General features: G+C 63.6%; 53 protein-coding genes, 1 tRNA gene and 2 riboswitches (1 of these 56 running past the window's edge). Of the genes, 24 read left to right on the plus strand and 30 right to left on the minus strand.

Going from position 1 to position 57179, the window contains the following annotated elements:
- Positions 1-163: 163 nt before the first annotated feature.
- Both NKI73_RS19345 and NKI73_RS19350 read right to left on the minus strand, forming a co-directional pair.
- On the minus strand, positions 164-931 hold the full coding sequence (locus tag NKI73_RS19345; protein WP_352632426.1) for a CbtA family protein: 768 nt from the start codon (positions 929-931) through the stop codon (positions 164-166).
- A 15-nt stretch (positions 932-946) separates the two neighbouring features.
- Entirely contained in the window at positions 947-1126 is a 180-nt protein-coding gene (locus NKI73_RS19350; protein WP_109667912.1) for a CbtB domain-containing protein, read from the minus strand.
- Positions 1127-1162: 36 nt separating this feature from the next.
- Positions 1163-1358: riboswitch (cobalamin riboswitch) on the minus strand.
- Positions 1359-1498: 140 nt separating this feature from the next.
- On the opposite strand from NKI73_RS19350, the gene NKI73_RS19355 reads away from it, so the two are divergent.
- Positions 1499-2674: an aromatic ring-hydroxylating oxygenase subunit alpha gene (locus NKI73_RS19355; protein ID WP_352632429.1), complete on the plus strand. Its 1176-nt coding sequence runs from the start codon at positions 1499-1501 to the stop codon at positions 2672-2674.
- Positions 2675-2677: 3 nt separating this feature from the next.
- On the opposite strand, the gene NKI73_RS19360 is transcribed toward NKI73_RS19355, so the two are convergent.
- The gene (locus tag NKI73_RS19360) at positions 2678-3877 is read right to left on the minus strand and encodes an MFS transporter (RefSeq protein ID WP_352632431.1); all 1200 of its coding nucleotides are present in this window, start codon (positions 3875-3877) and stop codon (positions 2678-2680) included.
- A 223-nt stretch (positions 3878-4100) separates the two neighbouring features.
- On the opposite strand from NKI73_RS19360, the gene NKI73_RS19365 reads away from it, so the two are divergent.
- Together NKI73_RS19365 and NKI73_RS19370 are read left to right on the plus strand one after the other, a co-directional pair.
- Entirely contained in the window at positions 4101-5099 is a 999-nt protein-coding gene (locus NKI73_RS19365) for a heparan-alpha-glucosaminide N-acetyltransferase (RefSeq protein WP_352632433.1), read from the plus strand.
- Positions 5096-5572: a methyltransferase family protein gene (locus NKI73_RS19370; protein WP_352632435.1), complete on the plus strand. Its 477-nt coding sequence runs from the start codon at positions 5096-5098 to the stop codon at positions 5570-5572. Before NKI73_RS19365 ends, NKI73_RS19370 begins: the two co-directional genes overlap by 4 nt.
- A 73-nt stretch (positions 5573-5645) precedes the next feature.
- On the opposite strand, the gene NKI73_RS19375 is transcribed toward NKI73_RS19370, so the two are convergent.
- Entirely contained in the window at positions 5646-6032 is a 387-nt protein-coding gene (locus tag NKI73_RS19375) for a MerR family transcriptional regulator (protein WP_006203215.1), read from the minus strand.
- A 153-nt stretch (positions 6033-6185) separates the two neighbouring features.
- Positions 6186-7604 (minus strand): magnesium transporter, encoded by a 1419-nt coding sequence (gene mgtE, locus NKI73_RS19380; protein ID WP_352632437.1) that lies wholly within the window; start codon positions 7602-7604, stop codon positions 6186-6188.
- Positions 7605-7999: 395 nt separating this feature from the next.
- On the opposite strand from mgtE, the gene NKI73_RS19385 reads away from it, so the two are divergent.
- From NKI73_RS19385 to NKI73_RS19410, 6 genes are all read left to right on the plus strand, one after another.
- The gene (locus NKI73_RS19385; protein WP_352632439.1) at positions 8000-8671 is read left to right on the plus strand and encodes a LuxR C-terminal-related transcriptional regulator; all 672 of its coding nucleotides are present in this window, start codon (positions 8000-8002) and stop codon (positions 8669-8671) included.
- A gap of 127 nt (positions 8672-8798) precedes the next feature.
- Positions 8799-9989 carry an aminotransferase class V-fold PLP-dependent enzyme gene (locus tag NKI73_RS19390; protein WP_352632440.1) on the plus strand — a complete coding sequence of 397 codons (1191 nt, stop codon included), beginning with the start codon at positions 8799-8801 and terminating at the stop codon, positions 9987-9989.
- 13 nt (positions 9990-10002) lie between these two features.
- Positions 10003-10965 (plus strand): HpcH/HpaI aldolase/citrate lyase family protein, encoded by a 963-nt coding sequence (locus NKI73_RS19395; RefSeq protein WP_352632442.1) that lies wholly within the window; start codon positions 10003-10005, stop codon positions 10963-10965.
- 19 nt (positions 10966-10984) lie between these two features.
- Positions 10985-12169 carry a malate--CoA ligase subunit beta gene (locus tag NKI73_RS19400; RefSeq protein WP_352632444.1) on the plus strand — a complete coding sequence of 395 codons (1185 nt, stop codon included), beginning with the start codon at positions 10985-10987 and terminating at the stop codon, positions 12167-12169.
- An 11-nt stretch (positions 12170-12180) separates the two neighbouring features.
- On the plus strand, positions 12181-13077 hold the full coding sequence (gene sucD / locus NKI73_RS19405; protein WP_352632446.1) for a succinate--CoA ligase subunit alpha: 897 nt from the start codon (positions 12181-12183) through the stop codon (positions 13075-13077).
- A 545-nt stretch (positions 13078-13622) separates the two neighbouring features.
- On the plus strand, positions 13623-15647 hold the full coding sequence (locus NKI73_RS19410; RefSeq protein WP_352632448.1) for a BTAD domain-containing putative transcriptional regulator: 2025 nt from the start codon (positions 13623-13625) through the stop codon (positions 15645-15647).
- Positions 15648-15701: 54 nt separating this feature from the next.
- Here NKI73_RS19410 and NKI73_RS19415 read toward each other — a convergent pair.
- Positions 15702-15786 (minus strand) — tRNA-Leu (locus tag NKI73_RS19415).
- Positions 15787-16060: 274 nt separating this feature from the next.
- Between NKI73_RS19415 and lipB the strand changes: the two genes are divergently transcribed.
- Positions 16061-16804: a lipoyl(octanoyl) transferase LipB gene (gene lipB / locus NKI73_RS19420; RefSeq protein WP_352632450.1), complete on the plus strand. Its 744-nt coding sequence runs from the start codon at positions 16061-16063 to the stop codon at positions 16802-16804.
- A 190-nt stretch (positions 16805-16994) separates the two neighbouring features.
- Here the strand turns inward: lipB and NKI73_RS19425 are convergent, their stop codons facing one another.
- The 4 genes from NKI73_RS19425 to proS form a co-directional block, all read right to left on the minus strand.
- On the minus strand, positions 16995-18245 hold the full coding sequence (locus tag NKI73_RS19425; RefSeq protein ID WP_352632452.1) for a site-2 protease family protein: 1251 nt from the start codon (positions 18243-18245) through the stop codon (positions 16995-16997).
- A 386-nt stretch (positions 18246-18631) separates the two neighbouring features.
- The gene (locus NKI73_RS19430; RefSeq protein WP_181956525.1) at positions 18632-19315 is read right to left on the minus strand and encodes an ABC transporter ATP-binding protein; all 684 of its coding nucleotides are present in this window, start codon (positions 19313-19315) and stop codon (positions 18632-18634) included.
- Positions 19312-20592: a lipoprotein-releasing ABC transporter permease subunit gene (locus NKI73_RS19435; protein WP_352632454.1), complete on the minus strand. Its 1281-nt coding sequence runs from the start codon at positions 20590-20592 to the stop codon at positions 19312-19314. Before NKI73_RS19435 ends, NKI73_RS19430 begins: the two co-directional genes overlap by 4 nt.
- Entirely contained in the window at positions 20589-21917 is a 1329-nt protein-coding gene (proS, locus tag NKI73_RS19440) for a proline--tRNA ligase (RefSeq protein WP_352632456.1), read from the minus strand. Before proS ends, NKI73_RS19435 begins: the two co-directional genes overlap by 4 nt.
- Before the next feature lie 20 nt (positions 21918-21937).
- Between proS and NKI73_RS19445 the strand changes: the two genes are divergently transcribed.
- Complete coding sequence (locus NKI73_RS19445; RefSeq protein ID WP_352632457.1) at positions 21938-22255, plus strand: hypothetical protein; 318 nt, start codon at positions 21938-21940, stop codon at positions 22253-22255.
- A gap of 297 nt (positions 22256-22552) precedes the next feature.
- Here NKI73_RS19445 and NKI73_RS19450 read toward each other — a convergent pair whose 3' ends face one another.
- The 19 genes from NKI73_RS19450 to NKI73_RS19540 form a co-directional block, all read right to left on the minus strand.
- Positions 22553-22837, minus strand: coding sequence for a DUF1467 family protein (locus NKI73_RS19450; RefSeq protein ID WP_127276486.1), 285 nt, complete (start codon positions 22835-22837; stop codon positions 22553-22555).
- On the minus strand, positions 22834-23238 hold the full coding sequence (gene mce, locus NKI73_RS19455) for a methylmalonyl-CoA epimerase (RefSeq protein ID WP_352632458.1): 405 nt from the start codon (positions 23236-23238) through the stop codon (positions 22834-22836). Before mce ends, NKI73_RS19450 begins: the two co-directional genes overlap by 4 nt.
- A 140-nt stretch (positions 23239-23378) precedes the next feature.
- Positions 23379-25049 carry a ribonuclease J gene (locus NKI73_RS19460; RefSeq protein WP_352632460.1) on the minus strand — a complete coding sequence of 557 codons (1671 nt, stop codon included), beginning with the start codon at positions 25047-25049 and terminating at the stop codon, positions 23379-23381.
- Between the two features lie 118 nt (positions 25050-25167).
- Positions 25168-25989, minus strand: coding sequence for a biotin--[acetyl-CoA-carboxylase] ligase (locus NKI73_RS19465; protein ID WP_352632462.1), 822 nt, complete (start codon positions 25987-25989; stop codon positions 25168-25170).
- 5 nt (positions 25990-25994) lie between these two features.
- Positions 25995-27431, minus strand: a complete 1437-nt coding sequence (gene nuoN / locus NKI73_RS19470) for an NADH-quinone oxidoreductase subunit NuoN (RefSeq protein WP_352632464.1) — start codon at positions 27429-27431, stop codon at positions 25995-25997.
- An 18-nt stretch (positions 27432-27449) separates the two neighbouring features.
- Positions 27450-28955: an NADH-quinone oxidoreductase subunit M gene (locus NKI73_RS19475; RefSeq protein ID WP_352632466.1), complete on the minus strand. Its 1506-nt coding sequence runs from the start codon at positions 28953-28955 to the stop codon at positions 27450-27452.
- Positions 28955-30928 carry an NADH-quinone oxidoreductase subunit L gene (gene nuoL / locus NKI73_RS19480; protein ID WP_352632468.1) on the minus strand — a complete coding sequence of 658 codons (1974 nt, stop codon included), beginning with the start codon at positions 30926-30928 and terminating at the stop codon, positions 28955-28957. The genes NKI73_RS19475 and nuoL overlap by 1 nt, the downstream gene beginning before the upstream one ends.
- 10 nt (positions 30929-30938) lie before the next feature.
- Positions 30939-31247 carry an NADH-quinone oxidoreductase subunit NuoK gene (nuoK, locus tag NKI73_RS19485; protein ID WP_010910101.1) on the minus strand — a complete coding sequence of 103 codons (309 nt, stop codon included), beginning with the start codon at positions 31245-31247 and terminating at the stop codon, positions 30939-30941.
- 1 nt (position 31248) lies between these two features.
- Entirely contained in the window at positions 31249-31869 is a 621-nt protein-coding gene (locus NKI73_RS19490; RefSeq protein ID WP_352632470.1) for an NADH-quinone oxidoreductase subunit J, read from the minus strand.
- A 240-nt stretch (positions 31870-32109) separates the two neighbouring features.
- Entirely contained in the window at positions 32110-32601 is a 492-nt protein-coding gene (gene nuoI, locus NKI73_RS19495) for an NADH-quinone oxidoreductase subunit NuoI (protein ID WP_352632472.1), read from the minus strand.
- Positions 32601-33644, minus strand: a complete 1044-nt coding sequence (nuoH, locus tag NKI73_RS19500; protein ID WP_352632474.1) for an NADH-quinone oxidoreductase subunit NuoH — start codon at positions 33642-33644, stop codon at positions 32601-32603. The genes nuoI and nuoH overlap by 1 nt, the downstream gene beginning before the upstream one ends.
- Before the next feature lie 2 nt (positions 33645-33646).
- Positions 33647-35728 carry an NADH-quinone oxidoreductase subunit NuoG gene (gene nuoG / locus NKI73_RS19505; RefSeq protein WP_352632476.1) on the minus strand — a complete coding sequence of 694 codons (2082 nt, stop codon included), beginning with the start codon at positions 35726-35728 and terminating at the stop codon, positions 33647-33649.
- 73 nt (positions 35729-35801) lie between these two features.
- On the minus strand, positions 35802-36497 hold the full coding sequence (locus tag NKI73_RS19510) for a helix-hairpin-helix domain-containing protein (protein ID WP_352632478.1): 696 nt from the start codon (positions 36495-36497) through the stop codon (positions 35802-35804).
- Between the two features lie 127 nt (positions 36498-36624).
- On the minus strand, positions 36625-37929 hold the full coding sequence (gene nuoF / locus NKI73_RS19515) for an NADH-quinone oxidoreductase subunit NuoF (protein WP_352632480.1): 1305 nt from the start codon (positions 37927-37929) through the stop codon (positions 36625-36627).
- Between the two features lie 10 nt (positions 37930-37939).
- Positions 37940-39229 (minus strand): NADH-quinone oxidoreductase subunit E, encoded by a 1290-nt coding sequence (locus NKI73_RS19520; protein WP_352632482.1) that lies wholly within the window; start codon positions 39227-39229, stop codon positions 37940-37942.
- Positions 39229-40419, minus strand: coding sequence for an NADH-quinone oxidoreductase subunit D (locus tag NKI73_RS19525; RefSeq protein WP_352632484.1), 1191 nt, complete (start codon positions 40417-40419; stop codon positions 39229-39231). Before NKI73_RS19525 ends, NKI73_RS19520 begins: the two co-directional genes overlap by 1 nt.
- Positions 40420-41022: an NADH-quinone oxidoreductase subunit C gene (locus NKI73_RS19530; protein ID WP_352632486.1), complete on the minus strand. Its 603-nt coding sequence runs from the start codon at positions 41020-41022 to the stop codon at positions 40420-40422.
- Positions 41023-41026: 4 nt separating this feature from the next.
- Positions 41027-41608, minus strand: a complete 582-nt coding sequence (locus NKI73_RS19535) for a NuoB/complex I 20 kDa subunit family protein (RefSeq protein WP_352632488.1) — start codon at positions 41606-41608, stop codon at positions 41027-41029.
- A complete protein-coding gene (locus tag NKI73_RS19540; RefSeq protein WP_010910112.1) occupies positions 41599-41964 on the minus strand; it encodes an NADH-quinone oxidoreductase subunit A in 366 nt (121 codons plus the stop codon). The genes NKI73_RS19535 and NKI73_RS19540 overlap by 10 nt, the downstream gene beginning before the upstream one ends.
- Before the next feature lie 320 nt (positions 41965-42284).
- Here NKI73_RS19540 and NKI73_RS19545 point away from each other — a divergent pair, with 320 nt between their 5' ends.
- From NKI73_RS19545 to NKI73_RS19580, 8 genes are all read left to right on the plus strand, one after another.
- A complete protein-coding gene (locus NKI73_RS19545) occupies positions 42285-43484 on the plus strand; it encodes a winged helix-turn-helix domain-containing protein (protein ID WP_352632490.1) in 1200 nt (399 codons plus the stop codon).
- Positions 43485-43513: 29 nt separating this feature from the next.
- A riboswitch (cobalamin riboswitch) is annotated at positions 43514-43717 on the plus strand.
- A 38-nt stretch (positions 43718-43755) separates the two neighbouring features.
- Complete coding sequence (locus tag NKI73_RS19550) at positions 43756-44190, plus strand: DUF1636 family protein (protein WP_352632492.1); 435 nt, start codon at positions 43756-43758, stop codon at positions 44188-44190.
- Positions 44187-45239: a cobalamin biosynthesis protein CobW gene (gene cobW, locus NKI73_RS19555; RefSeq protein ID WP_352632494.1), complete on the plus strand. Its 1053-nt coding sequence runs from the start codon at positions 44187-44189 to the stop codon at positions 45237-45239. Before NKI73_RS19550 ends, cobW begins: the two co-directional genes overlap by 4 nt.
- A gap of 18 nt (positions 45240-45257) precedes the next feature.
- Positions 45258-49004, plus strand: a complete 3747-nt coding sequence (locus NKI73_RS19560) for a cobaltochelatase subunit CobN (RefSeq protein WP_352632495.1) — start codon at positions 45258-45260, stop codon at positions 49002-49004.
- Positions 49001-50518 carry a precorrin-3B synthase gene (gene cobG, locus NKI73_RS19565; RefSeq protein WP_352632497.1) on the plus strand — a complete coding sequence of 506 codons (1518 nt, stop codon included), beginning with the start codon at positions 49001-49003 and terminating at the stop codon, positions 50516-50518. Before NKI73_RS19560 ends, cobG begins: the two co-directional genes overlap by 4 nt.
- Positions 50519-50520: 2 nt before the next feature.
- The gene (locus tag NKI73_RS19570) at positions 50521-51153 is read left to right on the plus strand and encodes a precorrin-8X methylmutase (protein WP_352632499.1); all 633 of its coding nucleotides are present in this window, start codon (positions 50521-50523) and stop codon (positions 51151-51153) included.
- A complete protein-coding gene (locus tag NKI73_RS19575) occupies positions 51150-51908 on the plus strand; it encodes a precorrin-2 C(20)-methyltransferase (RefSeq protein ID WP_352632501.1) in 759 nt (252 codons plus the stop codon). The genes NKI73_RS19570 and NKI73_RS19575 overlap by 4 nt, the downstream gene beginning before the upstream one ends.
- On the plus strand, positions 51905-52669 hold the full coding sequence (locus NKI73_RS19580) for a precorrin-3B C(17)-methyltransferase (RefSeq protein ID WP_352632502.1): 765 nt from the start codon (positions 51905-51907) through the stop codon (positions 52667-52669). The genes NKI73_RS19575 and NKI73_RS19580 overlap by 4 nt, the downstream gene beginning before the upstream one ends.
- On the opposite strand, the gene NKI73_RS19585 is transcribed toward NKI73_RS19580, so the two are convergent.
- A complete protein-coding gene (locus NKI73_RS19585) occupies positions 52633-53415 on the minus strand; it encodes a cobalt-precorrin-6A reductase (RefSeq protein WP_352632504.1) in 783 nt (260 codons plus the stop codon). The genes NKI73_RS19580 and NKI73_RS19585 overlap by 37 nt on opposite strands.
- Position 53416: 1 nt before the next feature.
- Between NKI73_RS19585 and cbiE the strand changes: the two genes are divergently transcribed.
- The 5 genes in view from cbiE to NKI73_RS19610 are tightly spaced (each overlapping or abutting the next) and all read left to right on the plus strand, a layout consistent with a single transcriptional unit that may run on beyond the window.
- Positions 53417-54658: a precorrin-6y C5,15-methyltransferase (decarboxylating) subunit CbiE gene (cbiE, locus tag NKI73_RS19590; RefSeq protein ID WP_352632506.1), complete on the plus strand. Its 1242-nt coding sequence runs from the start codon at positions 53417-53419 to the stop codon at positions 54656-54658.
- Positions 54655-55041 (plus strand): cobalamin biosynthesis protein, encoded by a 387-nt coding sequence (locus NKI73_RS19595; RefSeq protein WP_352632508.1) that lies wholly within the window; start codon positions 54655-54657, stop codon positions 55039-55041. Before cbiE ends, NKI73_RS19595 begins: the two co-directional genes overlap by 4 nt.
- A complete protein-coding gene (gene cobM / locus NKI73_RS19600; protein WP_352632510.1) occupies positions 55038-55802 on the plus strand; it encodes a precorrin-4 C(11)-methyltransferase in 765 nt (254 codons plus the stop codon). The genes NKI73_RS19595 and cobM overlap by 4 nt, the downstream gene beginning before the upstream one ends.
- Complete coding sequence (gene cobA, locus NKI73_RS19605) at positions 55799-56617, plus strand: uroporphyrinogen-III C-methyltransferase (RefSeq protein ID WP_352632512.1); 819 nt, start codon at positions 55799-55801, stop codon at positions 56615-56617. The genes cobM and cobA overlap by 4 nt, the downstream gene beginning before the upstream one ends.
- On the plus strand, positions 56614-57179 hold the 5' end (the start) of the coding sequence (locus NKI73_RS19610) for a cobyrinic acid a,c-diamide synthase CobB (protein ID WP_352632514.1). The gene runs 748 nt beyond the window's last position; 566 of the gene's 1314 nt are visible here — the first part of the coding sequence; it begins with the start codon at positions 56614-56616; its stop codon lies off the right edge, out of view. The genes cobA and NKI73_RS19610 overlap by 4 nt, the downstream gene beginning before the upstream one ends.

Consider the following 57179-nt stretch of genomic DNA (forward strand, 5'->3'; position numbering starts at 1 on the left):
CGGCGGCCAGGTGTGCGGCGTGTGCTGCACGCGTGTGTCGTGGAGGGGGTTGGGGGGTTTCGCTAAGGGGGTCTTCGCAGCCTTGCCGGCGTATACTTTGTTGCGGGGGGGGGGGCCCTCCCCGCCCCCCCCACCGCCGATGAGGAAGGTCAGTGCCTTGCTGTCAGGCAAAGCTGTCGCGCAGGCTGGTCGCCGTACCGGTAAAGCGGCCACGCACCACGCCGACGACCGCGCCGAGCACCAGCCAGAACACCAGATTAGTCACTGTCACCGCCACCACGAACTGGTGATGCAGGCCTTCCGGGATCGGCGTCTCGAAACTGTCGGGCTGCGGCGCGCCGACAATATGCGGCGCGACGATCAACGCCACGGCCAGGATCGCCAGCGGCAGCGACTTGCGAAAGGCGATCAGGCCGAGCCCGGCCGCGGTCGCCGCCACCGTTGCCCACCACCAGATCTGGCGCTCGGTCAGATCGGCCGCGGGCATGGCCGGCAGTTCCGGCGGCAGGCCAAGACCCGGTGCCAGCGTGAACACGGCAAAGCCGGCCAAGCCCCAGAAGACGCCCTGCCGCCAGCCACCGATGCCGCCGGCGAATTCGGAGACTGCAACCAGAATCAGCGCGAAACCGATGCCGGTGACAATATTGGCAAGCACGCTGAAGGCGAAACGCTCGAAACCGTCTGCCGGCGCCCAACCCTCATCTTCGGCGGCCGGAGCGACTTCCGCCGCCGGAGCGGCTGTGCTCGTGGCATTGCTATCCGTTGGGGCCGGAGCGGCATGGTCATGGTGATGCCCGCCACCAGCCTGTTCGTAGACTTCCGCCTTCAGGATCAGCGGCACGGTGGCGTAGGCCTGCATGCAGGCGAGAACGACACCGGCCACGAGCCCTGCGATCGCCGCGATGAACACGACGTTGCGAAACAGGTTCATGATGTCAGATCCTCGTCAGTGGCAGGGAAACGCCATCGAATGGCGATAGTCGTGAGCCGCATTGTGGACTGCATCGATATGCGAGAAGCCGACAAAGCCCATCACGAAGATGCCGAGAAACGCAGCAAGAGCGAGCTGCATGAAGCGCGACTGCGAGGAGACGGAGGCGCCGAGGGAGACGGAAGCAGTAGTCATGTCTTGTCCTTTCGCCCTCCACCCGAGGGCATCGAAGTCAGTTTCCTGTCGCCGGCAGGTCTCCTGGCTCACGGATCAGCGCCCTTCCCCACCTTCCCGAAGAACAATCTTCAGTGGCATATGGAGAGGACTACCGCACACAGTTGCGGGGGCAGCCACGGCATTGGGCGAAACTCGCCCGCACCGCATTCCCTCTTGGCTCCAAAATGGAACCGACGACATCAGCGACTATAGGCAGAATCCTCGCCTCCGGCAAACCAAATTCCGCCGGCAACCATTGCGAATGCGTCGTGCCAGGCAAGGGCCGCCGGTGCCGCAATTGACAATTTTCCTGGCCGGGTGTCGGCTGGCACCTCCATAGGAAGCCAGCCCATGCAGCCCATTGCCAGCGAGCGCGATCCCTACAACGGCCTGACCCGGACCGAACCGACGCTGCCTTCGTCGGCCTATTGGGATGCAGGCACCTACCAAAACGATCTCGACGCTATCTGGTACAGAAGCTGGCTGCTGGTCTGCCGCGAGGCCGACCTTGCGCAACCGATGGCTTTCCGCACCTTCCGCATCGGCACGCAGGGGATTGTCGTGCTGCGTGACGAGACCGGCGAACTGCGCGCCTTCCACAACACCTGCCGCCATCGCGGCTCGCAGCTTTGCCGGGAAAGCGAAGGCCGGCTGAAGGCGCGGCTGATCACCTGCCCCTACCACGCCTGGTCTTATTCCCTGCGCGGCGATCTCGTGCGCGTGCCGTCGAAATCGCTGCCTGAAAATTTCGACAAGGCCGATCATCCGCTTTATCGCGTAGCGCTCTCGGTGTGGCGCGGTTTTATCTTCGTCAATCTCGCTGAAGACGCGATCGGTTCGGCGCAGACATCCTTCGATCCCGCATCCGGCGATCTCGGCAACTGGCCGCTGGAGACGTTGGTAAGCGGCCATGTGCTGCGCAAGGTTATGAACTGCAACTGGAAGATTTTTTGGGAAAACTTCAACGAATGCCTGCATTGCCCCGGCGTCCACAAGGACCTGTCGCGGCTGGTGCCGATCTATGGCCGCGGCCTGATGGGACGACACGACGATCCCGAATGGACGCGCCATGCCGACAATGACGCGCCGGAGTTTTCCGGCGGCCTGCGCACTGGCGCCGAGACATGGTCGAGCGACGGCCAGGCGCACGGGCCGGTCTTTTCGGGCCTGACACAGGCCGAGCGCACTGCGGGCCAGACCTACGCCACTAGCCTGCCGTCGATGTTCATCGTCGGCCATGTCGATTATGTCCGCACCGTGCGGCTGGTGCCGCTCGGCCCCGAACAGACCGAGCTTGTCGCCGAATGGCTGTTTACGCCCGAAGCGCTCGCCGCGACCGACATCGACAACATCGTTGCCTTCGGCACCCAGGTGCTGGAGGAAGATGCTGACATCTGCGAGGTCAACCAGAAAGGCTTGCGCTCGATGCGCCACACGGCCGGCGTGCTGATGCCCGAGGAATACGACCTGCACCGCTTCCACAACTGGGTGCGCGAGCGGCACGCGGCACTCCCGACCAAGCCCTGAAGATCAGAGTGATTTCGGCAGGTAGCGCCAGGTCACGAAGCCGCAAATCGCCGCCAGCAGGCCGAGCGTGACAAACACCGAGCCCAGCCCGAAGAAGGCCAGCACCACCGAATAGACCAGCGGCGGCGTTAGCTCGGAAAAGTCGAGATAGGTGCGGTAGACCGCCGCCATCTGTGATCTTTCATAGGAGCGCACCGAGCGCATGAAGGCGGTCGAGCCGAGTGCGTCGAGCGCGATGGTGAAGAAGGCGCCGCCAAGCAGGAAGGCGCCGGTGAGCAGCGGCACGGTTTCGCCGACGAAGCCTGCCGCCAGCAGCATGGCCGACATGGCGAAATAGGCAAACGTCATGGTCCGGCGGCCGCCAAAGCGCTTTCCTGCCTTGCCCCAGAAGATGGCCATGAACAGCAGCGCGTTACCGGCCGAAACCAGCAGGCCGCCGGCCAGCTTGCCCTCGCCGGCGATCACCATGAACAGCGGCCCATAGACGAAGAACGTCGTCCAGAAACAGGAGCGGCCGAAGGCGATCAGCCAGGCCAGCCTGAGTCTTGGCTGGGCGATGAAGCGGCCGATATTGGCGAGCGGATTGACCGGGCGTGTCTTGCCCGGACGGATCGACGGATTGTCGCCGAGCCGGTAGGTCCAAAACAGCGCCAGCAGGGCCAGGGCGAAGATCGCGACCGCGCCATGCGCGGCATAGATGCCGAAGCGTGTGTAGAGGAAGATGCCGAGCGTCGGCCCACCCGTCCAGGCCAACATCGACCATGCCATGCGCAGCGATTCGGCCTGCATGAAATCGGTCTTGCGGATGTGATCCATGATGTAGAGGTTGAGCGTGATCGACAGCGCGCTGGCGCCCATCACGCGGCACAGCATGCCGGCCAGTTGCCCGGCAAGCGTGTGCGTGACGAAGAACAGCGAGCCGATGGCCAGCAGGCAGGCGCCAGCCGTGTAGATCCAGCGGCGGGCAAAGCGGCGGATCAGCATCGGCATGAACAGCGTCACCGACAGGCCGAGCATCGCCACGACGGTGTAGAGGATCGAGACGATCTGCTCGTTATGCAGGATCTCGTAGGCCTGGATCGGGATGACGCTCGACACCGTAGCGCGGGCGAAGGATTCGACCGCGTAGAGCGAAGCGAAGGTGCGCGCGTCCGCGGCCTTGAGGGCCGGTAGCCAGATCGGATGGCGCACATGGGTGGACATTGCTTCCCCAAAGCAGAATCTATCGGGCCAAATCTGCCGTGGCGACCCCAGCGCCAATAAGAGGAAACCGACGCCTATCGGGCAAAAGCGAAGTCGGCCAAAGGCTTCCCGGCACTGGCCCAATGCGGCGGCTGATCCGGCGTCCTCGGCAAAATTCCCGGCCTTCTTTTGTTCGGTGCAACCGTGATAGTCGTTTTGCGGGGCTGAATCAGAATGCGAGACCATGAGCATCCAAACGCCGACCGCACCCGTTCAGGATCGACCAAGGCGCATCGTCGCCATCGACATTGTGCGCGGCATCGCGCTGATCGCCATGGCGAGCTACCATTTCACCTGGGATCTGGAATTCTTCGGCTACACCGATCCCGGCCTGACCGCCTTCGGCTGGTGGAAGATCTACGCACGCTGCATCGCCTCGACCTTCCTGTTCCTGGTCGGCGTCAGCCTGTACCTCGCCCATGGCCGACAAATCCGCTGGAACGGCTTCTGGAAGCGTTTCGCCATGGTCGCCGGAGCCGCGATCGCGATTTCGATCGTCACCCGCATCGCCACGCCGGACGGCTTCATCTTCTTCGGCATATTGCATGAGATCGCGCTCGCCAGCCTGCTCGGCCTGCTGTTTCTTCGCCTGCCGGCTTTGCTGACCATGATGGTTGCCGCGCTGGTCATCGCGGCGCCGATCTATTTGCGCTTCGAGGCTTTCGACCATCCATGGCTGTGGTGGGTCGGCCTGTCGGCGATCAATCCGCGTTCCAATGACTACGTTCCGCTGTTCCCGTGGTTCGGCGCTGTGCTTCTCGGCATAGGCGTCACTAAGCTTGCCGCGGGCGCGGGTGTCTTGACGTGGCTGGCGAACCTCAAGTCAGGCCGCTGGGCCAACCCGCTGGTCTTCATCGGCCGGCACAGCCTGGCCTTCTACCTGATCCATCAACCGCTGCTGATCGGCTGCGTGTGGCTGTTCTCGCAGATCATGCCGGCACAGGTTGAAACGCCGCAGGTGAACTTCCTCAAAACCTGCCAGCTGTCCTGCGAGCAGTCGCGCGACACCGAGTTCTGTTCCAGCTACTGTGTCTGCATGCTCGATACGCTCGAGGGCGAGGCCACGCTTGATCGGCTCTACAACAACGACCAGACTGCGGAATGGAAGGCACACCTGTCCGATCTCGCCGGCATGTGTACCGCCAAAACCGACAGCAAGTTGATGGAGGAAGGGGTCAAATGACCGAGAACCAGCCGAAGCAGGGGCTCATACCGTGGCCGCCGCTGATCTACATGGCCGCCATCGCCATCAGCATTGCCCTTGGCCTGCTCTACCCCCTGCCCTGGATCGGCGACCTCCTGGGTGACATTCTTTTCGCGGCCGGCTGGGTGGCCCTGTTCGCCGTCGCCGCACTCTGGCTCACCGCGATCCGCACCATGATCCGGGCCAAGACCACGCTCAACCCCAACGCGGTGCCCGATCACCTGGTCACGTCAGGTCCCTTCGGCATCACCCGCAATCCGATCTATCTCGCCAACACGCTGCTGTTGATCGGCGTCGCCTTTGTCTCGGGGATAGCGTGGTTCCTCCCGTTGGCGTTCATCGCGGCCTTCGCCACGCAGAAGATGGCCATCGAGAGCGAGGAAAAGGTGCTGGCGGCGAAGTTCGGCAAGAAATACCGCGACTACGCGAAACGCGTGCGACGCTGGATTTGAGCTGGCGCGTTCGTCATCCACGGGCCGAGCAAGGAGCAGAGCGACGCGGCGCAGACCCGAGGATGACGAGGGCTCAGGTATTCACGCCGAGTTCGACGAGCCGCTCGACGCAGGATTCTTCGGCCTGGTCGAGCTCGGCCAGCGTCTCTTCAAGGTCGCGGCGCTTCTGCCTGAGATCCTCGCGCTTTTCTTCGATGCGCTTGATCATCAGCTTGAGTTGACCGACCTCGCCGGGCGGCTCCTTGTACATCTGGATGATTTCGCGGATCTCGTTGATCGAGAAGCCGAGCCTCTTGCCACGCATGATCTGCCGGATGAGGTGGCGATCGGACGGGCGAAACAGCCGCGTGCGGCCACGCCGCACCGGCTGCACCAGCCCCTCATCCTCATAGAAGCGCAGCGTCCGCGTCGATACGTCGAACTCGCGAGTCAACTCGGTGATCGAATAATATTCCCGCATAGTCACTCCCGGACGCCGGAATCCCGAGCGATCGCCCTGCGGCGTCGCCCTCCTGTCCCGAACCAAACCCATGCCATGCCGGAATCGACAAGGCGCCCCGCCCAAGCCTCGCACGGCGTTTACGTAAAAGTCAATTGAGGCACGACTGTACCTTTAGGGTACACCGAACCACCATGTGGCAATGCCGAGAAACGCAAAGAAGCCGACGACATCCGTGACGGTGGTGACGAAGACAGCCGAAGCAACCGCCGGGTCGACCTTGAAACGGTCGAGCAGCAGCGGGATCAGGATGCCGGCGAGCGCAGCCACGAACATGTTGATGATCATCGCCGCGGCGATGATGCCACCCAGATTGGGATCACGGAACCAGGCTGCCGCAACGATGCCGATCAGGATGGCGAAGATAATGCCGTTGATGAAGCCAACCCCCATCTCGCGGCGAATGATGCGGCTGGCGTTGTAGATGTCGAGATCCCTGGTCGCCAGCGCCCGCACGGTGACGGTCATGGTCTGCGAGCCGGCATTACCGCCCATGCCGGCTACGATCGGCATCAGCACCGCCAGTGCCACGATATGTTCGATCGTGCGGTCGAACAGGCTGATGACCGACGCCGCCAGGAACGCGGTCAAAAGGTTGATCAGCAACCACGGAACCCGCGAGCGCGAGGTCGAAAAGATACTGTCGGAGAGTTCTTCGTCACCGACGCCACCCATGCGCATCAGATCTTCCTCGGCCTCCTGCTGGATGACGTCGACGACATCGTCGATGGTCAGCACGCCGACCAGCCGCTCGTTCTCGTCGACGACGGCGGCCGACAAAAGGTCGTACTGCTCGAATTCCCGCGCCGCCTCTTCCTGATCCATGGTGGCCGGAATGGCGTGCCGCGTCTCGTGCATGACCTCCTCGACCTTGACCGAGCGCTTGGTGCGCAGAATCTGGTCGAGGTCGATGGCGCCGAGCAGCTTGAAGCTCGGATCGATGACGAAGATCTGGCTGAAGCGGTCGGGAAGGTTGTTGTCCTCGCGCATGTAGTCGATGGTCTGGCCGATCGTCCAGAACGGCGGCACCGCGACGAACTCCGTCTGCATGCGGCGGCCGGCCGTCTCTTCCGGGTAATCGAGCGAGCGGCGCAGCCTGATCCGCTCGGTGAACGGCAGCTGCGACAGGATCTCGTCCTGGTCTTCCTGATCGAGATCCTCGAGAATGTAGACCGCGTCGTCGGAATCGAGCTCCTGCACCGCCTGGGCAATCTGCGCATTGGGCAGATTGTCGACGATCTCCATGCGGATCGCCTCATCGACCTCGGTCAGCGCTGAGAAGTCGAAATCGGCGCCCAAGAGGTCGACCAGCGCACGGCGCTGGTCGGGGTGCAGCGCCTCGAGCAGGTCCCCGAGTTCCGATTGGTGCAGGTCGTCGACTTCACGCTTCAGCGCGAGCGTGTCGCGATCGGCGATCGCAGCACCGATCTGGGCAAGGAAGGACGAAAGGACGGCGCCGTCCTCGCCATAGATGTCGGCGTGGTGCTCTTCGGCGGCCCTGGCGCCGGTCGTCCGTTCGTCCTGGCCTTCCACCAGCGCCTCCCGCCATCGCAATCCCGGAAAAGGTGCAAATCAGGTCTAGAGCATCGAACCCAAACGTGGAAACCGGTTTTGGGAAATCCGGCGTCCTGACGGAGATGGACGTCGGCACGATTCGATTTGAGAACTTATCGCTCTAACGCTCGGAATATCAAACGAAATGGGTGCTTTTCCATCTCACCTGCTTCACCATGAAAAGTATCGCGTATGCTCAACCTGACAATACCTATCCTGTCAGAAACCAGCAGGGTTCCGGTTCAGGACACGCGACAGCGCATGTCGCTGGGGAAAGAGCACCCCGGCGCGATTGGGTCAGAATTGTCCTGGTACAGGCTCCAAGGCGAACACTTGGATCCGCCTATCTCCGCAACCAGAGCAACCGGACGCCCTTGAAGATAAAGCTGGAGACAACGAAAAAGGCAATCGAAGCGAGGCGCGTCCGCGTCGTCGTCGCCGAACGCAATCCGCTCGTCATTTCGGCGCTGCGCGAAATGCTGGAATGCGATGGGCGTTTCGAGCTTGTGGCCTCCGTGCAAAGCGGCAAGCATTTCCTGGACCTGGCGGCGGAGGCCGAGTTCGATGTCGCCATCATCGGCTGGAAGCTCGCCGACATGGATGGCGCCGATGTCCTTGCCGAGGTCCAGAGCCGCAAGTTCGATGTGCGCATCACGGTGTTTTCCAATGACCACGACATCGGCATCCTGAAGCAATGCGTGCGGCTCGGCGCCCAGGGCTACTGCTTCCAGTTCGACGATCCGCCGATCATCTTCGACACGATCCTGGCCGTCGCGCACGGCCGCATCTGCATCCCCTATATCGACATCAACAAGGTCAACGACACGCCGCTATCGCAGCTCACGGTGCGTGAGCGCGAACTGCTGGCGGTGCTGTCCGACGGTTGGACCAATCTTCAGATCGCGACACGGACCGGTATCTCGGAAAATACCGTGAAGTACCACCTCAAGAATCTCTACGACAAGCTTGACGTCCGCAACCGGGCGATGGCCGTCGCGCTCTATTCGAGCGAGAGGCGCCGCAGTCCCAAGCAGCCTTTCGGGTAGGTCGAGCCCACCCGCGCGCGGCGACAATTTACCCGGCAAGGTGTTGTTGACCAGCGCCGCCGAAACGACACTCATTCCACAAATTCTGGCACTCGCCACGAATTCTGGCACTCGGAGGAGTTCGCGCATGGCTGGGTTCACCCATCTTTTCATTCCAGGACCCACCAACATCCCGGAGCAGGTCCGGCAAGCGATGAACCTCCCGATGGAGGATATGCGCGCCGGGTCATTCCCTGATTTCACGTTGCCGCTGTTTGAAGACATCCGACGGGTCTTCAAGAACGAGACTGGCCGCGTCTTCATTTATCCATCCTCCGGTACCGGCGCCTGGGAAGCGGCGATGACCAATGTTCTCAGCCCCGGCGACCGCGTGCTGATGTCGCGCTTCGGCCAGTTCTCGCATCTGTGGGTCGACATGGCCGAGCGCCTCGGTTTCGAGGTGGACGTGATCGACTGCGAATGGGGAACCGGCGTACCGCTCGACCTCTATGCGGAAAAGTTGAATGCGGACAAGGCGCATCGCATCAAAGCGGTCTTCTGCACGCAGAACGAGACCGCGACCGGCGTCACCAGCGATGTCGCCGGCTGTCGCGCCGTACTCGACGCCGCTGATCACCCTGCCCTGCTCTTTGTCGACGGTGTGTCGTCGATCGGTTCGATCGATTTCCGGCAGGAGGAATGGGGCGTCGACTGCGCCGTCAGCGGTTCGCAGAAAGGCTTCATGCTGCCGGCCGGCCTCGGCTTCCTCTCAGTCAGCAAGAAGGCCCTTGTCGCTTCGAGGAGCGCCACCCACCGGCGCTGCTTCTTCTCCTTCGAGGACATGATCCGCGCCAACGACGCCGGCTATTTCCCCTACACGCCGGCGACGCAACTGCTGCGCGGCCTGCGCGCCTCGCTCGATCTGATCGCCGACGAAGGGCTCGACAACATTTTCGTCCGTCACCATCGCCTCGCCGAAGGCGTGCGCAAGGCGGTCGACGCCTGGGGCCTGAAGCTTTGCGCGAAGGCGCCGAAATGGCACTCCGACACCGTCAGCGCCATCCTCGTGCCGGAGGGCATCGACAGCGCCGAAATCGTCAAGCGCGCCTACCAGACGTACCGGACGTCGCTCGGCGGCGGTCTCAACAAGGTGTTCGGCAAGGTCTTCCGCATCGGCCATCTCGGTTGGCTGAACGAAGTCATGGTGCTCGCCTCGCTGTCGGCGGCGGAAATGGCGCTCCTCGATTGCGGTGTGCGGCTGGCGCCGGGCTCCGGCGTCGGCGCCGCCATCCAGCATTTTCGAGCCTCGGCCGCAGTGCCGGTCGCCGAAGCCGCATGAGGGGGAGCCGACCATGAGCCACACCATCAACCATCTGAAGAAACTGAGACTGCAGCGCAGCGAACTCGCGGTTCCCGGTTCAAGCCCGGAGATGATCGACAAGGCGGCAAACAGCGCCGCCGACTTCGTCTTCCTCGACATCGAGGACGCGGTGGCCCCGCCGGACAAGGAACGCGCCCGCAAGAACATCATCCAGGCGCTCAACGACATCGACTGGCGCGCCAAGGGCAAGACCGTTTCGGTGCGCATCAACGGCCTCGACACACACTACATGTACCGCGACGTGGTCGACGTGATGGAACAGGCCGGCGACCGGCTGGACACGATCCTGGTGCCGAAAGTCGGTGTGCCGGCCGACCTCTACATGGTCGAGGCCATGGTCAACCAGATCGAGATGGCCAAGGGCTACAAGACCCGCGTCGGCCTGGAAGCGCTCATCGAGACGGCACTCGGCATGGCCAATGTCGAGGCGATCGCCGCGACACCAGGCCGCCTGGAGGCAATGCATTTCGGCGTCGCCGACTATGCCGCGAGCTGCAAGGCGCGCACCGTCAACATTGGCGGGCTCAACCCGGACTATCCCGGCGACCAGTGGCATTTCGCTTTGTCGCGGATGACCGTAGCCTGCAGGGCCTACGGCCTGCGCGCCATTGACGGACCATTCGGCGATTTCTCCGATCCGGAAGGTTACATCGCCGGCGCCAAGCGCGCGGCTGCCCTTGGCATCGAAGGCAAATGGGCGATCCACCCCTCGCAGATCGAGCTTGCCAACAGCGTCTTCTCCCCGCCGGAAAAGGAGGTCACCCGCGCCAGGCGCATCCTCGAAGTGCTGAAGGAGGCCGAGGCGCAAGGCAAGGGAGCGGCCGCACTCGACGGCAAGATGATCGATGCCGCGTCGGAGCGCATGGCGAGGAACGTATTGGTGGTCAACGAAGCAATCGAACGCGCCGGCCAATCACGCGTCGCTACGCATTGACTGCTTAGGGAGGACAAAAATGGACATCCACGAGTATCAGGCCAAGGAACTGCTCGCCCGCCACGGGGTTCACGTCCCGCGCGGCGGCCTCGCCTACAGCCCCGAGCAGGCGACCTATCGCGCCCGCGAGATAGGCGGCGGCAAATGGGTGCTGAAGGCGCAGGTCCATTCCGGCGCCCGCGGCAAGGCCGGCGGCATCAAGCTCTGCGCCAATGACGAGGAAATCTCCGACGCGGCCGAAGCCATGCTCGGCCGCAAGCTGGTGACCCAGCAGACCGGCCCGCGCGGCAAGCTGATTTCGCGGCTCTATCTCGAGGAAGCCGTCGACATCGCCCAGGAACTGTATGTCGGCTTCGTCCTCGACCGGAAGGAGGAGCGCGTCATGATTGTGGCGTCGGCCGCCGGCGGCATGGAGATCGAGGATATCGTCGAGAGGGCGCCGGATTCCATCATCCGGACCACGGTCGATCCCGGCGTCGGCATGCAGCGCTTCCAGGCGCGAGAGATCGCCTTCGGGCTTGGCCTGGATCAGAGCCTGATCGGCAAGGCGACCGAAACCATCTTCAGCTGCTACCAGGTGTTCCGCGACTACGATGCCTCGATGCTGGAGATCAATCCGCTGGTGGTGACTCGCGATGGCAACCTCGTCGCGCTCGACGCCAAGATGTCGTTCGACGAGAACGCGTTGTACCGGCGGCCGGAAATCTCCGAACTGCGCGACAAGAGCCAGGAAGACCCGCGCGAAACCTTCGCCAGCGACCGCGGCCTCTCCTATGTCGGCCTCGATGGCAATATCGGCTGCATCATCAACGGCGCCGGCCTCGCCATGGCAACGATGGACATGATCAAGATCGCCGGCGGCGAGCCGGCGAACTTCCTGGACATCGGCGGCGGCGCCTCGCCGGAGCGGGTGGCGAAATCGTTCCGTGCCGTGCTTGGTGACAAGAATGTCGAGACCATCCTGGTCAACATCTTCGCCGGCATCAACCGATGCGACTGGGTCGCCGAGGGCGTCATCAAGGCGATCCGCGAAGTCGGCGTCAACGTACCATTGGTGGTGCGGCTTGCCGGCACCAAGGTCGAGGAAGGGCGCCGCATCCTGGCCGATTCCGGCGAGGCGGTGATCGTTGCCGAAACGCTGGCGGAAGCCGCCGAAAAGGCCGTCGCCGCCTGGCGCGCGGTGTCGCTCAAGAAAGCAAACTGAGGGAGTTCGAAATGGCAATCCTGCTCAACCGCGGTACGCGGGTCATCGTCCAGGGCTTCACCGGCAAGATCGGCAGCTTCCATGCCGAGGACATGAAGCGCTATGGCACCAAGCTCGTCGGCGGCGTGACGCCCGGCAAGGGCGGGCAGACGCATCTCGGCCTGCCCGTTTTCAACACCGTCAAGGGAGCCGTTCGCGAAACCCGCGCCGAGGCCAGCATCGTCTTCGTGCCGCCGCCTTTCGCCGCCGACTCCATCATGGAAGCCGCAGATGCTGGCATTAAGCTGTGCGTCTGCATCACCGACGGCATTCCCTCGCAGGACATGATGCAGGTCAAGCGCTATATGCGCCGCTACCGTTTTGAGGACCGCATGCGGCTGATCGGGCCTAACTGCGCCGGGGTGATTACGCCCGGACAGGCACTGATGGGCATCATGCCGGGCAGCATCTATCTCCCCGGCCGCGTCGGCATCGTCGGGCGCTCGGGCACGCTCGGCTATGAGGCCGCCTCGCAGATGAAGGCGCTTGGCATCGGCGTCTCGACCAGCGTCGGCATCGGCGGCGATCCGATCAACGGCTCGTCTTTCAAGGACATTCTGAAGCTGTTCGAGCAGGACGACGAAACCGACGCCGTGGTGATGATCGGCGAGATCGGCGGACCGCAGGAAGCGGAAGCAGCGATCTGGGCGCGCGACAACATGCGCAAGCCGCTGATCGCCTATATCGCCGGGCTTTCCGCGCCAAAAGGCCGGCGCATGGGCCATGCCGGCGCCATCATCTCGGCCTTCGGCGAATCGGCGCAGGAAAAGGTCGAAATCCTGAAAGAGGCCGGCGTCGCCATTGTGCCGACGCCATCGTCCTTCGGCGAGGTCGTGGCCGATACCCTGGCCCGGAAGAAGGCTGCCTGATTCCGATCGAGCCGGCTTTCGGGCTTACAGCTTAGTCAACAAACGAAACGGCGGCGTGGTCTGAATGACGCGCCGCCGCTGCCGTTTCGAGCCTCGAGAAGGCCGACCGCCGTGACGTGTCGCACCCGATCTCACCTCATCGACATCAAGTTCGTGATCAGACCCGCTTTGATTTCGAGCGTAGGCGCATCGACCACTGGATGGCCGATGTCCCTCAACTGATCGACGGTCAGACCTGCGATTGCTCTGCGTCGTGCAGCGGTACGCCGCCAGTTTCTGAAAGCTGCGATCGTTACTGCTATGCTTGCCGGCAGTGCCCTAAGGAGGCGACCTTTCCTCGGATAGCGACTGGCGCGAGTTCCCGTATGAGCCATTTTGGCCCTCCCATTTCCAGATTACGGCCAGAGCTTGCCATGCCTGTGCTTTGCGGCTGTTCGGCCGCGCGCGAAAAAAAGAGAAAAACCGGCCCGCCGCTGCTAAATCTGCGTTAAATCGACCGACGGAAATGCTATCCAGCCCACTGGGGTCGAAGTCTGGAGCCAATCGTGCGCATTCGGTTGCTTGGCGGTCTCGAAGTTATTTCCCTTGACGACCAGCCCGTCCGCTTCAGCACGCGCAAGTCCTCGCTTCTTTTTGCTGCTCTGGTCTTGGCAGGCCGCCGAGGACTCAGTCGAGAGCCGCTCTCCGAGGTCTTTTGGCCGGGACGGGACGGCGCGCAGGCACGCAACAGTCTACGGCAGGCGCTTGTCGACATCAGGCGGCCGTTTCCAACGCGCAGCGATGCAGCCATCTACATCGAGGGAGACCAGGAATCCGTCGCGCTGACAGCTGGTTCCGACGAAGCGGATATCTGGGTCTTCGAGCAGAAGCTCAAGCAAGGCCAAGTCATTGATCTTGCCGCCGCTGCCGACCTCTATCGCGGCGACGTCCTTGCCGGCGAAGTCATCCCGGACGAACTGGGCGAGTGGTTTGGATCGCATCAGAGCAGATATCAACGCAAAGCACGGCAATTGGTGGAACGGCTGAGCCTCGCGCCGCTCGCACCCGACTCGGCGGAAGAGGCAGCCTGCGAAGGACTTGCGGAAAGGCTGCTCGCTTCGGACCCAACCGCGGAAGAGGCCCATCGGGCGCTGATCCGGATCTATGTACATCGGGGTCACGAAAATGCAGCCCTGCGCCAGTTCGACCTTTGCCGAGCAGCCTTGACAAAGCATCTGGGCGTGGAACCCGAGGCGCAGACAGGTTCCCTTGCAGCTTCGCTGCGATCAAGGGAACGAGTCGAGTATCAGCAGACCAAGGCGGATCTTGAGGTTGCGTCGGTGCTGCAGTCCAACGGCGAGGCCGCGATAACGCTGCCGCCGCTTCCGATGAAACCGTCAGTCGCCGTGCTGCCCTTTCAGAACCTGAGCGGCGACCCCGAGCAAGACTATTTCGCGGACGGTGTCGTGGAGGACATCACCACTGCGCTGGCTCGCTTCCGCCATCTCTTTGTCATCGCGCGGAATTCGAGCTTCGCCTACAAGGGTCGAACCGCGGACGTGAAGCAGATCGGGCGCGAACTCGGCGTGCGCTACGTGGTTGAGGGCAGCGTGCGCCGAGCGGGCGATCGCCTGCGCATTGCCGGGCAGCTCATCGACACTTCGACAGGTGCCCACCTCTGGGCAGATCGCTTCGACGGAACTCTGGCGGATGTGTTCGATCTCCAGGATCAGGTCACGTCCAGCATAGTGGGCGCAATAACACCGAAAGTGGAAGAGGCTGAGATCGAGCGTGCCAAACGCAAGCCGACGGAGAGCCTCGACGCTTACGACTACTATCTCCGCGGGCTATCTGCCTTTGACCGCACGATCACCGACAGATTGGTCATCGACGATGCCTTGCGGCTCTTCATGAAGGCGATCGAGCGTGACCCGGAGTTCGCTCTGGCCCATGCCCGGGCGGCGCGGTGCTACGCCACGCGAAAGAGTAACGGCTGGATGGTCAACCGCGCGGAAGAGATTGCCGAAGCCACTCGACTGGCCAGAAGAGCAGTCGAATTCGGGAGGGACGATGCGATTGTGCTCTCCTACGCTGGATACGTCCTCGGCTACGTAGGCGGCGATCTGGAGGACAGTGCCGCCTGCATCGACCGTGCGCTCACTCTCAGCCCGAACTCGGCCATTGCCTTGGGCGTCAGCAGCTGGGTGAAGGCTTGCTTGGGCGAGCCAGACGAGGCCATCGAGCACGCCGCGCTTGCCATGCGCCTAAGCCCGCTGGATCCACGCCTGTTCGCCTGGCAGTTCAACACCGGGCTCGCTCATTTCTGTGCTGGCCACTACGATGACGCCGTCGCATGGGCGGGAAAATCGTTGCGCCTGCAGCCGAACTACCCGAGCGCTATGCGCGTGGTGGCAGCAGGTCATGCGCTTGCGGGGCGGCTTGCGGAAGCACGGGAAATGACCGCTCGCCTGTGCGAATTCGATGCTGCGCTCCGCCTTTCGAATCTCGCGGATGTGTTGCCGCCATTTCGTCGACAGGACGATCGCGCCAGGTATGTCGAAGCACTTCGGAAAGCAGGACTGCCGGAGTAATCCGGTATCACCGGCAGGCGTGTCGAGTTTGGCGTTGCCCTTGGGGCATCAAATTGGTGCGGTCGAGAAGACTCGAACTTCCACGGGTTGCCCCACAGCGACCTCAACGCTGCGCGTCTACCAATTCCGCCACGACCGCACGTGGTAGAGCCGGAACCGACCGGCTCGCGGCGTGTAGCAAATCGTTTCCGGCGAAACAAGTGCGCGACACGTAATAATCACCAGCCATTTTGGCATAACGGTCAAGAAGCTTGAAACGCCCCTCGAACTGGACGTTTTGCCCGATTGCCGCCATATGAAGGACCAGGCATGTCGTCCAAAAAGGCGCCGAGCGGTTTCGGGACTACGACATGAACAAGACAACACCCGGGGCATGTCGCATTTGAAATGACGCGCCGTGGACGAGAGCCGTGATGACAGAACGCAGCCAGATAGCCACGTCGTTCCTGCCCCTGCCCGGCTCAGCGCCGGTCGAGTGGCTGATCGAGCCCGGCCTCACCGCCTATCCCGATGCGCTTGCCTTCATGGAGGCGCGCGCCGAGGCGGTCCGCAGCGGGGCTGCCGGCGAAATGGTCTGGCTGGTCGAACATCCGCCGCTCTACACGGCCGGCACCAGCGCCCGGAGCGAGGACCTGATCGACGCCAACCGCTTCCCGGTCTTCGCGGCGGGACGCGGCGGCGAATACACCTATCATGGGCCGGGCCAGCGGGTCGCTTATGTCATGCTCGACCTGAAACGGCGGCGCGAGGATGTCCGCGCCTTTGTCGCCGCGCTCGAACAGTGGATCATCGGCACGCTCGCCGCTTTCAACGTGCAAGGCGAGCGTCGCGAGGACCGGGTCGGCGTCTGGGTGGTGCGGCCGGATCGCCCTTCACTGCCGGACGGCTCGCCGGCCGAGGACAAGATCGCGGCAATAGGCATCCGGCTGCGGCGCTGGGTGAGCTTTCACGGCATCGCCATCAATGTCGAGCCGGACCTCGACCATTTCAGCGGCATCGTGCCTTGCGGTGTGCAGGACCACGGCGTCACCAGCCTCGTCGACCTCGGCCTTCCCCTGACAATGGCCGACCTTGATCTCGCGCTGAAATCCGCCTTCGAGGACGTCTTCGGTCCCGCCACGGCCTTGCCTGCCGAAGCCGCGCGTAAGGCCGGTTGAACTTTTCGGTCCGGCAGCTGCTTGAGGTGTGTTGAGATTCAGGTCAGGCCGAGTCGAAAACGGTGGCTTCCGAGAACCGGAGCGGAGCGTACTTTTTGTACGTGAGCACAGTTCTACCGCGACGCGGTAGAACAGGGAAGCGCAGGAAGCCGCCGTTTGCAGGCCGGCATCACCTGAATCTCAACACACCTCAGATCAGCTGAGCGGAGGCCCACAAGACGCCGTATCCATGGATGGCGAACACCGCCAGCAACGCTGCCGCCATGGCCAAGCGGTCGACGGTGCGGATCGGCTTCAGCTCATGACGCGGCTTGACCCCGCTGCTCATCGTCAGCAGGCTGAGAATTGAAAACACCGCTCCTGTGGCGAGCAGGAAGTTGGAGGAAAAGCCGGCCTGCCAACCCACCGCCAGGAAGGCCGAGAGCAGGAAGAACGAGGCCAGCGCCAGCGCGACCGGCCCCGGACAGATCTGGCGCAGCACCTGGCCGCCGTCGAACTTCCACACCGGCACCAGATTGGCGAAGTTGAACAGGGCGGCGAAGCCCGCCAGTGTCGCCAGCAGCGCCGCCGCCAGCCGATGTCCATCAGCGCCGGCAAAGGTGCTGGCGGCGATAGCGATCGGCACCAGGAAGGCGGAAAAGCCGGCGCCCATCAGCGCCACGAAGGCGACCTCGAAGCGGCTGTCATAGGGCCGCCCGCCAATGGCGATGCCGCCGAGCAGCGGAATGAAGATCATTCGTGCCCTGTTGTGGCCCATCAGCCGGAACGCCGCTATGTGACCGAGTTCGTGCAGGGCCACAACCGATGTCAGGATCGCGGCCAATGCCAGCCCGCCGAAGTGAAGCCCGAAGAACGGCCACAGGATCAGCGCCGAAAGACCAGCGAAGCCGACCTGGCTGAGCGGATGCTCGAACCAGCCGCCCTTGCGATACTGCCCGGTCCGCGCCCAGCGCTGCAGCTTGGAGAGTTCGCGGCGCATGGCGAAATAGCGGAACACCAGGAAGGCAACGCCGCGGTAGCGATCGGTCTGGCTGAGCGTCACCCGCGTACCGTTGCCCTCGGAAACGAGTTCGGTGGTTTCGCCAAAATCCTTCCAGAACGAAGCGTCGAGCGCGGTGTCCTCGAGGACACGCATCGAGAAGCGGCTGCCCTCGACAATGTCTTCAAACCGCGACTTGCGCTCGATCGGCTTGCCGTCGCGTCCTTCCCAGGACAGCATGATGCGGGCCACGCCCTCGCCGTCCGGCGCCTCGGCGGAAAGGATCTCACCGGACCAGCCGGCATCGCTGCCAAGCGGCCACAGCGCCTGCCAGAGGCGCTGTCGGTCCATCGCCACCACACGGGTCAACCGGATCGTGCGCAAACCAAGCGGCACGGTCATCAAGAGAAAGATCAGCCCGAGATTGCTGGCCACGAGAATGGCCCTGACGATGGGCGACACTTGGACGTTGCTCCCTGTCTTCTATGCACCCTAACGTCGCGGCGGCAAGAAAAGCTTAACGCGGGAACGACTTTCGACCGCCAGTCCCCGCAGCGGCGAACGCCGCCAAATCACATGGCTCCGATCCAGATCGCCATGGAAACGAGAAACGTGCTCATGCAAACCAGTGAGATGACATCCTGAACCAGATCGGTCATAACTCTCTCCTGTTGTTGATATGTTCGTATTTTGTTCTAATTTTGTTCAAATGTCAAGGCGCGCAATACGGCTACGTCCGGAATTTTCGGGCGATCAAATCGGCAGGGTTAAGGAAAGGTTGACGGGCGTGCGACGGTTGCCCATCGCCCGTTGAGACTCAGGTCAGACCGGCTGAATATCGGCGTGCGTTAAAGCGGGACGACCTTGCCGTCGGCCAGCGTGACGCGCCGGTCCATGCGCGACGCCAGTTCGTGATTGTGGGTGGCGATCAGCGCCGCGAGGCCCGATTGCTTGACCAGCGCCGCCAGCGCCTCGAACACATAGGAGGCGGTGACCGGGTCGAGATTGCCGGTCGGCTCATCCGCCAGCAGCACCAGCGGCGCGTTGGCGACCGCACGGGCAATGGCGACGCGCTGCTGCTCGCCGCCGGAAAGCTCGGACGGCCGGTGCGACGCGCGCTTGCCGATCTGCATGTAGTCGAGCAGCTGTGCCGCGCGCTCGGCCGCGTCCTTGCGGCTCAGCCCTTTGATGAGCTGCGGCATCATGATGTTTTCCAGCGCCGAGAATTCCGGCAGCAGATGATGGAACTGGTAGACGAAGCCGACATCGTTGCGGCGGATCGCGGTGCGCTCGTCGTCGGAGAGCCGTCCGCAGGCACGGCCGGCGAGGATGACGTCGCCGGCGTCGGGACGCTCCAGCAGGCCGGCAGTGTGCAGCAGCGTCGACTTGCCGGTGCCCGACGGCGCCACCAGCGCCACCATCTCGCCGCGCTTCAGCGAGAAATCCGCGCCGTTGAGAATGGTGAGCTTGCGCGGCCCCTGCACATAGTGCCGCTCGACGCTCTTCAACTCGATAATGGCCTCGGCCATCACTCGTACCTCAAGGCTTCGACCGGATCGAGGCGCGCGGCCCGCCATGCTGGAAACACCGTTGCCAGGAACGACAGGCCGAGCGCCATCAGGATGACATAGGTCGTCTCGCGCGGATCCATCTTCGCCGGCAACTGGCTGAGGAAATAGAGCTCCGGGTTGAACAGCACCTTGCCGGTCATCCAGGAGAAGAACTGGCGGATGGATTCGATGTTGGTGCAGATCAGCACGCCGAGCAGCACGCCGGCGAGCGTGCCGGTCACGCCGATCGCCGCCCCCGTCATCAGGAAGATGCGCAGGATGGCGCCGCGCGACGCGCCCATGGTGCGCAGGATGGCGATGTCGTGGCCCTTGTCCTTCACCAGCATGATCAGGCCGGAGATGATGTTGAGCGCCGCCACCAGCACGATCAGGGTCAGGATCATGAACATGACATTGCGCTCGACCTGCAGGGCGGAGAAGAACGTCTCGTTGCGCTGGCGCCAGTCGACCATGTCGATCGGCCGCTGCGCCGCCGCCTCCACCTTCGGTTTCAGCGCATCGACATCGTCGGGATTGTCGACATAGATCTCGATCGTCTGCGCGCGGCCGTCCATGTTGAAATAAAGCTGCGCTTCGGAGAACGGCATGTAGACGATGGAAGTGTCATATTCCGACATGCCGACTTCGAAGATCGCCGCGATCTTGTAGCCCTTCATGCGCGGCGTCGTGCCGATCGGCGTCACGTCACCGTCCGGCGAAATCAAGGTGATGGTGTCACCAAGCGTCAAGCCGAGATTTTCGGCCATGCGCTTGCCGATGGCCACGCCCTCGCCGGTGTCGAAATCGGCGATCGAGCCCTGCTTGATGTTGCTGGCAACGATGGCGATCTTGCTGAGATCCTCGCCGCGGATGCCGCGCACCAGCGCTCCGGTTCCGCCGCCGACATTGCCTTGCGCCAGCACCTGGCCATCGATCAGCGGGATGGCATATTTGACGCCTGATACACCGTTGATGCGGTCGGCGACCTGCGCATAGTCCTCAAGCGGCGAATCGAGCGGCTGCACGATGAGGTGACCGTTGACGCCGAGGATGCGCGTCAGCAGCTCCGCTCGGAAGCCGTTCATCACCGCCATCACCACGATCAGCGTAGCGACCCCCAGCATGATGCCGAGGAAGGAGATCGAGGCGATCACCGAGATCACCGTCTCCTTGCGCCGCGAGCGCAAATAGCGCCAGGCGACCATGCGCTCGAAGATGGAAAAAGGCCCGGCGCCTGCCGATCTTGCCACCTCGCTCATGCAGCGGCACCGAAGCGTTTCTTCACGTCCGCGATCGGCAGCGTCTCGCGCTCACCGGTCCTGCGATTCTTGATCTCGATCTCGCCGGCAGCCACGCCGCGCGGTCCGACGATCACTTGCCACGGCAGGCCGATCAGGTCGGCGGTGGCGAACTTGCCGCCGGGCCGCTGGTCGGTGTCGTCATAGAGCACGTCCTTGCCGGCGGCGACGAAAGCGGCATGCAGCTCGTCGCAGACGCGGTCGCATTCGGCGTCGCCCGCCTTCATGTTGATCAGCCCGATGTCGAACGGCGCCACCGCCTCCGGCCAGATGATGCCGTTGTCGTCGTGGCTGGCTTCGATGATCGCCGCAACAAGGCGCGACGGACCGATGCCGTAGGAGCCGCCGGAGACGAAATGATCCTTGCCGTCGGGCCCGGTCACTTTGGCGCCCATCGGCTTGGAATATTTGTCACCGAAATGGAAGATGTGGCCGACCTCGATGCCGCGCGCCGAAACCTTGTCGGTGTCACCGATCTTTTCCCACGCCGCCTCGTCATGCATCTCGTCGGTGGCGGCGTAGGGCGTCGTCCATGTCTTGACGATGTCGCCGATCTCGGCGTCGTTGGCGAAGTCGGTCTTCTCTCCGGGCACATCAAGCGAAAGATAGTCGCGGTGGCAGTAGACCTGGCTCTCGCCGGTATCGGCCAGGATGATGAATTCATGGCTGAGATCGCCGCCGATCGGTCCGGTGTCGGCCCGCATCGGGATAGCTTGCAGCCCCATGCGCGTGAAAGTCCTGAGATAGGACACGAACATCCTGTTGTAGGCCGCCTTGGCGCCCTCGAAGTCGAGGTCGAATGAATAGGCGTCCTTCATCAGGAATTCCCTGCTGCGCATGACGCCGAAGCGCGGCCGCACCTCGTCGCGGAACTTCCACTGGATGTGGTAGAGATTGAGCGGCAGGTCCTTGTAGGATTTCACATAGGCGCGGACGATCTCGGTGACCACTTCCTCATTGGTCGGGCCGTAGAGCATGTCGCGGTCCTGCCGGTCCTTGATGCGCAGCATCTCCTTGCCGTAGTCGTCATAGCGGCCGCTTTCGCGCCACAGATCGGCCGACTGGATGGTCGGCATCAGGATTTCAAGCGCACCGGCGCGATTCTGCTCCTCGCGGATGATGCGGCAAACCTTGTCCAGCACCCGCTTGCCGAGCGGCAGCCAGGAGAAACTGCCCTGCCCCTGCTGGCGGATCATGCCGGCGCGCAGCATCAGCCGGTGCGAGACGATTTCAGCCTCGCGCGGATTTTCTTTGAGGATAGGCAGGAAATAGCGCGACAAACGCATGGACTGGTCCGTGAGTGAGAATGACCGCGCGGGAATCGGCGCGACGCAGGCTTGCTTGCCCCGGCTTCATAGCCATTTCATGGCGGAATGGAAACCCGGACGCACCGGCCCGAAAATCGGAAATTGATTTTCAAAAATACGGAGGCGCAGGGAGTAAAACTGTTGCAGTGTTCCTCGCGGGTCGGGCAAACGCGCGGCGTTCCAAGGCGCCGCGATTGCCCCGCGCGCCTTGCTGGTTGTTTCCCAAGCAACGCCTGCCGCACTATTGTGCAGTGCAGCACGAGAATGCCCGTTTCAAGGCAAAATTCTTCGTGACATTTTCATTCGCGTTAGGCTAATGTGCCCCGATAACCGAGAGGGTAGAAAAAAATCTGCTCTCCTACGCGGTCAAAGTCTTGGGAGGATGCGATCTAGGCGCGGTTACTCGCTGCCACCGGAAACCGGAAACAGATCGGACGCGTTTAAATTGCAAGGCCTTGTGCCTTGCATTTTTTTTGTGCAATCACCCGCTTAGCGCAACGAGTTGCCAAACCACCTTACCCTGCGTCAGCGCTCGACCAGCCGCAAAACGGCATGGCATTCCCTTCGGAAGCCGCCCAAGGTTCCAACGGACAAAAACGTCGTTGCGAGACAGTCTATTTGGCTGGCGTCTGGCCGAAATCCGGCACGATGTGTGGGATGTCGTTGAGGCTGTATCCCAGCCCATGCGTCAGGCCATAGAAAATGCCCATAAGGATCGCGGTGGCGATAGTGGTGCGGATCACGGCGCGCAGCATGTGCGGCCCGCGCGGCGCGCTCGGAACCGTGCCCAGCGTCACATCATGATCGTCATCCTGCGTCTTCACGCTGAACGGCAGCACGGCAAACAGCACCACCCACCAGGTCGCGAAAAACAGGGCGGTGAACGAAACCCAGCTCATGATTGCTCCAGTTCGATCAGCGTGCCGAAGAAATCCTTCGGATGCAGGAACAGCACCGGCTTGCCGTGCGCGCCGGTTTTCGGGTTGCCGTCTCCCAGCACGCGGGCGCCGGCAGCCTTGAGTTGATCGCGCGCGGCCAGGATGTCTTCGACTTCATAGCAAAGATGGTGCATGCCGCCCGAAGGGTTCTTCTCCAGGAAGGCAGCGATCGGCGACCCCTCGCCCAACGGCTCCAGAAGCTCGATCTTGGTGTTGCCGACATTGACGAACACCACCGTGACGCCATGCTCCGGCAGCGCCTGCGGTTCCGTCACGTCAGCGCCAAGCGTGTTGCGATAGGCGGCGACGGCAGCAGCCAGATCCGGCACGGCAAGCGCGACATGGTTCAGACGTCCGAGCATAGGGTGCTCCGAAAAATAGGGGAATAGGGGAGTAAGGCAGTATGGGAGTAGGGGAACCAAGTTGGGCGCAAAGCGAATTGCCCTTCCCCTACTGCCCTACCCCCATACTGCCCTACTCCCATACTGCCCTACTCCCTTCGTCACCTTGTGACGAATACAGTCACCAGCGGCTTCTTGCCCCAGGCTTCGTTGGCGGCGCCGCGCACGGCGCGCCTGACTGCTTCCTGCACAAGGTCGAGGTCTTTTCGGCGCTGACGGGGGATTGAGTCCACCGCGCCGATTGCCGCATCGATCATCAGGTCTTCGAGCGTCTCGCCTCGGCCGTCGGCCTCGGCGACGCCGATGGCGACCAGGTCGGGGTCACCGGCCAGCTCATATTTGTCGTCGAGCACGACATTGACCGCGACATGGCCGGCAAAGGACAATTTGCGCCGGTCGCGGATGCCCATCGCCTGATCGGTGCCGATCAGTCTGCCATCCTTGTAGACGCGGCCGAACGGCACCTGGTCGATGATGGTGGCAGGGCCAGGAGCAAGCCTGAGCATGTCGCCGTCGCGCACCTGCGCCACCTGGCCAATGCCCGACGTCGACATCAGCGATCCCTGCGCCACCAGATGCGCCGCCTCGCCATGCACGGGAACGCCGATCTGCGGACGCACCCACTCATACATCTTGCGCAATTCGCTGCGCCTCGGATGGCCGGAGACATGCACCAGCGCGTCGCCGTCCTCGATGATCTTGATGCCGAGGTCGATGAGGCGGTTCTTGATCTCGAGGATCGCCTTCTCGTTGCCCGGAATCGTGCGCGAGGAAAACACCACCGTGTCGCCGGCCGTAAATGATACCGATTTCATCTCGTCGCGCGACAGCTTGGCCAATGCAGCAAGCGGCTCACCCTGGCTGCCGGTGCAGATGATGACGAGGTTTTCGCGCGGGATGAAACCAAAATCCTCCTCGGCGATGAATTCCGGCAGCCCGTCCATGTAACCGAGTTCGCCCGCCACATCGATCACGCGCTTCAACGAGCGGCCGAGCACCAGGCACTGACGGCCGGCATCCCGAGCCGCCCTGGCGATCGAAACAATGCGTCCGACATTGGAGGAGAACGTGGTGACGGCGACGCGGCCCTTGGCAGCCTGGATGACGCCCTTGATGCCTTCGCCCACAGCCACTTCCGAAGGCGACTCGCCTTCGCGCAGCGCATTGGTCGAATCGCAGATCAGTGCCAGAACGCCCTTGTCGCCGTAGGCGCGGAAACGCCCCTCGTCGGTCTTCGGCCCGATCGTCGGCTCCGGGTCGATCTTCCAGTCACCGGTATGGATGACGGTGCCGGCCGGCGAGGTGATCGCCAGCGACATCGGCTCGGGAATGGAGTGCGCCACCGGAATGGCTTCGATCTCGAACGGACCGACGGTGAATTTCTCGCCTGCTCTGTAGATCGTCACCGGTATCTTCGGCGCCCCCTGCTCGCCTTGCCGCTTGGCTTCAAGCAGGCCGGCGCTGAACGGCGTCATCCACACCGGCGCCTTCAGCTTTGGCCAGGTGTCGAGCAACGCGCCATAATGGTCTTCATGCGCATGGGTGATGACGATGCCGCGCAGATTGGCAAGGTTCTCCTCGATGAAGCGCGTATCGGGCAAGATCAGATCGACGCCCGGATGCGCGGCATCGGGGAAGGTCACACCGACATCGATGATGATCCATTCGCGCGCGCTCGGCGGGCCGTAGCCGTAAAGAGCGAAGTTCATACCGATCTCGCCGACGCCGCCGAGTGGCACGAAGACGAGTTCGGCGTTTTCCGCTTTCGCCATGATTTTTCCCTTCCTGGCCCTCAGGCCAAGTCCATAAAGCAATTCCAGGAAAAGTGTCTAACGATTTTCCCACAGGACTTGCATGAAAACAAACACTTAGAGCCGTTAGCGAACGGCTCTAGACGCGGGCAGACGCGACCGCGCCGAAATGCACGTCGCCGGCGGCGATCGTCAGAACCGAACCTTCATCGTCGCGGATCACGAAACGGCAGTCCTCGTCAATGGTTTCAAACACCCCACGCACCACATTACCGTCAATTCTGACAGCAACCTGCCCGCCGAGCCCCGCTGCGCGAGCCAACCACCGTCGCCTGACGGCGGCAAGTCCGCGCCCTTCATCCCACAACCTGGCATTCTCGCTCCAGGCATCCGACAGCGCCAGAAACAGTGTTTCCGCATCGCATGTCGCGCCCAGCGCACGCAATGACGTTGCCGGATACGGCAAATCTTCTGGATAAGCCACCACATTGACGCCGATGCCGACTGCCACCGCGAAACGGCCGCCGTCCAGGATCGCCGATTCCAGCAGAATGCCGGCCAGCTTGGCGCCGGAGGCAAGCACGTCGTTCGGCCATTTCAGCTCGAAACGGTTCTTTCCCTCACTGCCGCCGTCGAGGCCGATGGCGATCCGGACCTTCGGCACCACGGCGTCGAGCGCATCGGCCAGCGCCAGGCCGGCGACGAAGCCCAGCGTTGCCGCAAGGCGAAGCTCGGTATTGGTGATGACGAGCAGCGTCGCCGCCAGATTGCCTTCGGGCGTTGCCCAGACGCGGCCACGCCGTCCGCGCCCGCTTTCCTGCTTCTTGGAAACGACCCACAATTTGCCGGAGTCGCCTGCCCTTGCGTGGTCCAGCGCCAGCGCATTGGTGGAGCCGACGCTGTCATGCGCCTCGAGCCGGAACCCTTCCGACGCCGAGGTTGGAGCCAGCCGAAATGCCATGCCGTCTAGAAAAACGTCTTGGCGGCGGCTTCGGCATAGGTGCCGATCGGTCCGCCGATCAGCACATAGAACAGCACGAAGGCGCCGGAGACGCCGAGCACGACACGCAATTCGCTCGCCATCGGCACGAAGCCGCCGACCGGTTCGTCGAACCACATGATCTTGATGATGCGCAGATAATAATAGGCGCCCACCACAGAGGCCAGCACGCCGATGATCGCCAGCGCGTAGAGATTGGCGTTGATGGCGGCGAGGAAGACGTACCATTTCCCCCAGAAGCCGGCGAGCGGCGGGATGCCGGCCAGTGAGAACATCAGGATGGTCAGGATCGTCGCCATGATCGGGTTGGTCGACGACAGGCCGGCCAGATCGCTGATCTGTTCGACATTACCTTCCTTGCGCCGCATGGCGAGGATGAAGGCAAAGGTGCCGAGCGTCATCACCAGGTAGATCAGCATGTAGATGGCAACGCCGCGCACGCCGGCCTGGCTGTTGGCGGCAAGGCCGACCAGCGCGTAGCCCATATGGCCGATCGAGGAATAGGCCATCAGGCGCTTGATGTTGGTCTGCCCGATCGCGGCGAAAGCGCCGAGCGCCATCGAGGCGATCGAGATGAAGACGATGATCTGCTGCCAGTCGGCGGCGATCGGCTTGAACGCGCCCATGGTGACGCGCACGATCAGCGCCATCGCCGCCATCTTGGGCGCGGCCGCCAGGAAGGCCGTCACCGGCGTCGGCGCGCCCTCATAGACGTCGGGCGTCCACATGTGGAACGGCACCGCCGAGATCTTGAAGGCAAGGCCGGCCAGCACGAAGACGAGACCGAAGACGAGGCCAAGCTGGCGCCCGCCGCTGCCCAGCGCCGAAGCGATCTCCTGGAAGCCGGTGTTGCCGGTGTAGCCATAGACCAGGCTGATGCCATAGAGCAGCATGCCCGACGACAGCGCGCCGAGGACGAAATATTTGAGGCCGGCTTCGGTCGAACGCAGATTGTCGCGGTTGATCGCGCATAGCACATAGATCGCCAGCGACTGCAGCTCGAGGCCGAGATAGAGCCCGATCATGCCGTTCGCGGAGATCATCAGCATCATGCCGAGCGTGCAAAGCAGGATCAGTACCGGGTATTCGAACTTATCGAACCGTTCCGCCTTGGCAAAGCGCATCGACATCACCAGCGTCACCGCCGAGCCGACCAGCGCCAGCACCTTCATGAAGTGGGCGAAGGTATCCTGGATGAAGGCGTTGCCATAGGCACTGCCCTGCCCGGTGTAAAAGATCAGCCAGGCGCCGGCGATCACCAGCACGGCCACCGCAAGGCCGGTCACCGTGTTGGCGGTGTTGGCGCGCGAATAGGCCCCGACCATCAGCAGCGCCAGCGCGCCGACGGCAAGGATCAGCTCTGGCGTCGAGAGCGACAGGCTGGAGAGAAGGTCCGGCGTCATGTTTCGCAAAACCTCTGGTCAGTTCGCCGCCGCGGTCTGCGCGGCGCCGATGGATGCAGTGACATTGGTGACGAGCGACTTGACCGATTCGGCCGTCGCGTCGAAGACGGGTGCGGGATAGACGCCGAAGAAGATGACCAGCACGACCAGCGGGTAGATGATCACCTTCTCGCGCGGCGACAGATCCAGCAGGTTTTTCAGGCTGTCCTTGGTCAGCGCGCCGAAGATCACCCGGCGATAGAGCCAGAGCGCGTAGGCGGCCGACAGGATCACACCGGTGGCGGCAAAGAACGCCACCCAGGTGTTGACCCGGAACACGCCGAGCATGGTCAGGAACTCGCCGACGAAACCGCTGGTGCCGGGCAGGCCGACATTGGCCATGGTGAAGATCATGAACACGGCGGCATATTTCGGCATGTTGTTAACTAGGCCGCCATAGGCGTCGATCTCACGCGTGTGCATGCGGTCGTAGATGACCCCGACGCACAGGAACAGCGCGCCGGAGACAAGGCCGTGGCTGAGCATCTGGAAGATGGCGCCCTGCACGCCTTCCTGGTTCATGGCGAAGATGCCCATGGTGACGAAGCCCATATGGGCGACGGACGAATAGGCGATCAGCTTCTTCATGTCCTCCTGCATCAGCGCCACCAGCGAGGTGTAGATGATGGCGACGACGGAGAGCACGAAGACCAGCGGCGCGAACATCTCGGACGCCAGCGGGAACATCGGCAAGGAGAAACGCAGGAACCCGTAACCGCCCATCTTCAAGAGGATAGCGGCCAGGACGACCGACCCCGCAGTCGGCGCCTCGACGTGCGCGTCCGGCAGCCAGGTGTGCACCGGCCACATCGGCATCTTCACCGCGAAGGAGGCGAAGAAGGCAAGCCATAGCCATGTCTGCATGTTGGCCGGGAAATTGTGCGTCAACAGCGTCGGGATGTCGGTCGTGCCGGACTGGTAGAACATCGCCATGATGGCGAGCAGCATCAGCACCGAGCCGGCCAGCGTGTAGAGGAAGAACTTGAACGAGGCGTAGACGCGCCGCTTGCCGCCCCAGACGCCGATGATGATGAACATCGGGATCAGACCGGCTTCGAAGAAGACGTAGAACAGCACGATATCGAGCGCGCAGAACACGCCGATCATCAATGTTTCGAGCAGCAGGAAGGCGATCATGTAGGCCTTGACGCGCTTCTCGATCGATTCCCACGACGCCAGGATGCAGAGCGGCATCAGGAAGGTCGTCAGGATGACGAACAGCATCGAAATGCCGTCGACGCCCATATGGTAGGAAATGCCGGAGTCGAGCCAGGCGGCCTTCTCGACGAACTGGAAGCCGGACTCCGAATTGTCAAAGCCGGTCCAGATGAACAGCGAGATGATGAACGTGAACGTCGTCGTCAACAGCGCGATGGCGCGGATGTTGCGGCGCGCGTTTTCACTGTCATCGTTGATGAACAGGATGAGCAGCACACCAACCAGCGGCAGGAAGGTGACCAGCGAGAGGATTGGCCAGGCGGTCATCAGAGCATCATCCAGGTGACGAGTGCGGCAACGCCGATCAGCATGGCGAAGGCATAGTGGTAGAGGTAGCCGGTCTGCAGCTTGACGACGCGGTTGGTGACATCGACGACGCGCGCCGAAATACCGTCCGGGCCGAGGCCGTCAATGACGGCGCCGTCGCCGGTCTTCCACAGGAAATGGCCGAGACGCTTGGCGGGCCGCACGAACAGGAAATCGTAGAGTTCGTCGAAATACCATTTGTTGAGCAGGAAGGCATAGAGCCCGCGATGGTGGGCAACCAGATTGACGGGCATTTCCGGCGAGCGGATGTAGAACTTCCAGGCCACCGCGAAACCGATCAGCATGGCGATGAACGGCGACAGCTCGACCCACAGCGGCAGTTCGTGGATCTCGTGCAATATGTGGTTGTCCGGCAGCGTGAACAGCGACGCCTTCCAGAACTCGGCATAGCCTTCACCGATGAAGGCCCCGTGGAAGATGATGCCGGCAAACAGCGCGCCCGCGGCCAGGATGAACAGCGGCACCAGCATAACCGGCGGCGATTCATGGACGTGGTGCATCACCTCATGGCTCGCCCGCGGCTGGCCGTGGAACGTCATGAAGATCAGCCGCCAGGAGTAGAAGGAGGTGAAGCAGGCGGCGATGACCAGAAGGATGAAGGCCATGCCGGCAACCGGATTGTGGCTGGCAAAGGCGCTCTCGATGATGGCGTCCTTGGAGAAGAAGCCGGCGGTGCCGATGACCGTCACCGGAATGCCGACGCCGGTCAGCGCCAGCGTGCCGATCACCATCATCCAGTAAGTTGTCGGAATCAGCGTCCGCAAGCCGCCCATCTTGCGCATGTCCTGCTCGTCGGAGACGGCATGGATGACCGAGCCCGAGCCGAGGAACAGCAGCGCCTTGAAGAAGGCATGCGTGAACAGATGGAAGATCGCCGCGCCATAGGCGCCGACGCCGAGCGCCACGAACATGTAGCCGAGCTGCGAACAGGTCGAATAGGCGATGACGCGCTTGATGTCGTTCTGCACGAGGCCGACCGTCGCCGCGAAAAAGGCGGTGAAGGCGCCGATGAAGGTGACAACCATCAGCGCCGAATGCGACAGTTCGAAAAGCGGCGACAGGCGCGCCAGCATGAACACGCCGGCCGTCACCATGGTGGCGGCATGGATCAGTGCCGAGACCGGTGTCGGGCCTTCCATGGCGTCCGGCAGCCAGGTGTGCAGCGGCACCTGCGCAGACTTGCCCATGGCACCCATGAACAGCAGCAGGCAGACGATCGTCATCGCCGCCTGCTTGTCCAGCGCATAGCCAAGGAAGGTCAGCACGGCGGCCCCCTGCGGCGCGCCTTCAGCCGGAATGAACGTCGCCGCATTGGCGAAGATAGTGCCGAGATTGACCGAGCCGAACAGCACGAACAGGCCGAAGATGCCGAGCGCGAAGCCGAAATCGCCGACGCGGTTGACGACGAAGGCCTTGATCGCCGCGGCATTGGCCGATGGCTTCTTGTACCAGAAGCCGATCAGTAGGTAGGAGGCGAGACCGACCCCTTCCCAGCCGAAGAACATCTGCACCAGATTGTCCGCCGTCACCAGCATCAGCATGGCGAAGGTGAACAGCGACAGATAGGCGAAGAACCGCGGCCGGTTCGGATCGTGGTGCATGTAGCCGATCGAATAGATGTGAACCAGCGCCGACACGGTGTTGACCACCACCAGCATCACCACCGTCAGCGTGTCGATGCGCAGCGCCCAGGACGCTTCCAGTCCACCCGACTGGATCCAGCGCAGCACCGGCACGGTGAACACCTCGCCATGGCCGAAGCCGACGGTGAAGAAAGCGACCCACGACAGCACGGCCGCGATCACCAGGAAACCGGAGGTGATGTATTCGGACGCCTTGGCGCCGAGCGACGTGCCGAACAGGCCGACGATCAGGAAGCCGAGCAGGGGAAGGAAGACGATGGCCTGATACATGGTGGTTCCGTCAACCCTTCATCATGTTCACGTCTTCGACCGCGATCGAGCCGCGGTTGCGGAAGAAGACGACGAGAATGGCAAGTCCGATGGCGGCTTCAGCCGCCGCGACCGTCAGCACGAACAGCGCGAACACCTGGCCGACCAGATCGCCGAGTGCTGCCGAAAAGGCGACGAAGTTGATGTTGACCGCGAGCAGGATCAGCTCGACCGACATCAGGATGACAATGACGTTCTTGCGGTTCAGGAAGATGCCGAACACGCCGAGGGTGAACAGAACAGCCGATACGGTCAGATAATGTGCGATGCCGACAACCATCTCAGAGTCCCTCGCCTGTCTTGACCTTGCGGATTTCCATGCCCGTCGCCGGCGTGCGGCCGACCTGGGCTGCTATCGACTGCCGCTTGATTCCCGGTTTGTGGCGCAGCGTCAGTACGATGGCGCCGATCATGGCAACCAGCAGGATGAGGCCCGAAATCTGGAAGTAGTAGAGGTAGTCGGTATAGAGGATGTCGCCGAGTGCGGCGGTATTTGTCCGCGCGGCGAGATCCGGGATGGGCTTCGAGACCGTCGAGGCAAGCTGCGGCGCGAATGTGTAGCCGCCGAGCACGATGATCAGCTCAGCCGCCAGGATCAGCCCGACCAGCGCGCCGATCGGCGCGTATTGCAGGGCGCCTTCCTTCATCTCGGCGAAATCGACGTCGAGCATCATGACGACGAACAGGAACAGCACCATGACCGCGCCGACATAGACGACGAGCAGGATCATCGCCAGGAATTCGGCCCCGGTCAGCATGAACAGGCCGGCGGCGTTGAAGAAGGTCAGGATCAGGAACAGCACCGAATGCACGGGGTTGCGCGACGAAATGACCATGAACGCCGACGCCACCGCGATAAAGGCGAAGAGGTAGAAAAAGGCCGCCTCTAGTCCACTCAACATGGGGTTCCCCCGGGGTTCCTGTACAAACAGGACGAACGTCCTGTTTGTTGTCTCTGGCTTCGTTCCGCCTTCGGTACCGAAGCCGCGTTGTCCTAGCCCATGTTCCGATCGGGTTGAAAGGCCCGATCGAAAGAAACATGGGCCACTCTGAATTCCGGAGGGCGATCTGGTCCGAAAGGTCTGCAACTTTTCGGGATCATCCTCTGGACGAGGCCCCTCGCCCCGTCCATGCGTCAAATATCAGCGGTAAGGCGAGTCCAGCGCGATGTTGCGCGCCAGTTCGCGCTCCCAGCGGTCGCCATTCGCCAACAGCTTGTCCTTGTCGTAGTAGAGTTCCTCGCGCGTCTCCGTCGCGAATTCGAAATTCGGCCCCTCGACGATGGCGTCGACCGGGCAGGCCTCCTGGCAAAAGCCGCAATAGATGCACTTCACCATGTCGATGTCGTAGCGCACGGTGCGGCGCGTGCCGTCATTGCGGCGCGGACCGGCCTCGATGGTGATGGCCTGCGCCGGGCAGATCGCTTCGCACAGCTTGCAGGCGATGCAGCGTTCCTCGCCATTGGGATAGCGGCGCAGCGCATGCTCGCCTCGGAAGCGCGGGCTGGTCGGCCCCTTCTCGTGCGGATAATTGATCGTCTCCTTCGGTGCGAAGAACTGGCGCATCGACAGGAAGAAAGCGCTGACGAAATCCTGCAGCAGCAGCGATTTTGCGGCTTGGGAAAGAGCGGACATCACGCAAACCCCGTGATCTTGAGGACGGCGGCGGTGGCGACCACCATGAACAGCGAAATCGGCAGGAACACCTTCCAGCCGAGCCGCATCAATTGGTCGTAGCGGTAGCGCGGCACGAAGGCCTTCACCATGGAGATGCCGAAGAAGACGAAGCAGACTTTCAGCACGAACCAGATGACGCCGGGCACCCAGGTGAACGGCGCGAAGTCGAAGGGCGGCAGCCAGCCGCCGAGGAACAGGATGGTGGCCAGCGCGCACATCAGCACGATGGCGACATACTCGCCGAGGAAGAACAGCAGGAACGGCGTCGACGAGTACTCGACCATGTGGCCGGCGACCAGTTCCGATTCGGCTTCCACCAGATCAAAAGGTGGCCGGTTCGTCTCGGCCAGCGCCGAGATGAAGAAGATGATGAACATCGGGAACAGTGCCAGCCAGTTCCAGTCGAGGAACGTATTGGGCAGGCCAAGCCGCGTACCAAGCCCGTCATGCTGCGACAGCACGATGTCGGACAGGTTGAGCGAGCCGGCGGTGAGCAGCACGGTGACGATGACAAAGCCGATCGAGACTTCGTAGGACACCATCTGAGCCGCCGAACGCAGCGCGCCGAGGAACGGATATTTCGAGTTCGACGCCCAGCCGCCCATGATCACGCCGTAGACTTCGAGCGAAGAGATGGCGAAGACATAGAGGATGCCGACATTGACGTTGGCGATCGCCCAGCCCTGGCTGACCGGGATGACCGCCCAAGCCGAGATCGCCAGCACAGCCGAGACCAGCGGCGCCAGCAGGAAGACGCCCTTGTTGGCGCCTGACGGGATCACCGGTTCCTTGAAGACGAATTTCAGCAGATCGGCGAAGGCCTGCAGCGTGCCCCAGGGGCCAACGACGTTCGGGCCACGGCGCAGCTGCACCGCCGCCCAGATCTTGCGGTCGGCGTAGAGTATGTAGGCGACGAAGATCAAAAGCACGACGATCAGCACGACTGACTTCAAGAGGATCAGCAGCGCCGGCAGCACGTAGAAGGAGAAGAAAGTGTCCATGCTTATTCCGCCGCCTGCTTGAAGCCGTTCCTGGCCAGCGCCGAGCATTCCGCCATTACGGCCGATGCCCGCGCGATCGGGTTGGTCAGGTAGAAATCCTTGACCGGCGAGGTGAAGGTGCCCTTGTTCAGCCGTCCGCCGAGCTTCGCCACCCCAGCGATGTCTTCGGCATTACCGGCCGCGACCTGATCGATGCGGGCCAGATGCGGGTATTCGCCATAGAGCTTGGCGCGCAGCTGCGGCAGCGAATCGAACGGCAGTTTCTTGCCCAGCACATCCGACAGTGCCCGCAGGATAGCCCAGTCCTCGCGGGCATCGCCCGGCGCGAAGCCGGCGCGGTTGGTCTGCTGGACGCGGCCCTCCGTGTTGACATAGGTGGCCGACTTTTCGGTATAGGCAGCCGCCGGCAGGATGACATTGGCGCGGTGCGCACCCTGGTCGCCATGCGTGCCGATATAGACGACGAAGGCGCCGCCGGTCTTGGCCATGTCGATCTCGTCGGCGCCAAGCAGGAACAACAGCTCCATGTCGCCCAGCATGCCGGCGACATTCTTGCCGCCCTCGCCCGGCACGAAGCCGAGATCGAGACCGCCGACGCGTCCGGCCGCATTATGCAGCACGGCAAAGCCGTTCCAGTCCGCGCGAGCAGCGTTCACAGCGGCGGCAAGCTTGGCCGCCTGGCCGAGCACGGCCGCGCCATCGGCGCGCGACAAAGCGCCTTGGCCAACGATGATCAGCGGATGCGTCGCCTTTTTCAGCACCTGGAAGAACTTGCCGTTGCCGTCGGCCAGATCCCTCAGCGAATCCGGCCCGGCGCCCAGCTGTTCGTAATCGTAGCGCGTATCGCCGACATCGCCGATGACGCCGACCGGCAGATTGCCGATCCGCCAGCGCTTGCGGATGCGGGCGTTGAGCACCGAGGCCTCATAGCGCGGGTTGGCGCCGATGATCAGCACCGCGTCGGCCTGCTCGATGCCTTCGATGGTCGGGTTGAAGATGTAGCTGGCGCGGCCAAGTGCCGGATCGAGTGCGGCGCCATCCTGGCGGCAGTCGGTGTTCTTCGAGCCGAGCGAAGCCATCAGCAGCTTCAGCGCGTAGATTTCCTCGACCGCGGCGAGATCGCCTGAAATGGCACCGATCTTCTCGGGTGCGGCCTTCGACACCGCGTCCTTGATCGCGGCGAACGCCTCGGCCCAGCTTGCCGGAACCAGCTTGCCGTCCTTGCGCACATAGGGGCGGTCGAGGCGCTGCGTGCGCAGGCCGTCCCAGATGAAGCGTGTCTTGTCGGAAATCCACTCCTCGTTCACCGCTTCGTTGACGCGCGGCAGGATGCGCATCACTTCGCGGCCACGGCTGTCGACGCGGATCGCCGAGCCGACGGCATCCATCACGTCGATGGATTCGGTCTTGGTCAGCTCCCACGGCCGCGCCTGGAAGGCGAAGGGTTTCGAGGTCAGCGCGCCGACCGGGCAGAGGTCGATGACATTGCCCTGAAGCTCCGAGGTCATTGCGCTTTCGAGATAGGTGGTGATCTCGGCATCCTCGCCGCGGCCGATCAGGCCGAGTTCGGAAATGCCGGCGACTTCCGTGGTGAAGCGGACGCAGCGCGTGCAATGGATGCAGCGGTTCATCACCGTCTTGACCAGCGGTCCGATATACTTGTCTTCGACCGCGCGCTTGTTCTCGTGATAGCGCGAGGAATCGACGCCGAAGGCCATCGCCTGGTCCTGCAGGTCGCATTCGCCGCCCTGGTCGCAGATCGGGCAATCCAGCGGATGGTTGATCAGCAGGAATTCCATCACGCCTTCCCTGGCCTTTTTGACCATCGGCGTGTTGGTGAAGATTTCCGGCGGCTCGCCATTCGGGCCCGGGCGCAGGTCGCGCACGCCCATGGCACAGGAAGCCTGCGGCTTGGGCGGTCCGCCCTTCACCTCGATCAGGCACATCCGGCAATTGCCGGCGATCGACAGCCGCTCATGGAAGCAGAAGCGCGGCACTTCCGCACCAGCGTCTTCCGCCGCCTGCAGCAGCGTGTAGTGGTCGGGTACAGTGATCTCTTTCCCGTCGACCTTGAGCTTTGCCATTCGCCTAAAACCCCTGCGGAGTTCCCGCAATCTCTTTTTCCGGACATGGTCGAGACCACGCCGTGCATTTCATTCACTTTTTGACGGCGAGCGCCGCCGCTTGGGCCGTCCAGTCGTCGCGGCCGATACGGCCGCCGAGCGACAGATAGTCCTCGACCCAGGCAACCTCTTGCGGCGTCCATGCCGCGATCTGGCCATACGTCCAGATACCCAGGCCGTTGAGTACCTTTTCCAGCTTGGGACCGATACCCGATATGGCCTTGAGATCCGCCGGTTTCGCCGGCTTTTCCATCGCCCTGGGCTGCCTGAAATCCTCTGGCATAAGCACATCGGCGGCGTCGCCGGCCGCTGGGACGGCATTCGCCGCCGGTGCTGCAGTGACGGCTTCCTTCGCGGCAATGTCCGTGACTTCCTGGGCAAAGGACTGCGCCTCGGCAATCATGGTTTTCGCCGTCGCCCGCGCCCTGGTGGAGGACGGGCTCGGATCGTCGAACTGCGCGACCCGCGCCTCGAAATCATCGACGATCGGCTGCAACAGCCGTTGCGAAGCCTCAGTCGCTCCCGAAAGCGCACCCAGCCAGACGCCGAAAGCGTGGTTGGCAAGCCCGAGGCTCAAGGCCGACATCGCCGCGGCACCCGCGACAGGATGCACGAGAAGGTTGACGGCACTGGCCATCTCCTTCGGCATCATCCTGGTCAGATCCTGGTTCATTTTCTCGAGCTGGTCCAAATTGGGCATCAATGGATTGGGTGTCGAATACGGCGCCATAGAGTTCTCCTGGTCGTTTCTTCGTTCGCCCGCCCCGGTTGTCTTAGATCGGGCACTTGCCCGTATCTCAAATCGGGCATTTGCCCGTATTTCCCTTCGGGCTTTCGCCCGCATTCAAGAAATTCTTCTATTCCGCCGCCACCATCACCGGTTCTGCCCGGTGCGCGTTGCGCGAAAACTCGTCGATGCGCCGCTCCACCTCGCCGCGGAAATGCCGCATCAGGCCCTGAATCGGCCATGCCGCCGCATCACCCAGCGCGCAGATCGTGTGACCCTCGACCTGCTTGGTGACGTCGAGCAGCATGTCGATCTCGCGCTTCTGTGCCTCGCCGCGCACCAGCCGCTCCATCACCCGCCACATCCAGCCGGTGCCTTCGCGGCACGGCGTGCACTGGCCGCAGCTCTCATGCTTGTAGAAGTAGGAAAGCCGCGCGATCGCCTTCACGATATCGGTCGACTTGTCCATGACGATGACAGCCGCCGTGCCAAGGCCGGATTTGAGGTCGCGCAGCGCGTCGAAATCCATCGGCGTGTCGATAATCTGCTCGGCCGGCACCAGCGGCACCGAGGCGCCGCCCGGAATGACCGCCAAAAGATTATCCCAGCCGCCGCGAATGCCGCCGCAATGCGTCTCGATCAGCTCGCGGAAAGGGATCGACATCGCCTCTTCGACCGTGCACGGGTTATTGACGTGGCCGGAGATGCAAAACAGCTTGGTGCCGACATTGTTGGGCCGGCCGAAGGACGAGAACCAGGCAGCACCGCGGCGCAGGATGGTCGGCGCGACCGCGATCGATTCGACATTGTTGACCGTGGTCGGGCAGCCATAGAGGCCGACATTGGCCGGGAATGGCGGCTTCAGCCTGGGCTGGCCCTTCTTGCCTTCGAGGCTTTCGAGCAGTGCCGTCTCCTCGCCGCAGATATAGGCGCCGGCGCCATGGTGCATGTAGATTTCGAAATCATAGCCGGAGGTGTTGTTCTTGCCGATCAGCTTGGCCTCATAGGCCTCGTCGATCGCCCGCTGCAGCGCCTCGCGCTCGCGGATGAACTCACCGCGTACATAGATGTAGGCGGCGATCGCGCCCATGGCGAAGCCGGCGAGGAATGCGCCCTCGACCAGCGTGTGCGGGTCGTTGCGCAGGATATCGCGGTCCTTGCAGGTGCCGGGCTCGGATTCGTCGGCATTGATGACGAGGTAGCTCGGCCGGCCATCGCTCTGCTTGGGCATGAACGACCATTTGAGGCCCGTCGGGAAGCCGGCGCCGCCGCGGCCGCGCAGGCCGGACGCCTTCATCTCGTTGACGATCCACTCGCGTCCCTTGGCGACGATGCCGGGTGTGTTGTCCCAGGCGCCGCGCGCCATCGCGCCGGCCAGCGACTTGTCGAAGAGGCCGTAGATGTTGGTGAAGATGCGGTCTTTGTCCTGAAGCATTTTTCGTCCCTCAGACCGGCTTCTTGCCGAAGACGCGGATGTATTCGGCGACGCCACCCTTGGCGAGCGCCTTGGCCTGCTTGACCCAGTCGTCGCGATCGATGCGGCCGTGGAAGGCGAGATAGCCGTCCACCCACTCGCGCTCGGCTTTCTTCCACGAAGCGACCTGGGCGAAAGTGAAGATGCCAAGGGAATGCAGGATGCCCTCGATCTTCGGCCCGACACCGGAAATCAGCTTGAGGTCGTCGACCAGCGCCGGTCTGTCGATGCCGGCTGGACGGTTCTTGTCTTCCAGCGACGGTTTGGCCGGCTTGGCTGGCTTCGCCGCCGGCACTTTGACTTCCGGCGATTTGAAGGCAGAAGCCGGCTCGGCCTTGTTCTTGGGGCCGCTGCGCTGCTTGGAAACCTGCTCGACCACGGGGTCCGCCTTGTTGGCATTGGCGGCCGAATGCAACGGTGCCGGAACGCTCGCCGCCTTTTCAACGGCCGGCGCCACCTTGACTGGCGAAGGCGATTTCAGCGCCGGGCTGGTTTCCGGCGCATCGGTTTTCGGCTTGCTGGCCTTCGAAGGTGCAACCGGAGCGTCGGCCGCTATCGGCGCGACCGTGGCGATGATCGCATCAGGCGCCGCCTTGGCGGCCTTGGCCGCCTCCCTGGCTTCCCTATCGCGGGTCGACTTGAGGATCGCCTTTTCGCTCTTCAGGGTTGTGAGGCCGGGGGCCGGCTCCGAGCCGGTGCGGCCGTTCTGCGGCCCGGGCGGCACCGAGGCGCCCTTGCCGGCGCCGTAGAGATCGATGATTTCGGCCAGCCGTTCCGGCGTCAGGTCTTCGAAAGTGTCCTTGAAGATCATGACCATCGGTGCGTTGACGCAGGCGCCGAGGCATTCGACCTCCTCCCATGACAAGGTGCCCTTGTCGTTGGTGTGGAACTGGTCGTGGTGGATTTTCGAGCGGCACACATCCATTAGCGCTTCCGAGCCGCGCAGCATGCAGGGCGTGGTGCCGCAGACCTGGATATGGGCCCGCGTGCCGACCGGGTTCAGCTGATACTGCGTGTAGAAGGTCGCGACCTCGAGACCACGAATCCGGGGCATGCCGAGCATGTCCGAGATCGTCTCGATGGCCGCCTTCGTCACCCAGCCTTCCTGCTCCTGTGCGATCATGAGAAGCGGGATGATCGCCGACTGTTCGCGGCCCTTGGGGTACTTCTTGATCCATTGCTTCGCAGTCGCGGCATTCGCCCGGTTGAAGGCGAAGGATGCTGGCTGGACGCTGGCTTCTGCGAGACGGCGGACTGACATTAGCGATCGACCTCACCAAACACGATGTCGAGGGAGCCGAGAACGGCGGTGACGTCGGCCAGCATGTGGCCACGACAGAGGAAATCCATGGCTTGCAGATGCGCAAAACCAGGCGCGCGCAGCTTGCAGCGGTAGGGCTTGTTCGAGCCGTCGGAGACCAGATAGACGCCGAACTCACCCTTCGGCGCTTCGACCGCCGCATAGACCTCGCCGGCCGGCACGCGATAACCCTCGGTGTAGAGCTTGAAGTGATGGATCAGCGCTTCCATCGAGCGCTTCATTGCCTGACGCTTGGGCGGCACCACCTTGCCGTCGAGGTTGGACACCGGGCCGGTGCTTTCCTTGCCGAGCAGAAGATCGACGCACTGGCGCATGATCTTCGCCGACTGGCGCATTTCTTCCATGCGCACGAGGTAGCGGTCGAAGCAGTCACCGTTCTTGCCGATCGGAATGTCGAAATCCATTTCCGAATAGCATTCATAGGGTTGCGACTTGCGCAGGTCCCAGGGCGCGCCCGAACCGCGCACCATGACGCCGGAAAAGCCCCAGGCCCAGGCGTCGGCCAATGTGACGATGCCGATATCGACATTGCGCTGCTTGAAGATGCGGTTGCCGGTCAGCAATTGATCGAGGTCGTCGATCGACTTGAGGAACGGGTCGATCCACTTGCCGATATCCTCGACCAGCTTCTGCGGCAGATCCTGGTGGACACCGCCGGGACGGAAATAGGCGGCATGCATGCGCGAACCGGAGGCGCGCTCATAGAACACCATCAGCTTTTCGCGCTCGACGAAGCCCCACAGCGGTGGCGTCAACGCGCCGACGTCCATCGCCTGCGTCGTCACATTGAGGATGTGCGACATGATGCGGCCGATTTCGCAGTAAAGCACGCGGATCAGCTGGCCGCGCTTCGGCACGTCGATACCGAGCAGGCGCTCGGCGGCCAGAGCAAAGGCGTGCTCCTGGTTCATCGGCGCGCAATAATCGAGCCGGTCGAGATAGGGGATCGCCTGCAGATAGGTCTTGGCCTCGATCAGCTTTTCCGTGCCGCGATGCAAGAGCCCGATATGCGGATCGACGCGATCGACGACTTCGCCGTCCAGCTCCAGCACGAGGCGCAAAACGCCATGCGCCGCAGGGTGTTGCGGGCCGAAATTGATGTTGAAATTGCGGACGGAGGTTTCAGCCATTTACTGCTTTGCCTTCTCGTCACCCGGCAGGACGTAATCAGTACCTTCCCACGGCGACAAAAAATCGAAATTGCGGAATTCCTGCTTGAGTTCCACAGGCTCGTAGATGACGCGCTTGGCTTCGTCGTCGTAGCGCACCTCGACGAAGCCGGTCAGCGGGAAATCCTTGCGCAGCGGGTGGCCTTCGAAACCGTAGTCGGTCAATAGGCGGCGCAGATCGGGATGGCCCGAGAACAGCACGCCGTAGAGATCGTAGGTCTCACGCTCGAACCAGTCCGCACCAGGGAACACGCCGGTGATCGACGGCACCATGGTTTCCTCGTCGGCCTGCACCTTGACGCGGATGCGCACATTCTGCTTCGGCGACAACAGATGGTAGACGACGTCGAAGCGCTTGGCGCGTGACGGATAGTCGGCGCCGCAGACGTCGATGATCGAGATGAACTGGCAGCGCGCATCGTCGCGCAGGAAGGTCATGACCTCGACCAGATCGCGCGGCTCGACGCCAATGGTAAGCTCGCCATAGGCGATATCAGCGTCATTCACGCGGTCGATCAGTTTCTCGCCGAGATAGGTCGACAGTTCGGTCAGGGATGCGGTCATGGATTTACCGTTCGATCGTGCCGGTGCGGCGGATCTTCTTCTGCAAGAGAAGAATGCCGTAAAGCAGCGCTTCGGCGCTCGGCGGGCAGCCGGGCACATAGATGTCGACCGGCACGATGCGGTCGCAGCCACGCACCACCGAATAGGAATAGTGGTAGTAGCCGCCGCCATTGGCGCAGGAGCCCATCGAGATGACGTAGCGCGGTTCCGGCATCTGGTCGTAGACCTTGCGCAACGCGGGCGCCATCTTGTTGGTCAGCGTGCCGGCGACGATCATGATGTCGGACTGGCGCGGAGACGCGCGCGGCGCGACACCGAAGCGCTCGCTGTCATAGCGCGGCATCGAGGTGTGGATCATCTCCACCGCGCAACAGGCGAGACCAAATGTCATGAACATCAGCGAACCGCTGCGTGCCCAGGTGATCAGCGCTTCCGTCGAGGTGACGAGAAAGCCCTTGTCGGCCAGCTCGTTGTTGATTTCGAGGAAGAAGGGATCGTCCTGCCCCACCGGCCTGCCGGTGTTGGGATCGATGATACCTTTGGGCTTCGGCGCGACGAGGGTGCCTGAACTGTCGTTCAATCCCATTCCAGCGCTCCTTTTTTCCATTCATAGGCAAAGCCGATGGTCAGCACCGCCAAAAATACCATCATCGACCAGAAGCCGAGCATGCCGATCTTCGAGAACGACACCGCCCACGGGAACAGGAAGGCTACTTCCAGGTCGAAGATGATGAACAGGATCGACACCAGGTAGAAGCGGATGTCGAATTTCATGCGGGCGTCGTCGAACGAGTTGAAACCGCACTCGTAGGCGGAAAGCTTTTCGGGATCGGGGTTGCGGTAAGCCACCAGGAAGGGTGCGGCCAGCAGCGCCAGGCCGACAACCAGCGCCACGCCGATGAACAGGACGATGGGCAGATACGAACTTAGAAGTGCGTTCATACTCGGCTTTCCGTTGGCGCCAATCCACGTTGATTACAGCACCGGACCCTAATGCGGAAGCGTGACAGTTTAACCGCTGAACCGTTTTAAGGGCCTATGCTGCAACGCGGCGAGGGTTAGCGCAGCACTTCCAGCGAAGCAAGTCAAACCTTGTTCAAAACACAGTGCTGGACGGCATATCGCGGCAAACTGGTCCGATCCGCTCCTGTTTGATTTCCTTCGCTTTTTACTCCACTTTTCTCTCCTGACATGGTTGCCGCCAAAACCCTGCTAGCATGAACCGGAATCACCCATCAAATCGCCCTCAGAGTGACGCCTGCATGAAGGAAAAGATCTCGCTCCCCATGGCCCGGCGCATTGCGCTTGCCGCCCAAGGGTTTCTCGATCCCCGCCCGACCGGCACACCGAACCGCCGGCACTTCGCCCGCGTATTGGCCCGCACCGGCCTGCTGCAGATCGATTCCGTCAGCGCGGTGGTGCGCGCTCATTATATGCCGCTCTATTCGCGCCTTGGCCCCTACCCGTTCGCTTTGCTCGACAATGCCGCGGTCACGCGCAAGCGCACGGTGTTCGAATATTGGGCGCACGAGGCTTCCTTTCTGCCGGTCGAGACTTACCCGCTGATGCGTTGGCGCATGCAACGCGCCGAGCGCGGCGACGAGATGTATCTGGGTCTCGCCAAATGGGGCCGCGAGCACGCAGCCTATATCGAAGAGATCTACCGCCAGGTCGCCGAGCGTGGCCCGATCGCCGCCTCCGCGCTCGAGGGCCAGAAGGGCTCGGGTGGTTGGTGGGGCTGGAGCCATGCCAAGCATGCCTTCGAATGGCTGTTCTGGGCCGGTCGCATCACCACGGCGCACCGTCGTGGTTTCGAGCGCTTCTATGACCTGCCCGAGCGCGTGCTGCCGCAGGCGATCCTCGATCTACCGATTCCCGCCGCCGAGGACGCGCACCGTGAATTGCTGCGCATTTCCGCCCGTGCCCACGGCATCGCGACATCAGGCGATTTGCGCGATTATTTCCGCCTGTCGCCGGCCGATATGAAAGGCCGGCTGGAGGAACTGGTTGAAACAGGCGAGTTGCTGCCGGTGCGCGTCGAAGGTTGGGACAAGCCGGCTTATCTTCATAGAGACGCCCGTGTGCCGCGCAAGATCGAGGCCCGCGCCCTGATGGCGCCGTTCGATCCGGTCGTCTTCGAGCGGTCGCGCACGGAGCGGCTGTTCGATTTCCACTACCGCATCGAGATCTACACGTCGGCCGACAAGCGGCAATACGGCTATTATGTCCTGCCGTTCCTGCTCGGCGACAGGATCGTGGCGCGCGTCGATCTGAAGGCCGACCGGCCTGCCGGCATCCTGCGCGTCCATGCGGCCTATGCCGAGCCCAAAGCGCCGCCACAGACTGCCGCTCAGCTCTACCAGGAACTGAAGCAGATGCAGGGCTGGCTCGGCCTCGAACGCATCGAGGTGACCCCGGCCGGTGACTTGGGTCCGGCGTTGGCCGACCTGACCGTGTCGTAAGCTCGCGTTGACACCGCCGCCTGCAAAAGCCTAAATCCGATACAGACGGTCTCTTCTCTTCAACGAGAGGAGCCAAGAGGGAATGCGGTGCGGGACGAAATCCCAAATCCGCGGCTGTCCCCGCAACTGTAAGCGAAGAGCCAAGGCCGAAAGCCACTGGGAGTTCCCGGGAAGGCGGCTACCCAAGGCGATGACCCGCGAGCCAGGAGACCTGCCGTCTGCGACTAAGAATCCGATCGCCCGGCGGGTTTCCGGGCAAGGAGCACGATCTTTGGACCATGACAGCAGTTTTTCGGCTGGCACAGCGGATGTTTCGTCCGGCCATGATGATGCGTTGGCCGGCGTCACCGTCATCGTCTGCGCCTCCTGCCGCGATGAAACCGGCTCCGACGCCCATCCCCGCGCCGGCGAACTGCTGGCGGACGACACGCGCCGCGCCGCATCGGGCGACAATATTCGCATCCGCAGCGTTGAATGCCTCGGCAATTGCAAGCGCCGTCTCAGCGCCGCCATCCTGCGCGACGGTTGCTGGAGCTACGTCTTTGGCGATCTGACCACGACCAGCGGCAGCGATCTCGTCACCGGCGCAAAACTCTTCGCCACCTCGACGGACGGTCTCATTCCATGGCGCGGCCGTCCCGATAGCCTGAAGCGCGGCCTTGTTGCCCGCATCCCTCCGCTCGACCTGTTGAAGGACTTGAAATGACCGCTCCAGATTCGTCTGCCAACCTCTCCCGCGTTCCCTGCACCGTCGTCACCGGTTTCCTCGGCGCCGGCAAGACGACGCTGGTCCGCCATCTCCTGGAAAACGCCGGCGGCAAGCGCATTGCCATCATCGTCAACGAATTCGGCGACATCGGCATCGACGGCGAGATCCTGAAAGGCTGCGGCATCGACACCTGTCCGGAGGAAAACATCGTCGAACTGGCCAATGGCTGCATCTGCTGCACCGTCGCCGATGATTTCGTCCCGGCGCTCGACCAGATCCTGTCGCTGACGCCAAAGGTCGACCACATCCTGATCGAGACTTCCGGCCTGGCTTTGCCCAAGCCGCTGGTCCAGGCTTTCCAGTGGCCGAGCGTGAAGAGCCGCGTCACCGTCGATGGCGTCATTGCCGTGGTCGACGGGCCGGCATTGGCCGAAGGACGCGTCGCCAACGACATGGACGCCTTGCAGGCGCAGCGCGCTCAGGATGAGACGCTCGACCACGACGATCCGGTCGAGGAGGTGTTCGAGGATCAGATCGCCTGCGCCGACCTGATCATCCTGTCCAAAAGCGACCTGATGGACGCCGCCGGCACTGCCCGCGCCAACGCCATCATTGGCGAACACTCCGCCCGCGCGGTGAAGATCGTGCCGACGTCGCATGGCAAGGTCGATCCTTCCGTACTGCTCGGGCTCGGTCTCGCAGTCGAGGACGACATCGAAAACCGCAAGTCCCATCATGACGGCGCCTTCGACCATGAGCATGACGACTTCGACACGTTCATCGTCGACATTGCCTCGATCGCCAATCCCGATGAGCTTGCAAAGCGCGTCGCCGCCGCCGCCGAAGAAGAGAACGTGCTGCGCGTAAAGGGCTTCGTCGAGGTCGGCGGCAAGCCGATGCGGCTCTTGCTGCAGGCCGTCGGGCCGCGCGTCAACCACTACTATGATCGCGCCTGGACGGCGCAGGACGACCGCCGCTCGCGCCTCGTTGTCATCGGCCTCAAGGGGCTGAACCGCCCGGCGATCGAGCGTATACTTGCCGGCTGATTTCGGACACGGGTTGCGATGCACATCCTAACCACGACATCCGCCTCGCTCGACGATCTCGCCGAGCCGGTCGATCTGCGGCAGACGCCGGCGGATATCGTGGCCCTGTCCTTCACCGACAGCGACCTCGCCGGCCTTGCGGCCGCGTGGAAGGCCGACGCCGGCCGGCTGCCCTCGATGCGGCTGGCCGCCCTGCGTGATCTGCGCCATCCCATGTCCGTCGACCTCTGGGTCGACAGCGTCGCCCGCCACGCCAAGATCATCCTCGTCCGCATCCTCGGCGGCTACGACTGGTGGCGCTACGGCTGCGACCAGCTTGCCTCGATCGCTCGCGAACGCGGCATAAAACTGGCTCTGCTGCCCGGCGAGAGCCATGACGAGGACCTAAGGCTGATCGAAGCCTCGACGCTGCCGCGCGAGGAGCTTGACGGCCTGCTCGATTATTTCCGCGAGGGCGGCCCGGCGAATATGAGCGCGCTGGTGCAAAGGTTGGCGCGGCTGGCGGGACAGGATGAGCCTGTCGTCGAGCCGGTCGCGGTCCCGAAGGCTGGGTTTTACGAGCCCGCACGCGGAGTCGTGGAGAAGGCGGACGCATCGAATGTTGGCGTTCCTTCACACCCCCCTCTGTCCTGCCGGACATCTCCCCCGCAAGGGGGGAGATCGGATTTCATCAAAGCCGGCGCTTCTCTCGCTGAGGCATCTACAACCTCGACAATTGGCGAAACCGCCGATGACAGAGCAATCTCCCCCCTTGCGGGGGAGATGTCCGGCAGGACAGAGGGGGGTGTGACGGAACTCGACGTTGACAACGTCAACGCCCCAGTCGTGCCCATCCTGTTCTACCGTTCGATGCTGCTGGCCGCCGATGTCGCGCCCATCGATGCGCTTTTTGAGGCGCTGCGGCAGCGTGGTCTACTCCCGGTCCCTATCTTCGTCTCCAGCCTCAAAGACCCAACGTCACTCGCCTTTGTCGAAACAGCGCTCGCCTCCCTAAAACCCGCCGCCATCATCACCGCGACCGCTTTCGCATCCGGCGCGGAGCCCGGCATCGAAACCTTGTTCGACCGCGCCGGCGTGCCTGTCTTCCAGGTCATCGTCGCCACCACCCGCCGCGATATCTGGGAAAACAACCAGCGCGGCCTGGCGCCCGCCGACCTCGCAATGCATGTCGTGCTGCCCGAGTTGGACGGCCGCATCCTCGCCGGCGCAATTTCCTTCAAGGGTGAGAGCGAGATCGACCCGGCACTTGGCCACCGCGCCTTCGCCAACCGGCCGGAAGCGGATCGTGTGGCGCAGGTGGCTGACCGTGTCGCGGCCTTCATCCGCCTGCAGCAGACGCCACGCGCGGGGCGCAAGCTCACCATCCTGATCCCGGATTATCCGAGCGCCCCCGGCCGCACCGGCTATGCCGTCGGCCTCGACGTGCCGTCCAGCGTGCTCGCGATGCTGCATGACCTGAGGGAACAGGGCTATGGTGTTGACGGGATTCCGGAGACGCCGCGTCGGTTGCTGGATTTGCTGGCGCGGAGCAATGATGGGCTGGGGCTGGATGACTATCTCGACTTCTCCAAGAGCCTGCCGGTTGCGGCTATCGCTGCCGTAGAAGCTGCATGGGGCAAGGCAGAAGAGACAGGTTTGCGCGAGGCGCCCCCCTCTGTCCTGCCGGACATCTCCCCCACTTGGGGGGAGATTGGCGGTTCAGTTGCCGGCTCCCTTCCTGCAACGTTTGAGATTGGCGAAAGCGCAGATGACCGCTCAATCTCCCTCCTTGTGGGGGAGATGTCCGGCAGGACAGAGGGGGGCGCCTCGCGCAAACCTTCGCTATCAAGCAAGAAACACTTCCCCTTCCGTGCCGCCACCTTCGGCAACGTCACCGTGGCACTTGCCCCCGATCGCGGCCGCTCCGCCGACCGCCGCGCCGACTACCACGACCCGACGCTACCGCCGCGCCATGCGCTGATCGCCTTCGGCCTATGGCTGCGCAAATTGCTGGGCATCCACGCGCTGGTCCATGTCGGCGCGCATGGCACGCTGGAATGGCTGCCGGGCAAGACGGTCGCGCTTTCGGAAAACTGCTTTCCCGAGATCGTCACCGGTCCCCTGCCCGTAATCTATCCCTTCATTGTCTCCAACCCCGGCGAAGCGGCGCAGGCCAAGCGGCGCATTGCCGCCGTCACCCTTGGCCATCTGCCGCCTCCGCTTACCGGCGCAGGGCTGGACGAGAACCAGCACAAGCTGGAACGGTTGGTCGACGAATACGCCCAGGCCGACGGGCTCGACCGCCGCCGCCGCGACCGTCTGGCCAAGCTGATCGTCGAAACCGCGCAAAAGACCGGCCTCGCTTCCGAAGCCGGCGTCGCCAGAACCGACGCGCCCGATGAAGCGTTGCGCCGCATTGACGCCTGGCTCTGCGACCTCAAGGATTTCGCCATCAAGGACGGATTGCATATCTACGGTCGCGCCCCCGATGAGGAGCCCGACGCCATGCGTCGCCAAAGCGCTGACGCCGAGAAGACGGCGCTACTTGCGGCGCTCGATGGCCGCCACATCAAGGCCGGTCCGGCAGGCGCGCCCGCGCGCGGCCGTTCCGACGTCCTGCCCACCGGCCGCAACCTCTTCACGTCGGACCCGCGCACCATGCCGACGCCGACCGCCTATGATCTCGGCAGGGTGGCGGCCGAAGAAGTCGTGCGCGGCTATATGCAGTCGCATGGCGACTGGCCGCGCTCGCTGGTCATCGACCTCTGGGGTTCGGCGTCGCTGCGCACCGGCGGCGAAGAGATCGCGCAAGGGTTGGCGCTGATGGGCTGCCGGCCGCAATGGGATTCTGCGACCGGCCGTATCACCGGCATCGAAGTTCTGCCGCCGGCCACGCTCGGCCGGCCGCGCGTCGACGTCACCTGGCGTATCTCCGGCCTGTTCCGCGACATGTTCCCGACCCAGATCGCGCTGATCGATGCCGCCGCCAACGCCGTTGCCGCCCGCGACGAGGACGATTCGGAAAACCCGCTCGCGGCGAGGACCCGCACTGACGGCAAGGTCAGCCCGCGAATCTTCGGCACCTCGCCCGGCACGTACGGCGCCGGCGTCGAGTATCTCCTGTCCTCCGGCGACTGGGCGGCGCGCGAAGAAATCGGCCGCGCCTATCTCGACGCAACATCGCACGCCTATGGCGGCGCAGAGGGCGAAGGCGTCTCCGCGCCCGGCGCCTTCGAGGGCCGCATCGCCGAGGCCGATCTTCTCGTCCACACCGGCGACGACCCCGGCCGAGACATCCTCGAAGGCTCCGCCGACGTCGCCTTCATCGGCGGCTTTTCGGCAGCCCTGGCGGCGCTTGGCAGGAATGCCGACGTCATCGTGCTCGACACCACGGACCCGCAAAAGCCGAAGCCGCGCTCAGTCGGCGAGGCCGTATCGCGCGTGGTTCGAGCCCGCGCCGTCAATCCACGCTTCATTGCAGGCCAGATGCGCCACGGCCCGCGCGGCGCCTCCGAATTTGCCGAAACCGTCGACCGGCTGGTTGGCTTTGCCGAAACCACGCATGCGATATCGGGCACGCTGATCGAGGCCGTGCATGACGCCTATCTCGGCAATCCGGCTGTTCGCGCCTTCATCCTGCGCGAGAACCCCGCCGCTGCGAAAGTCATCGCCGAACGCTTCCTGTCCGCGCGCCGGCGTGGCCTCTGGCATCCCCTGCGCAATTCCATCGACGACGACCTCGCTGCCCTGATTGCTGAGGCAGAAGCGCTGGGGGTGGCGGCATGAACGCCTTCTCACGCCGCGGTGCCTGCCCGGCCCTGTCGGCACCGATGCAAACCGGCGATGGCCTGCTGGTGCGGCTCAACCCGGTCGCGGAAGGTCTATCTTCTGGAGGATTGTCGCCCAAGCTTCTGATCGGGATAGCCGAATCCGCTTTGCGGCATGGCAACGGCATCATGGAAGTGACAGCGCGCGGCAGCCTGCAGATACGCGGGCTGACGGCGGAAAGCGCGCCTCTGCTGGCAACAGAGGTCGACGCTCTGGGCATTGCGGTGCGCACCGGCGTGCCTGTAGAGACTGGGCCGCTGGCCGGCATCGATCCGCAGGAGGTAGCCGATCCCCGGCCGCTGGCGGAGCGGATCAGGGTGGCGGTCGAAGAGGCTGGGCTGACGGCAAGGCTGGGGCCGAAGGTTTCGGTCATTGTCGACGGCGGCGGGCAGCTTGGGCTGGATTCGGTGACGGCCGATATCAGGCTGAAGGCGGTGCGAGCCGACAACGACATCGTTTGGAGCGTATCGGTTGCCGGCGACGGCCGAAACGCGAAGGTGTTGGCAAAAGTCGATGCGGATACCGCGAGAGACATCGCCGTCGCTGCACTGAGGATGGTCGCCGAAAAAGGTCGCGAGGCGCATGCAAGGGATTTGTCGGAGAGGCAATTAATATCTCTCGAAGGTTGGCATTCTGTGGCGCCCCCCTCTGTCCTGCCGGACATCTCCCCCACAGGTGGGGAGATCGGCCGCTTCGGCGCTTCGCCCCCTCTCGCATCGTTTGAGATTGGCGAAAGCGGAGACAAGGGCGACATCTCCCCCCTTGTGGGGGAGATGTCCGGCAGGACAGAGGGGGGCGTCGTAGAGCGCAATCACCGGCCAATTGGCCTTTTCAATCTCAACGCCGCCATCGCCCTCGGCATCGCCCTCCCCTACGGCAGCATGCCGGCAGAGAAGATCATCGACCTCGCCCAAAGCGCTCTCGCTCTCGGCACAGCCGAAATCCGCCTCGCCCCCGGCCGCGCCTTGCTTCTCCTCGGCCAACCAGCAGCTGCCAGCCAGCCCCTCCAAGACGCCGCCGCCACCCTCGGCTTCGTCACCTCCTCCGCCGACCCACGCACGCGCATTGCCGCTTGTCCTGGCACGCCGGCCTGCGCCTCCGGGCGGATCGCCACGCGCGACATTGCCGAGACGATCGCCGCTGAAAACGCTGACATCCTCGACTTCACCCTGCACGTTTCCGGCTGCGCCAAGGGCTGCGCCCATCCAGGCAAGGCAGCCCTCACTCTGGTCGGCGGCGAAAACGGAGCCGGACTTGTCGTGAACGCGACGGCAAAGGCCCTTCCTGCCGGCTACAGGCCGGGCTATGACGCCGCGCGCGGCATCGGCCGCGTCGCGGCAATGATCCGCAGCGCACGATATCAAGGCGAAACCGCCGCCGCTTGCCTGACAAGGCTCGGGCCGGTCGCTATCGCCGAAGCTTACCGACAGGCCCGAACTTACCAACAGGCCCGAACTTACCAACAGGAATGAGCATGGCCGCCTACGACTATATCCATGACGGCACGGCGATCTACGAACGCTCCTTCGCCATCATCCGCGCCGAAGCTGATCTGTCGCGCTTCTCCGAAGCCGAGGCCGATGTCGCCGTCCGCATGATCCATGCCTGCGGCCAGGTCGAAGCATCAAGCCATTTCGTCTTCTCCGCCAATTTCGTTGCCGCCGCGCGCGCCGCTTTGGCGGCTGGCGCACCGATTTTCTGCGACGCGGAAATGGTCTCGCATGGCGTCACCCGCGCCCGGTTGCCGGCCGGCAACGAGGTGATCTGCACCTTGCGCAACCCGCGCACGCACGACATCGCCAAGGAGATCGGAAACACCCGTTCGGCCGCCGCGATCGAGCTGTGGGGCGACCGCATGGCTGGTTCGGTGGTCGCCATTGGCAATGCACCGACCGCACTGTTTTATCTCCTGGAAAAACTGCGCGACGGCGCGCCGAAGCCGGCGGCCATCATAGGCATGCCGGTCGGCTTCGTCGGTGCGGCCGAATCCAAGGATGCTTTGGCCGAGAATTCCTATGGCGTGCCCTACGCCATCGTCCGCGGCCGGCTTGGCGGCAGCGCCATGACTGCCGCAGCGCTCAATTCATTGGCGAGGCCGGGCCTGTGAACGCGCTTGTCAAAGGTCGTCTCTTCGGCGTCGGCACCGGTCCCGGCGACCCCGAACTGCTGACCCTGAAGGCCGCGCGGGCCTTGGCCGAGGCCGATGTCGTGGCCTATTTCGCCAAGCGCGGCAACAACAGCAACGCGCGCGCCATCGTCGAAGCGCAGTTTCGGCCCGAAATGACGGAGCTGCCGCTGCTCTATCCCGTCACCACCGAAATCGACAAGGATCATGACGACTACCGGTCGCAGATCACGGCCTTCTACGAGGAGTCCGCCGCGAAGGTCGCCGAACACCTTCAGGCAGGCAAAATGGTTGCCGTGCTGTCGGAAGGCGACCCGCTTTTCTACGGCTCCTACATGCATCTGCATGTGCGACTGGCTCATCGCTTCCCGACCGAAGTCATTCCCGGAATCACCGCCATGTCCGGCTGCTGGTCGCAGACTGGTGTTCCGATCGTCCAGGGCGACGACGTGCTGACGGTTCTGCCGGGCACGATGAGCGAGTTCGAGCTGACACGCCGGCTGGCCGACACCGATGCCGCCGTCATCATGAAGGTCGGCCGCAACCTGCCCAAGATCAGGCGGGCGCTGGAAGCGACCGGCAAGCTGACGCGCGCCGTCTACGTGGAGCGCGGCACCATGGCTGGCAGTGTGTCCATGAAGCTTGCCGACAAACAAGACGACAAGGCGCCCTATTTCGCCATCGTACTGGTCGCCGGCTGGTCGGGCCGCCCCGGCATCTTGGGAGGCGAAGCATGAGTGGCCGTCTCACCGTCATCGGCCTTGGCCCTGGCAATGCCGATCAGGTCACGCTGGAAGCCAGCCGCGCTATCGCCGAGGCCAAATTCTTCTACGGCTACAAACCCTATCTCGACCGGCTCGAGCTACGGCCGGACCAGACCCGCGTCGCTTCCGACAATCGCGAGGAACTTGCCCGCTCCAAGGACGCACTGGCCAAAGCCGCCGAAGGCCACGATGTCGCCGTCGTCTCTGGTGGCGATCCCGGCGTGTTCGCCATGGCGGCCGCCGTCTGCGAGGCGATCGAGGCCGGCCCGTCCGAATGGCGCACGGTCGATGTCGCTGTCGTGCCCGGCATCACCGCCATGCTGGCTGTCGCCGCCCGCATCGGCGCGCCGCTCGGCCATGATTTCTGTGCCATCTCGCTGTCCGACAATCTGAAGCCGTGGGAACTGATCGAATTGCGCCTGCTGGCGGCGGCCGGCGCCGGCTTCGTCATCGCGCTCTACAACCCGATCAGCAAGGCACGGCCCTGGCAGCTCGGCCGCGCCTTTGAATGCCTGACCGCGATCCTGCCGGGAACCACACCGGTGATTTTCGGCCGCGCCGCCGGCCGCCCGGACGAGCGTATCGAGGTCTACCTGCTGGCAGACGTCGACGCGCAAAAGGCCGACATGGCCACTTGTATCATCATCGGTTCGCCGGAAACCCGGATCATCAGGCGCGCAGAAAAGCCGGCGCTGGTCTACACGCCGCGTTCGGCAGCGGGCTCGACAAAATGATCGACCCCAAATTGATCGACAATCGCGGCGAGCTGTTCGACGGTTTCAGCCGAAGGCACATCCGGCAGATCAGGTCGTCGGATCATGACCACCTCGATGCCAAGTGCCCGCGCCGCGGCGATCTTGCCGTAGGTGGCCGCGCCGCCGCTGTTCTTGGACACGACGACATCGATGCGATGCTTTTCGAGCAGCGCGCGCTCATCGGGCTCGCGAAACGGGCCACGGGCCAACAGATATTCGGCATCAGGCACGGCCAGCGTGGGCTCGACCGGATCGACACTGCGAATGAGATAGTGGTGCTGGGGTGCGGCTTCGAAAGCCGCGACCTCTTGCCGGCCGAGCGCCAGAAAAACGCGGCGCGGCGCGGATCCAAGCGCTTGCGCGGCATCGCCAAACGTATCGACCAGCGTCCAGCGGTCGCCTTCGACAGGCTCCCAGCCAGGGCGCCGCAGGGCAAGGATCGGCACGCCGGCAACGCGCGCGGCTTGCGCGGCATTGGCGGATATCTGCGCCGCATACGGGTGCGTGGCGTCGATCAGCAGGTCGGTGCCCGTCTCCCGCAGGTAAGCAGCCAGCCCGTCGGCGCCGCCAAAGCCTCCGGTTCGCACCGGCACGCCCTGTGCGACCGGGCTTTCGGTGCGCCCGGCCAGCGACAGCGTGATCGACAGATCGGCGCGCGCGGTCAGTTTTCCAGCCAGTTGCCGGGCTTCCGTGGTACCGCCGAGGATCAGAATGCGGTGGGTCATCATGCCTGCTAAGGGTCCGCGCGGCGCCAAGCTCACCTCAAGATGGCTCACCATCGTCGGCATCGGCGAGGACGGTTTAGCGGGTCTCGGCGACGAGGCCAAGCAGCGGATTGCGCAGGCGGAGATCATCTTCGGCGGCAAGCGGCACCTGGCGCTTGTTGCTTCCTTCGCCAAGGGCGAAGCGCGCCCCTGGCCGGTTCCATTCGATGCCGAGATGGCCGACGTGCTGGCACTCGCCGGCAGGCGCGTCTGCGTGCTGGCTTCCGGCGATCCCTTCTTCCACGGCGTCGGCGCCACCCTCGCCCGCAAGGTCAAGCCACAGGAGATGCATGTCATTCCCGCCCCGTCGGCCGTTTCACTGGCGGCCGCGCGGCTTGGCTGGGCGCTGCAGGACATCGAGATCGTGTCGCTGCATGGCCGGTCGATCGACCTGATCCGCCCGCTATTGCAGCCGAACGCCCGTATCCTGGCGTTGACCTCGGATGCCGAAGCCCCTGCGGCAATCGCCCGCCTGCTGACGGAACTCGACTTCGGCGCGTCGCGGCTGACTGTCCTGGAGGCGCTGGGCGGGCCAAACGAGAATCGGCGCACGGCCCACGCCGACGCCTTCGACCTCGAAAACATCAATCCGCTCAATGTTCTTGCGATCGAAATTGATCCTAGCCCACAAGCGCGCGTGCTGCCGCTCACATCAGGCCTTGCCGATCATATGTTCGACCATGACGGCCAGATCACCAAGCGCGAAATCCGTGCGATCACCCTGTCGGCGCTGGCTCCGAGGCGTGGCGAATTGCTGTGGGACATCGGCGCCGGCTCCGGGTCCATCGGCATCGAATGGATGCTGGCCCACCCTTCTATGCGCACCATTGCCATCGAGGCCGACCCGATCCGCGCCGCCCGCATTGGCCGCAACGCCACCGCCTGTGGCGTTCCCGGTCTCGTCGTGGTCGAAGGCAGCGCGCCCAAGGCGCTTGCCAGGCTGGACACGCCTGACGCGATCTTCATCGGCGGCGGCGGCAGCGATGCCGGCGTGTTGAACGCTGCCATCAAGGCCCTGCGCGCCGGCGGCCGCCTCGTTGCCAATGCGGTGACGTTGGAGATGGAAGCCCTGCTTCTCGCCCGCCATGTCTCGCTCGGCGGCGACCTTACCCGGATCGCGATATCCCGCGCGTCGCCCGTCGGCTCGATGCAGGCATGGCGGCCGGCCATGCCGGTCACCCAATGGAGCTGGGTCAAGCCATGATGGTCGCGGGCATCGGCAGCCGAAAAGGCGTGAGCGTCGGGGACGTGCTTGCCGCGATAGAAACCGCCCTGGAAGCGCATGGGCTGGCGATGACGGCTCTTTCGGCGCTGGCGACTGCCACGCTGAAGAAGAATGAAGAAGCGATCCCTGCCGCTGGCCGCGCGCTGCGTCTTCCAGTCATTGTCGTCGATGACTCAGCGCTCCAGGCCGCCTCGCCGGATACGCTCAGCCATTCCGACCTCTCGCAGGACCTGGCCGGCACGCCATCGGTTTCCGAGGCATCCGCTCTTGCCGTCGCCGGCAAAGGCGCCAGACTGCTCGGCCCCCGCACGGTGCTCGGCTCCGTCACCTGCGCCATCGCTGTCAGCGGAGATGCGCCATGACCGTCCATTTCATCGGTGCCGGTCCAGGTGCGGCCGACCTCATCACGCTGCGCGGCGCGAGGCTTTTGGCAAGTTGCCCGGTCTGCCTTCATGCCGGCTCGATCGTCGCGCCCGAATTGCTGCAGCACTGTGCGCCGGGGACGAAACTGATCGACACCGCGCCGATGTCACTCGACGAGATCGAAGCCGAGTATGTCGCGGCGCACAAGGCCGGCCATGATGTCGCCCGCCTGCATTCCGGCGACCTTTCGGTGTGGAGCGCCGTGGCCGAGCAGATCCGCCGGCTGGAAAAGCATGGCATCCCCTACACGCTGACACCGGGCGTCCCCTCCTTCGCCGCCGCTGCCGCCGCACTTCGCCGCGAACTGACAATTCCCGAAGTCGCGCAAAGCCTGGTGCTGACCCGCATCTCCGGCCGCGCCTCGAAGATGCCGCCCGGCGAAACGCTGGCCGGCTTCGGCCGCACCGGCGCCACGCTCGCCATTCATCTGGCCATCCACGCCATCGATCGCGTCGTCGCCGAACTGACGCCGCATTATGGCGGCGATTGCCCGGTGGCGATCGTCTTTCGCGCCTCCTGGCCGGACGAGCGCGTGCTGACCGGCACGCTGGAGACCATCGAAGCGCTGCTCGCTGCCAATCCGATGGAGCGCACGGCGATCATCTTCGTCGGCCGCTCGCTGGCGGCGGAAGGTTTTGGCGAAAGTTCATTGTACGACGCCCATTACCAGCGGCGTTTTCGCGGACGGGACGGATTGTGAGCGGCAGCACCAAAAATACCGGCGAAAATGCCACGCTCGAAAAGGCTTTGTCCCGGCTGAATTTCAAGCCGCGCCGGCTCGAGCCAGGCCATGTCTGGCTGGCTGGGGCCGGCCCCGGCGACCCCGGCTGCCTGACCCTGGAAGTGCTGGCTGCGTTGGCCGAGGCGGATGCTCTGGTCTACGATGCGCTGGTCTCATCAGATATCGTCGCCGTTGCCGAAAATGCCGAGCTTTTCTTTGCCGGCAAGCGCGGCGGCAAACCGTCGATGAAACAGGACGACATCACCGCCCTTTTGGTGCGGCTGGCGCGCGACGGCCGCCGCGTCGTCAGGCTGAAGGGCGGCGATCCCTATATTTTCGGCCGTGGCGGCGAAGAGGCTTTGGCGCTGGCGCGCGAAGCCATCCCGTTCCGTGTCCTGCCCGGCCTGACATCGGGCCTCAGCGCGCTGGCCGCCACCGGCATTCCGGCCACCATGCGCGGCATCAACAAGGCTGTGATCCTGGCCACTGGCCACGCCGCCGGCACCGATGACGATCTCGACTGGGCGGCAATCGCCCGCACCGGCCAGCCTGTCGTCGTCTATATGGGCATGGCCAATCTGCCGCTGATCGCCGCAGCGCTGCTCGATGGCGGGCTGGCCCCGTCGACGCCGGCGGCGGTGATCGTCGCCGCAACGACACCGCAGGAGCGAACTGTCGTCGCCACGCTCGCCACCATTGCCGAGGAAGCAGCCGCCGCCGGCCTTGCCTCGCCGGCGCTGATCGTCGTCGGCGGCATCGTCGCCATGCGCGCGGCACTGGCGGGGAACGCATGACGGCTCGCGCGATCATCATTGGCGCGCCGCGCTCCGGCTCCGGCAAGACCAGCGTCACCATCGGCATCCTGCGCGCGTTGACCCGGCGCGGCCTGAAAGTGCGCGGCGCCAAATCCGGCCCCGACTATATCGACCCCGGCTTCCACACCGCAGCCACGGGACTGTCCGGCATCAATCTCGACAGCTGGGCGATGCCGCCGTCGCTGCTCAATGCGCTTGCCTCGCAAGCAGCTGACGATACCGATTTCGTCATCCTTGAAAGCGCCATGGGCCTGTTCGACGGCATTCCGGCCTCGCCGGGGCGCACCGGTTCGGCGGCCGACCTGGCGCGGCTCTACGGCCTCCCGGTGCTGCTGGTGCTCGACGTCTCCGGCCAGTCGACCACGGCAGCAGCTGTTGCCAAGGGTTTTGCCACCTATGATCCGGACGTGCGCATGGCGGGCGTCGTGCTCAACCGGCTGGGCAGCGAGCGGCACCGCCGGCTGTCCGGCGACGCCATCGAGGCGATCGGCCTGCCAGTCGTCGGCGCCATCCTGCGCGACCCCACGCTGAACCTGCCCGA

Source organism: Mesorhizobium sp. M0496, from assembly GCF_040321205.1.
Taxonomy (GTDB): Bacteria; Pseudomonadota; Alphaproteobacteria; order Rhizobiales; family Rhizobiaceae; genus Mesorhizobium.

Coding starts and splice junctions, on each gene's coding strand:
- NKI73_RS19345 (WP_352632426.1), bottom strand. CDS start 931: ATGAACCTGTTTCGCAACGTCGTGTTCATCGCGGCGATCGCAGGGCTC.
- NKI73_RS19350 (WP_109667912.1), bottom strand. CDS start 1,126: ATGACTACTGCTTCCGTCTCCCTCGGCGCCTCCGTCTCCTCGCAGTCG.
- NKI73_RS19355 (WP_352632429.1), top strand. CDS start 1,499: ATGCAGCCCATTGCCAGCGAGCGCGATCCCTACAACGGCCTGACCCGG.
- NKI73_RS19360 (WP_352632431.1), bottom strand. CDS start 3,877: ATGTCCACCCATGTGCGCCATCCGATCTGGCTACCGGCCCTCAAGGCC.
- NKI73_RS19365 (WP_352632433.1), top strand. CDS start 4,101: ATGAGCATCCAAACGCCGACCGCACCCGTTCAGGATCGACCAAGGCGC.
- NKI73_RS19370 (WP_352632435.1), top strand. CDS start 5,096: ATGACCGAGAACCAGCCGAAGCAGGGGCTCATACCGTGGCCGCCGCTG.
- NKI73_RS19375 (WP_006203215.1), bottom strand. CDS start 6,032: ATGCGGGAATATTATTCGATCACCGAGTTGACTCGCGAGTTCGACGTA.
- NKI73_RS19390 (WP_352632440.1), top strand. CDS start 8,799: ATGGCTGGGTTCACCCATCTTTTCATTCCAGGACCCACCAACATCCCG.
- NKI73_RS19395 (WP_352632442.1), top strand. CDS start 10,003: ATGAGCCACACCATCAACCATCTGAAGAAACTGAGACTGCAGCGCAGC.
- NKI73_RS19400 (WP_352632444.1), top strand. CDS start 10,985: ATGGACATCCACGAGTATCAGGCCAAGGAACTGCTCGCCCGCCACGGG.
- sucD (WP_352632446.1), top strand. CDS start 12,181: ATGGCAATCCTGCTCAACCGCGGTACGCGGGTCATCGTCCAGGGCTTC.
- lipB (WP_352632450.1), top strand. CDS start 16,061: ATGACAGAACGCAGCCAGATAGCCACGTCGTTCCTGCCCCTGCCCGGC.
- NKI73_RS19435 (WP_352632454.1), bottom strand. CDS start 20,592: ATGAGCGAGGTGGCAAGATCGGCAGGCGCCGGGCCTTTTTCCATCTTC.
- proS (WP_352632456.1), bottom strand. CDS start 21,917: ATGCGTTTGTCGCGCTATTTCCTGCCTATCCTCAAAGAAAATCCGCGC.
- NKI73_RS19445 (WP_352632457.1), top strand. CDS start 21,938: ATGACCGCGCGGGAATCGGCGCGACGCAGGCTTGCTTGCCCCGGCTTC.
- NKI73_RS19450 (WP_127276486.1), bottom strand. CDS start 22,837: ATGAGCTGGGTTTCGTTCACCGCCCTGTTTTTCGCGACCTGGTGGGTG.
- mce (WP_352632458.1), bottom strand. CDS start 23,238: ATGCTCGGACGTCTGAACCATGTCGCGCTTGCCGTGCCGGATCTGGCT.
- NKI73_RS19460 (WP_352632460.1), bottom strand. CDS start 25,049: ATGGCGAAAGCGGAAAACGCCGAACTCGTCTTCGTGCCACTCGGCGGC.
- NKI73_RS19465 (WP_352632462.1), bottom strand. CDS start 25,989: ATGGCATTTCGGCTGGCTCCAACCTCGGCGTCGGAAGGGTTCCGGCTC.
- nuoN (WP_352632464.1), bottom strand. CDS start 27,431: ATGACGCCGGACCTTCTCTCCAGCCTGTCGCTCTCGACGCCAGAGCTG.
- NKI73_RS19475 (WP_352632466.1), bottom strand. CDS start 28,955: ATGACCGCCTGGCCAATCCTCTCGCTGGTCACCTTCCTGCCGCTGGTT.
- nuoL (WP_352632468.1), bottom strand. CDS start 30,928: ATGTATCAGGCCATCGTCTTCCTTCCCCTGCTCGGCTTCCTGATCGTC.
- nuoK (WP_010910101.1), bottom strand. CDS start 31,247: ATGGTTGTCGGCATCGCACATTATCTGACCGTATCGGCTGTTCTGTTC.
- NKI73_RS19490 (WP_352632470.1), bottom strand. CDS start 31,869: ATGTTGAGTGGACTAGAGGCGGCCTTTTTCTACCTCTTCGCCTTTATC.
- nuoI (WP_352632472.1), bottom strand. CDS start 32,601: ATGTCCGCTCTTTCCCAAGCCGCAAAATCGCTGCTGCTGCAGGATTTC.
- nuoH (WP_352632474.1), bottom strand. CDS start 33,644: ATGGACACTTTCTTCTCCTTCTACGTGCTGCCGGCGCTGCTGATCCTC.
- nuoG (WP_352632476.1), bottom strand. CDS start 35,728: ATGGCAAAGCTCAAGGTCGACGGGAAAGAGATCACTGTACCCGACCAC.
- NKI73_RS19510 (WP_352632478.1), bottom strand. CDS start 36,497: ATGGCGCCGTATTCGACACCCAATCCATTGATGCCCAATTTGGACCAG.
- nuoF (WP_352632480.1), bottom strand. CDS start 37,929: ATGCTTCAGGACAAAGACCGCATCTTCACCAACATCTACGGCCTCTTC.
- NKI73_RS19520 (WP_352632482.1), bottom strand. CDS start 39,229: ATGTCAGTCCGCCGTCTCGCAGAAGCCAGCGTCCAGCCAGCATCCTTC.
- NKI73_RS19525 (WP_352632484.1), bottom strand. CDS start 40,419: ATGGCTGAAACCTCCGTCCGCAATTTCAACATCAATTTCGGCCCGCAA.
- NKI73_RS19530 (WP_352632486.1), bottom strand. CDS start 41,022: ATGACCGCATCCCTGACCGAACTGTCGACCTATCTCGGCGAGAAACTG.
- NKI73_RS19535 (WP_352632488.1), bottom strand. CDS start 41,608: ATGGGATTGAACGACAGTTCAGGCACCCTCGTCGCGCCGAAGCCCAAA.
- NKI73_RS19540 (WP_010910112.1), bottom strand. CDS start 41,964: ATGAACGCACTTCTAAGTTCGTATCTGCCCATCGTCCTGTTCATCGGC.
- NKI73_RS19545 (WP_352632490.1), top strand. CDS start 42,285: ATGAAGGAAAAGATCTCGCTCCCCATGGCCCGGCGCATTGCGCTTGCC.
- cobW (WP_352632494.1), top strand. CDS start 44,187: ATGACCGCTCCAGATTCGTCTGCCAACCTCTCCCGCGTTCCCTGCACC.
- NKI73_RS19560 (WP_352632495.1), top strand. CDS start 45,258: ATGCACATCCTAACCACGACATCCGCCTCGCTCGACGATCTCGCCGAG.
- cobG (WP_352632497.1), top strand. CDS start 49,001: ATGAACGCCTTCTCACGCCGCGGTGCCTGCCCGGCCCTGTCGGCACCG.
- NKI73_RS19570 (WP_352632499.1), top strand. CDS start 50,521: ATGGCCGCCTACGACTATATCCATGACGGCACGGCGATCTACGAACGC.
- NKI73_RS19580 (WP_352632502.1), top strand. CDS start 51,905: ATGAGTGGCCGTCTCACCGTCATCGGCCTTGGCCCTGGCAATGCCGAT.
- NKI73_RS19585 (WP_352632504.1), bottom strand. CDS start 53,415: ATGACCCACCGCATTCTGATCCTCGGCGGTACCACGGAAGCCCGGCAA.
- cbiE (WP_352632506.1), top strand. CDS start 53,417: ATGCCTGCTAAGGGTCCGCGCGGCGCCAAGCTCACCTCAAGATGGCTC.
- NKI73_RS19595 (WP_352632508.1), top strand. CDS start 54,655: ATGATGGTCGCGGGCATCGGCAGCCGAAAAGGCGTGAGCGTCGGGGAC.
- cobM (WP_352632510.1), top strand. CDS start 55,038: ATGACCGTCCATTTCATCGGTGCCGGTCCAGGTGCGGCCGACCTCATC.